At 68.6% G+C, this 56,206-nt stretch carries 47 protein-coding genes, 1 tRNA gene and 1 pseudogene (2 of these 49 only partly in view); 32 read left to right on the forward strand and 17 right to left on the reverse strand.

Going from position 1 to position 56,206, the window contains the following annotated elements:
- From AVKW3434_RS07185 to AVKW3434_RS07195, 3 genes are all read right to left on the reverse strand, one after another.
- Nucleotides 1-232: the 5' portion of a sensor histidine kinase gene (locus AVKW3434_RS07185; protein WP_284405308.1), read on the reverse strand. The gene continues 1,229 nt to the left of window position 1, outside the view; only the first 232 of its 1,461 coding nucleotides appear in the window; it begins with the start codon at nucleotides 230-232; its stop codon lies beyond the left edge, outside the window.
- Nucleotides 233-243: 11 nt separating this feature from the next.
- Entirely contained in the window at nucleotides 244-1,587 is a 1,344-nt protein-coding gene (gene miaB / locus AVKW3434_RS07190; protein WP_284393124.1) for a tRNA (N6-isopentenyl adenosine(37)-C2)-methylthiotransferase MiaB, read from the reverse strand.
- Nucleotides 1,588-1,703: 116 nt separating this feature from the next.
- Nucleotides 1,704-2,126 carry a hypothetical protein gene (locus AVKW3434_RS07195; protein ID WP_284405309.1) on the reverse strand — a complete coding sequence of 141 codons (423 nt, stop codon included), beginning with the start codon at nucleotides 2,124-2,126 and terminating at the stop codon, nucleotides 1,704-1,706.
- Nucleotides 2,127-2,251: 125 nt separating this feature from the next.
- Between AVKW3434_RS07195 and AVKW3434_RS07200 the strand changes: the two genes are divergently transcribed.
- Nucleotides 2,252-2,328: transfer RNA gene (locus AVKW3434_RS07200), tRNA-Met, on the forward strand.
- A gap of 136 nt (nucleotides 2,329-2,464) precedes the next feature.
- Here AVKW3434_RS07200 and AVKW3434_RS07205 read toward each other — a convergent pair.
- Nucleotides 2,465-2,953 carry a winged helix-turn-helix transcriptional regulator gene (locus AVKW3434_RS07205; protein ID WP_349816830.1) on the reverse strand — a complete coding sequence of 163 codons (489 nt, stop codon included), beginning with the start codon at nucleotides 2,951-2,953 and terminating at the stop codon, nucleotides 2,465-2,467.
- 79 nt (nucleotides 2,954-3,032) lie between these two features.
- Here AVKW3434_RS07205 and AVKW3434_RS07210 point away from each other — a divergent pair.
- From AVKW3434_RS07210 to AVKW3434_RS07255, 10 genes and pseudogenes are all read left to right on the forward strand, one after another.
- Nucleotides 3,033-3,908, forward strand: a pseudogene (locus AVKW3434_RS07210) (NAD(P)H-binding protein).
- Between the two features lie 147 nt (nucleotides 3,909-4,055).
- On the forward strand, nucleotides 4,056-5,045 hold the full coding sequence (locus AVKW3434_RS07215; RefSeq protein WP_284405310.1) for a LysR substrate-binding domain-containing protein: 990 nt from the start codon (nucleotides 4,056-4,058) through the stop codon (nucleotides 5,043-5,045).
- Entirely contained in the window at nucleotides 5,042-6,595 is a 1,554-nt protein-coding gene (locus AVKW3434_RS07220) for a flavin-containing monooxygenase (RefSeq protein WP_284405311.1), read from the forward strand. The genes AVKW3434_RS07215 and AVKW3434_RS07220 overlap by 4 nt, the downstream gene beginning before the upstream one ends.
- Nucleotides 6,596-6,689: 94 nt before the next feature.
- Nucleotides 6,690-7,664 (forward strand): ABC transporter permease, encoded by a 975-nt coding sequence (locus AVKW3434_RS07225; RefSeq protein WP_284393141.1) that lies wholly within the window; start codon nucleotides 6,690-6,692, stop codon nucleotides 7,662-7,664.
- Complete coding sequence (locus tag AVKW3434_RS07230; protein ID WP_272567310.1) at nucleotides 7,661-8,587, forward strand: ABC transporter permease; 927 nt, start codon at nucleotides 7,661-7,663, stop codon at nucleotides 8,585-8,587. The genes AVKW3434_RS07225 and AVKW3434_RS07230 overlap by 4 nt, the downstream gene beginning before the upstream one ends.
- Nucleotides 8,584-9,627 carry an ABC transporter ATP-binding protein gene (locus AVKW3434_RS07235; RefSeq protein ID WP_502869038.1) on the forward strand — a complete coding sequence of 348 codons (1,044 nt, stop codon included), beginning with the start codon at nucleotides 8,584-8,586 and terminating at the stop codon, nucleotides 9,625-9,627. The genes AVKW3434_RS07230 and AVKW3434_RS07235 overlap by 4 nt, the downstream gene beginning before the upstream one ends.
- Nucleotides 9,624-10,688 (forward strand): ABC transporter ATP-binding protein, encoded by a 1,065-nt coding sequence (locus AVKW3434_RS07240; protein WP_284405312.1) that lies wholly within the window; start codon nucleotides 9,624-9,626, stop codon nucleotides 10,686-10,688. Before AVKW3434_RS07235 ends, AVKW3434_RS07240 begins: the two co-directional genes overlap by 4 nt.
- Before the next feature lie 65 nt (nucleotides 10,689-10,753).
- Nucleotides 10,754-12,334, forward strand: coding sequence for an ABC transporter substrate-binding protein (locus AVKW3434_RS07245; protein WP_284405313.1), 1,581 nt, complete (start codon nucleotides 10,754-10,756; stop codon nucleotides 12,332-12,334).
- Between the two features lie 3 nt (nucleotides 12,335-12,337).
- Nucleotides 12,338-13,660 (forward strand): acyl-CoA thioesterase/bile acid-CoA:amino acid N-acyltransferase family protein, encoded by a 1,323-nt coding sequence (locus AVKW3434_RS07250; protein WP_284405314.1) that lies wholly within the window; start codon nucleotides 12,338-12,340, stop codon nucleotides 13,658-13,660.
- Between the two features lie 51 nt (nucleotides 13,661-13,711).
- Complete coding sequence (locus tag AVKW3434_RS07255; RefSeq protein WP_284405315.1) at nucleotides 13,712-14,887, forward strand: CMD domain protein; 1,176 nt, start codon at nucleotides 13,712-13,714, stop codon at nucleotides 14,885-14,887.
- 31 nt (nucleotides 14,888-14,918) lie between these two features.
- Here AVKW3434_RS07255 and AVKW3434_RS07260 read toward each other — a convergent pair whose 3' ends face one another.
- Together AVKW3434_RS07260 and AVKW3434_RS07265 are read right to left on the reverse strand one after the other, a co-directional pair.
- Nucleotides 14,919-15,650 (reverse strand): DsbA family protein, encoded by a 732-nt coding sequence (locus AVKW3434_RS07260; protein ID WP_284405316.1) that lies wholly within the window; start codon nucleotides 15,648-15,650, stop codon nucleotides 14,919-14,921.
- Nucleotides 15,638-16,540, reverse strand: coding sequence for an MBL fold metallo-hydrolase (locus tag AVKW3434_RS07265; RefSeq protein ID WP_284405317.1), 903 nt, complete (start codon nucleotides 16,538-16,540; stop codon nucleotides 15,638-15,640). The genes AVKW3434_RS07260 and AVKW3434_RS07265 overlap by 13 nt, the downstream gene beginning before the upstream one ends.
- A 124-nt stretch (nucleotides 16,541-16,664) precedes the next feature.
- Here AVKW3434_RS07265 and AVKW3434_RS07270 point away from each other — a divergent pair, with 124 nt between their 5' ends.
- Nucleotides 16,665-17,615: a LysR family transcriptional regulator gene (locus AVKW3434_RS07270; protein ID WP_284405318.1), complete on the forward strand. Its 951-nt coding sequence runs from the start codon at nucleotides 16,665-16,667 to the stop codon at nucleotides 17,613-17,615.
- 57 nt (nucleotides 17,616-17,672) lie between these two features.
- Here the strand turns inward: AVKW3434_RS07270 and AVKW3434_RS07275 are convergent, their stop codons facing one another.
- The 4 genes from AVKW3434_RS07275 to AVKW3434_RS07290 form a co-directional block, all read right to left on the reverse strand.
- Nucleotides 17,673-18,452 (reverse strand): enoyl-CoA hydratase, encoded by a 780-nt coding sequence (locus tag AVKW3434_RS07275; RefSeq protein WP_284405319.1) that lies wholly within the window; start codon nucleotides 18,450-18,452, stop codon nucleotides 17,673-17,675.
- A 73-nt stretch (nucleotides 18,453-18,525) separates the two neighbouring features.
- Nucleotides 18,526-20,316 carry a M61 family metallopeptidase gene (locus tag AVKW3434_RS07280; RefSeq protein ID WP_284405320.1) on the reverse strand — a complete coding sequence of 597 codons (1,791 nt, stop codon included), beginning with the start codon at nucleotides 20,314-20,316 and terminating at the stop codon, nucleotides 18,526-18,528.
- 112 nt (nucleotides 20,317-20,428) lie between these two features.
- Nucleotides 20,429-21,148, reverse strand: coding sequence for a DsbC family protein (locus AVKW3434_RS07285; protein WP_284393166.1), 720 nt, complete (start codon nucleotides 21,146-21,148; stop codon nucleotides 20,429-20,431).
- A gap of 87 nt (nucleotides 21,149-21,235) precedes the next feature.
- Complete coding sequence (locus AVKW3434_RS07290; RefSeq protein WP_284405321.1) at nucleotides 21,236-22,366, reverse strand: FAD-dependent monooxygenase; 1,131 nt, start codon at nucleotides 22,364-22,366, stop codon at nucleotides 21,236-21,238.
- 96 nt (nucleotides 22,367-22,462) lie between these two features.
- On the opposite strand from AVKW3434_RS07290, the gene AVKW3434_RS07295 reads away from it, so the two are divergent.
- The 4 genes from AVKW3434_RS07295 to AVKW3434_RS07310 all read left to right on the forward strand — a co-directional run bounded on the left by AVKW3434_RS07295 (nucleotide 22,463) and on the right by AVKW3434_RS07310 (nucleotide 25,560).
- The gene (locus AVKW3434_RS07295; protein ID WP_284393173.1) at nucleotides 22,463-23,335 is read left to right on the forward strand and encodes an MOSC domain-containing protein; all 873 of its coding nucleotides are present in this window, start codon (nucleotides 22,463-22,465) and stop codon (nucleotides 23,333-23,335) included.
- Between the two features lie 101 nt (nucleotides 23,336-23,436).
- Nucleotides 23,437-24,531: a redox-regulated ATPase YchF gene (gene ychF / locus AVKW3434_RS07300; protein WP_272567328.1), complete on the forward strand. Its 1,095-nt coding sequence runs from the start codon at nucleotides 23,437-23,439 to the stop codon at nucleotides 24,529-24,531.
- A gap of 378 nt (nucleotides 24,532-24,909) precedes the next feature.
- Nucleotides 24,910-25,323 (forward strand): hypothetical protein, encoded by a 414-nt coding sequence (locus AVKW3434_RS07305; protein ID WP_284405322.1) that lies wholly within the window; start codon nucleotides 24,910-24,912, stop codon nucleotides 25,321-25,323.
- A gap of 27 nt (nucleotides 25,324-25,350) precedes the next feature.
- A complete protein-coding gene (locus tag AVKW3434_RS07310) occupies nucleotides 25,351-25,560 on the forward strand; it encodes a hypothetical protein (protein WP_284405323.1) in 210 nt (69 codons plus the stop codon).
- 186 nt (nucleotides 25,561-25,746) lie between these two features.
- On the opposite strand, the gene AVKW3434_RS07315 is transcribed toward AVKW3434_RS07310, so the two are convergent.
- Both AVKW3434_RS07315 and AVKW3434_RS07320 read right to left on the reverse strand, forming a co-directional pair.
- On the reverse strand, nucleotides 25,747-29,538 hold the full coding sequence (locus AVKW3434_RS07315) for an ATP-binding protein (RefSeq protein WP_284405324.1): 3,792 nt from the start codon (nucleotides 29,536-29,538) through the stop codon (nucleotides 25,747-25,749).
- Between the two features lie 317 nt (nucleotides 29,539-29,855).
- Complete coding sequence (locus AVKW3434_RS07320; protein ID WP_284405325.1) at nucleotides 29,856-30,986, reverse strand: Kelch repeat-containing protein; 1,131 nt, start codon at nucleotides 30,984-30,986, stop codon at nucleotides 29,856-29,858.
- 372 nt (nucleotides 30,987-31,358) lie between these two features.
- On the opposite strand from AVKW3434_RS07320, the gene AVKW3434_RS07325 reads away from it, so the two are divergent.
- Nucleotides 31,359-32,285, forward strand: a complete 927-nt coding sequence (locus AVKW3434_RS07325; RefSeq protein WP_284405326.1) for a YihY/virulence factor BrkB family protein — start codon at nucleotides 31,359-31,361, stop codon at nucleotides 32,283-32,285.
- Nucleotides 32,286-32,464: 179 nt separating this feature from the next.
- Here AVKW3434_RS07325 and AVKW3434_RS07330 read toward each other — a convergent pair whose 3' ends face one another.
- Nucleotides 32,465-32,944 (reverse strand): YqaA family protein, encoded by a 480-nt coding sequence (locus tag AVKW3434_RS07330; RefSeq protein WP_502869039.1) that lies wholly within the window; start codon nucleotides 32,942-32,944, stop codon nucleotides 32,465-32,467.
- 135 nt (nucleotides 32,945-33,079) lie between these two features.
- Between AVKW3434_RS07330 and AVKW3434_RS07335 the strand changes: the two genes are divergently transcribed.
- The 4 genes from AVKW3434_RS07335 (at nucleotide 33,080) to purH (ending at nucleotide 37,044) form a co-directional block, all read left to right on the forward strand.
- Nucleotides 33,080-33,931: a cytochrome c gene (locus AVKW3434_RS07335; protein ID WP_284405328.1), complete on the forward strand. Its 852-nt coding sequence runs from the start codon at nucleotides 33,080-33,082 to the stop codon at nucleotides 33,929-33,931.
- A gap of 124 nt (nucleotides 33,932-34,055) precedes the next feature.
- A complete protein-coding gene (gene dusB / locus AVKW3434_RS07340; protein ID WP_284405329.1) occupies nucleotides 34,056-35,105 on the forward strand; it encodes a tRNA dihydrouridine synthase DusB in 1,050 nt (349 codons plus the stop codon).
- Nucleotides 35,102-35,335, forward strand: a complete 234-nt coding sequence (locus tag AVKW3434_RS07345) for a Fis family transcriptional regulator (protein WP_005799570.1) — start codon at nucleotides 35,102-35,104, stop codon at nucleotides 35,333-35,335. The genes dusB and AVKW3434_RS07345 overlap by 4 nt, the downstream gene beginning before the upstream one ends.
- Nucleotides 35,336-35,418: 83 nt before the next feature.
- Nucleotides 35,419-37,044, forward strand: coding sequence for a bifunctional phosphoribosylaminoimidazolecarboxamide formyltransferase/IMP cyclohydrolase (gene purH, locus AVKW3434_RS07350; protein ID WP_284405330.1), 1,626 nt, complete (start codon nucleotides 35,419-35,421; stop codon nucleotides 37,042-37,044).
- 106 nt (nucleotides 37,045-37,150) lie between these two features.
- Here the strand turns inward: purH and AVKW3434_RS07355 are convergent, their stop codons facing one another.
- From AVKW3434_RS07355 to thiD, 3 genes are all read right to left on the reverse strand, one after another.
- The gene (locus AVKW3434_RS07355; protein ID WP_284405331.1) at nucleotides 37,151-38,377 is read right to left on the reverse strand and encodes a pectate lyase; all 1,227 of its coding nucleotides are present in this window, start codon (nucleotides 38,375-38,377) and stop codon (nucleotides 37,151-37,153) included.
- A 173-nt stretch (nucleotides 38,378-38,550) separates the two neighbouring features.
- The gene (gene hemL, locus AVKW3434_RS07360) at nucleotides 38,551-39,864 is read right to left on the reverse strand and encodes a glutamate-1-semialdehyde 2,1-aminomutase (protein WP_284405332.1); all 1,314 of its coding nucleotides are present in this window, start codon (nucleotides 39,862-39,864) and stop codon (nucleotides 38,551-38,553) included.
- Nucleotides 39,848-40,801, reverse strand: a complete 954-nt coding sequence (gene thiD, locus AVKW3434_RS07365) for a bifunctional hydroxymethylpyrimidine kinase/phosphomethylpyrimidine kinase (RefSeq protein ID WP_272567362.1) — start codon at nucleotides 40,799-40,801, stop codon at nucleotides 39,848-39,850. The genes hemL and thiD overlap by 17 nt, the downstream gene beginning before the upstream one ends.
- A gap of 95 nt (nucleotides 40,802-40,896) precedes the next feature.
- On the opposite strand from thiD, the gene AVKW3434_RS07370 reads away from it, so the two are divergent.
- The 6 genes from AVKW3434_RS07370 to AVKW3434_RS07395 are packed head-to-tail and all read left to right on the forward strand — an operon-like array spanning nucleotide 40,897 to nucleotide 51,165.
- A complete protein-coding gene (locus AVKW3434_RS07370) occupies nucleotides 40,897-41,070 on the forward strand; it encodes a rubredoxin (protein ID WP_272567365.1) in 174 nt (57 codons plus the stop codon).
- A 51-nt stretch (nucleotides 41,071-41,121) separates the two neighbouring features.
- Complete coding sequence (locus tag AVKW3434_RS07375; RefSeq protein ID WP_092741676.1) at nucleotides 41,122-41,520, forward strand: response regulator; 399 nt, start codon at nucleotides 41,122-41,124, stop codon at nucleotides 41,518-41,520.
- Nucleotides 41,520-41,885 carry a response regulator gene (locus AVKW3434_RS07380; protein WP_092741674.1) on the forward strand — a complete coding sequence of 122 codons (366 nt, stop codon included), beginning with the start codon at nucleotides 41,520-41,522 and terminating at the stop codon, nucleotides 41,883-41,885. Before AVKW3434_RS07375 ends, AVKW3434_RS07380 begins: the two co-directional genes overlap by 1 nt.
- 17 nt (nucleotides 41,886-41,902) lie before the next feature.
- Nucleotides 41,903-42,430 (forward strand): chemotaxis protein CheW, encoded by a 528-nt coding sequence (locus tag AVKW3434_RS07385; RefSeq protein ID WP_272567367.1) that lies wholly within the window; start codon nucleotides 41,903-41,905, stop codon nucleotides 42,428-42,430.
- 21 nt (nucleotides 42,431-42,451) lie between these two features.
- The gene (locus tag AVKW3434_RS07390) at nucleotides 42,452-44,731 is read left to right on the forward strand and encodes a methyl-accepting chemotaxis protein (RefSeq protein WP_284393221.1); all 2,280 of its coding nucleotides are present in this window, start codon (nucleotides 42,452-42,454) and stop codon (nucleotides 44,729-44,731) included.
- 47 nt (nucleotides 44,732-44,778) lie between these two features.
- Nucleotides 44,779-51,165: a hybrid sensor histidine kinase/response regulator gene (locus AVKW3434_RS07395; protein ID WP_284405333.1), complete on the forward strand. Its 6,387-nt coding sequence runs from the start codon at nucleotides 44,779-44,781 to the stop codon at nucleotides 51,163-51,165.
- 150 nt (nucleotides 51,166-51,315) lie between these two features.
- On the opposite strand, the gene AVKW3434_RS07400 is transcribed toward AVKW3434_RS07395, so the two are convergent.
- Nucleotides 51,316-52,788 carry a cryptochrome/photolyase family protein gene (locus tag AVKW3434_RS07400; protein WP_284405334.1) on the reverse strand — a complete coding sequence of 491 codons (1,473 nt, stop codon included), beginning with the start codon at nucleotides 52,786-52,788 and terminating at the stop codon, nucleotides 51,316-51,318.
- A gap of 21 nt (nucleotides 52,789-52,809) precedes the next feature.
- Here AVKW3434_RS07400 and AVKW3434_RS07405 point away from each other — a divergent pair, with 21 nt between their 5' ends.
- The 5 genes from AVKW3434_RS07405 to AVKW3434_RS07425 all read left to right on the forward strand — a co-directional run.
- Nucleotides 52,810-53,409 (forward strand): YqgE/AlgH family protein, encoded by a 600-nt coding sequence (locus AVKW3434_RS07405; protein ID WP_272567371.1) that lies wholly within the window; start codon nucleotides 52,810-52,812, stop codon nucleotides 53,407-53,409.
- Nucleotides 53,406-53,840, forward strand: coding sequence for a Holliday junction resolvase RuvX (gene ruvX, locus AVKW3434_RS07410; RefSeq protein ID WP_284405335.1), 435 nt, complete (start codon nucleotides 53,406-53,408; stop codon nucleotides 53,838-53,840). The genes AVKW3434_RS07405 and ruvX overlap by 4 nt, the downstream gene beginning before the upstream one ends.
- Nucleotides 53,837-54,370 (forward strand): bifunctional pyr operon transcriptional regulator/uracil phosphoribosyltransferase PyrR, encoded by a 534-nt coding sequence (gene pyrR / locus AVKW3434_RS07415; protein ID WP_284405336.1) that lies wholly within the window; start codon nucleotides 53,837-53,839, stop codon nucleotides 54,368-54,370. Before ruvX ends, pyrR begins: the two co-directional genes overlap by 4 nt.
- Nucleotides 54,310-55,335 carry an aspartate carbamoyltransferase catalytic subunit gene (locus tag AVKW3434_RS07420; protein WP_498738510.1) on the forward strand — a complete coding sequence of 342 codons (1,026 nt, stop codon included), beginning with the start codon at nucleotides 54,310-54,312 and terminating at the stop codon, nucleotides 55,333-55,335. The genes pyrR and AVKW3434_RS07420 overlap by 61 nt, the downstream gene beginning before the upstream one ends.
- A 70-nt stretch (nucleotides 55,336-55,405) precedes the next feature.
- Nucleotides 55,406-56,206 carry the 5' portion of a dihydroorotase gene (locus tag AVKW3434_RS07425; protein ID WP_272567375.1) on the forward strand. The gene runs 501 nt beyond the window's last position, so 801 of the gene's 1,302 nt are visible here — the first part of the coding sequence; the start codon lies at nucleotides 55,406-55,408; its stop codon lies off the right edge, out of view.

The raw sequence follows: 56,206 nt of genomic DNA on the forward strand, positions 1-56,206 counted from the left end.
TCTGGCTGCGCCCGTTCAGGCTCTGCGCCGAGGCGTTGAGCTGGATCGCCTCGGCCGCGCCGTTGCGGCTCTGGCCCATCAACTGCTCCAGCGTGAAGATCGCCCGCAGCGAACTGGCGCCCAGCAGCCCGGCGATCAGGAGGAAGGCCAGCAGCAGCATCTGCTGGAACGACAGGCCGCCCAAGGCCGCGACCCCTTGCTGCCGGCGCAGGAAGCGCATTGCGAATGCCACGCCCATGCGGCTCAGTGCGCCAGCGCCGGCTCGCGCACCACGACCTCGCCGCGCAGGGTGTAGGCCTTGGCCTCGGTGATGGCCACGTCCACCATCTGCCCGACCAGCCGGGGCTGGCCGACGAAGTTGACGACGCGGTTGCATTCGGTGCGGCCCATCAGCTCGTTGGCGTCGCGCTTGGAGGCGCCTTCGACCAGGATGCGCTGCACCGTGCCCACGCGGCTTTCGCTGATCGACTTGATGTTGCCGTTGATCACGGCCTGCAGTTCCTGCAGGCGGCGCAGCTTCACCTCGTGCGGCGTGTCGTCGTGCAGGCTGGCGGCCGGCGTGCCTGGACGCGGGCTGAAGATGAAGCTGAAGCTGTTGTCGAAGTGCACGTCGTCGATGAGCTTCATCATCTTGCGGAAGTCCTCTTCCGTCTCGCCTGGGAATCCCACGATGAAGTCGCTGCTCATCGCCAGGTCCGGCCGGATCGCGCGCAGCTTGCGCACGGTGCTCTTGTATTCCATGGCGGTGTATCCCCGCTTCATGGCCATGAGGATGCGGTCGGCGCCGTGCTGGACCGGCAGGTGCAGGTGGCTGGCCAGCTTGGGGATGCGCGCATAGGCCTCGATCAGGCGCGGCGTGAATTCGTTGGGGTGGCTGGTGGTGTAGCGGATGCGCTCGATGCCCGGAATGTCGGCCACGTATTCCAGCAGCAGCGCGAAGTCGGCGATTTCCGCCGTGTCGCCCATCTTGCCCAGGTAGGCGTTCACGTTCTGGCCCAGCAGCGTGATCTCTTTCACGCCCTGGTCGGCGAGCCCCGCGACTTCGACCAGCACGTCGTCGAACGGCCGGCTCACCTCTTCGCCGCGGGTGTAGGGCACCACGCAGTAGCTGCAGTACTTGCTGCAGCCTTCCATGATGGAGACGAAGGCGCTGGCGCCTTCCACGCGCGCGGGGGGCAGGTGGTCGAACTTCTCGATCTCGGGAAAGCTGATGTCCACCTGCGGGCGGCGCTGCACCTCGCGCTGGGTCAGCAGCTCGGGCAGGCGGTGCAGCGTCTGCGGGCCGAACACCACGTCCACGTAGGGCGCGCGCTTGATGATCTCGGCGCCTTCCTGGCTGGCCACGCAGCCGCCCACGCCGATCTTCACGCCCCGCTCTTTCAGGTGCTTGATGCGCCCGAGATCGCTGAAGACCTTCTCCTGCGCCTTCTCGCGCACCGAGCAGGTATTGAAGAGGATCAGGTCCGCCTCGTCCACGTTCTGCGTGGGCTCGTAGCCCTGGGCGGCATGCAGCACGTCGGCCATCTTGTCCGAGTCGTACTCGTTCATCTGGCAGCCGAAGGTTTTGATGAAGACTTTTTTGCTCATGGGGAATCTCTGGTATCGGTAGCGCTGCCCGCGGCCAATGGCGGGCGGGGCCGGTCGTGCGGCTGGAAAGGGATGGCGCACCCAGCGGCCGCAGCGCTGGCGGCGCCAGTGCCTATTTATCGCTTGGGAATCTCGGATTCGAAGATGAAATTGCGGTCCGTCGCCGTCGCACCCTTGCGCGGCTGGGCCGCTTCGTCCTTGCTGAGGATCCAGGCGGTCAGCAGCATGCCGGTGCTGGCCTCGACGACATAGTTCACCGTGAACTTCTGCCCGATCACCGAGTGGGCCATGACCAGCGTGTTCTGTGGGCTGAGCAGGCGCATGCCGGGGGCCATGCGGATGGCTTTGCCATCCAGCTGCGCATCGACGGTGCTGTTGATGGCCAGCGTGCCGCGCAGGGCATTTTCAGGAAAGGTGCGCACGCCGCCCAGAGGGGCGACCACCTGGGCGGTGGCGGGCAGGACCGCGCCGCAGAGCAGGGCGCTGGCCAGCAAGGGCGCGAAGAGAAAGGAAAACGGGACAGTGGGGCAGCGGTTCATGGTTTACATCCAGGGGCTGGGGGCGCGATTTTACGTGCAGGCCCGGGACGACCGCCTGCCGTGTTGGAGGGGGCGACAAGAAAAGTCTTGAACGCCAAAAAAGTCGCGCTATAATTGAGGGCTTAGGCGCTTTAGCTCAGTCGGTTAGAGCGATGGAATCATAATCCACAGGTCCGCGGTTCGAATCCGTGAAGCGCCACCAAACAAAAAAGGGGCTGCGTGAAAACGCAGCCCCTTTTGCTTTTTCGGCCCGCTGGCGGGCAAGGGATGGTGGGGATTTACGCCTCCCTTGTGTCCTATGGCCCGGGAGCCCGGCGGCCACGAAAGCCGCCGTCCGGTCACGCCATCGCCGCGGGCGCTACCGCCTCTCCCGGCCGTTCCAACGCCGCGCCATCGAACCGTTCCCGCGCACTGCGGATGCTCCGATGGTTCATTTCCGCCCACTGCAGCAACTGCGACAGCGGCGCCAGCACCGACTGCCCCAAAGCCGACAGCCGGTACTCCACACTGGGCGGCTTGGTCGGAAAGACCTGCCGGGTCAGCAGGCCGTCGCGCTCCAGGGACCGCAGGGTCTGGGCCAGCATGCGCTTGGAGATGTCGGGCACGGCCCGTTGCAGTGCGCCGAAGCGCAAGGGGGCCGGGGCGAGCGTCAGCAGGATCAGCGTGGTCCATTTGTCGCCGATGTGGTCCAGCACGTCGCGCACCGGGCACTGGCCGAGGTCCAGCCCTTCGGGGCGCTCGCGCATCCAGGCCTGGGTGGCAGCGAGGGCTTCGAGGGCCTCGGGGGCGGCCGGGGCAGGGGGGTGAGCGTCAGGTAACCAGGGCATGAAAAGCTGCCTTCTTGTGGAAGTTGGGGCGGTTCCTAATATAGACCTCCTCTCCAATCCATACCCAGAGGATCTTTGCATGTCCACTTCTTCCCCCCGCCTGCTCGTCACCGGTGCCAATGGCCAGCTCGGCCGCCTCGTCATCCAGCAGCTTCTCACGCGGGTGCCGGCCTCGCAGATCGTGGCCTCGGTGCGCAATGTGGAGAAAAGCGCTGCTGTGCTGCCCGCAGGCATCGAGCTGCGCCAGGCGGACTACGGCGATGCGGCCTCGTGGGATGCCGCGCTGCAGGGCATTGACCGCGTGCTGCTGATTTCTTCCAGCGAGGTCGGCAGCCGGGTCGCGCAGCATGGCAACGTGATCCACGCCGCGGCGCGGGCCCGTGTGCAGTTGATCGCCTACACCAGCCTGCTGCATGCGGACGAGTCCCCCTTGGGCTTGGCCCTGGAGCATCTGGCGACCGAGGGGCTGCTCAAGGAATCGGGTGTGCCCTTCGTGCTGCTACGCAACGGCTAGTACACCGAAAACAACCTGATGGGGATCGGCGATGCGCTGGGCCGTGGCGTGCTGGTGGGGGCTTCGGGCGAGGGGCGCTTTGCCTCTGCATCACGGGCGGACTACGCCGCCGCCGCGGTAGCCGTGCTGGCCGCTTCGGACAGCCCGGCCGGCAAGGTGTATGAACTGGCCGGCGACGCGGCCTACACGCGGGCCGAACTGGCCCAGGAAGTGGCGCGGCAGGCCGGCAAGCCGCTGGCCTACCAGGACATGCCCGAGGCGGCGTACCGCGATCTGCTGGTGAGCGTCGGCCTGCCCGCGCCGGTGGCCGAGATGCTGGCGGACAGCGATGCGGGCGCCGCGCGTGGAGGTTTGTTCGACGACGCACGCCAGCTCAGCGCCTTGATCGGCCGGCCGACGACGCCCCTGGCGGCATCCGTCGCCGAGGCCTTGAACACCTGACGACCCCAAAACCCTTTCGACCGCAAGGCCGAAGGCGAGCGTCAAGCCCCCCGCTTGCGCCCCTTCGGCATTTGCATATGTGGTCAAAGTATTTGTAATTCGCATGCAAGGGCCTCATGATTTCACAAAACGCATGAAATCAAGCCCATGGAATTGCGCCAGCTCGAAGCCTTCGCCGCGGTGATGTCCACCGGCAGCGTGACTGCGGCCGCGCGCCTGCTGGACCGCTCGCAGCCCTCCGTCAGCCGCTCGCTGCAGGAACTGGAGGCCGAGATCGGCTATGCGCTCTTCGCCCGCGGCGGCCCGCGCGTCACGCCCACCGAGCAGGGCTTTTTGCTGTACGAGGACGTGGAGCGCGCGCTGGGCGGCCTGCGGCAGATCCGCGATCGCGCCGCCGAGATCGCGCGCGGCGAGGCCCGGCCCCTGCGCCTGGCCGCCACCTCGGCGCTGGCCGTGGGCCTGCTGCCCCAGGCGCTGCGGCTGGCCGAGCCGCACACCGGCAGCGCCGCCATCCAGTTGCGCAGCACCTCGCCCGAAGAGGTGGTGCATGCCGTGCTCACGGGCGCGGTGCAATTGGGGGCCACCAGCCTGCCGCTGGAGCACCGTGGGCTGCAGGTGCACTGGATCGCCCAGACCGCCTGCATGGCCGTGCTGCCGCAGGACGACCCGCTGGCCGCCGAACCGGTCGTGCCGCTGGCGGCCCTGGCCGAGCGCCGGCTCATCACCCTGAGCAACCCGTTTCGCCTGCGCGGGCGCATCGACCGGGCACTGGCCCAGCTCGGCCAGCCGGGGCTGGCGCGCCGCGATGCGATCGAGACCAATTCGTCCGTCAACGCCCAGGCCGCCGTGCGCGCCGGGCTGGGCGTGGCCGTGCTGGAGCCGCTCACCGCGCTGGGCCTGCCCTGCGACGGCGTGGCCGTGCGGCCGCTGGACACCGACATTCCTTTTTTCTTCGGGGTCATCACGCCCCAGGCGCAGCCCGTCACGCCGCAGGTGCAGGCCGTGGCGGATGCACTGCTGCAGGCGGCCCGGCCGCTGCCGGGCTTCGTGCAACACGCCCCGCAAGCGCATGCCGCGCTGCTGCAGGCGCTCTACGGCGGCGATGCCGGCCCCACTGCTTCCGAGGTTTCTGAATGACGATTGCCACCCCTACCGATTCCACCCTTGCGCCCGCGCCCGCCGGGCTCGCCGCCCTGGAGGCGCGCCTGCGCCAGGACTTGCAATGGCTGGGCCTGCCCGCGCGGCGCTGGGTGCCGCCGCGGCTGACCGAGGCGGGCGAGCCGGTGCTGGACGTGGCCATCGTCGGCGGCGGCATGGCCGGGCTGGCGCTGGGCGCCTCGCTGGCGCACATGGGCGTGCAGGCACCGCTGTTCGACCGTGCGCCCGAGGGCTTCGAGGGCCCCTGGGCGACCACCGCGCGCATGGAAACCCTGCGCTCGCCCAAGGAGCTGACCGGGCCCGCGCTGGGCCTGCCGGCGCTCACCTTCCGCGCCTGGTTCGAGGCGCAGTTCGGCCTGCCGGCCTGGGCCGCGCTGGACAAGATCCCGCGCCTGCAGTGGATGGATTACCTGCGCTGGTACCGCCGCGTGCTGGGCCTGGACGTGCGCAACCGCCAGCGCGTGCTGGCGGTGCATCCGCGCGCCGACGGCCTGGTGCGGATCGACCTGGCCGACGATGCCAACGGCGGCGCGCCCCACCACGTGCTGGCCCGCCATGCGGTGCTGGCCACGGGCCGCGACGGCCTGGGCGGCCCCTGGGTGCCCGACTGGGCGCGGGCGCTGCCGGCGGGCCGCTGGGCGCACTCGGCCGATGTATGGGACGGCGCCGCGCTGCGCGGGCTGCGCGTGGCGGTGGTGGGCGGCGGGGCCTCGGCCATGGATTCGGCCGCCACCGCGCTGGAGGCCGGCGCCGCACGCGTGGACCTGCTGGTGCGCCGCGCCGAGCTGCCCCGTGTGAACAAGGGCAAGGGCGCGGGCAACCCCGGCATGGCACACGGCTTTTGGTCGCTGCCGGACGAATGGAAGTGGCGCTTTCGCCATTACCTGAACGTGCAGCAGGTGCCGCCGCCGCACGGCAGCACGCTGCGCGTGTCGCGCCATGCCAATGCGCACTTCCATCTGGGGGCCGGCGTGCACGGCGCGTCCGTGCGGGCCGACGGCGCGCTGCGCCTGGAGACCGCCAAGGGCCCCATCGCCGCGGACTTCGTGGTCTTTTGCACCGGCTTTCGCACCGACTGGGCGCTGCGCCCGGAGTTCGCCGCGTTCGCGCCGGCCGTGCGCCTGTGGCAGGACCGCTTCGTGCCGCCGGCCGGCGAGGACGATGCCGAGCTGGCCGCCTCGCCCGACCTGGGGCCGCTGTTCGAGTTCCAGGAGAAGGCGCCCGGCGCCTGCCCGGGCCTGGACCGCGTGCACTGCTTCAACTACGGCGGCGCGCTGTCGCAGGGCGCGGGCGCGGGCGACATCCCGCAGATCAGCGATGGCGCCCAGCGCCTGGCGCGGGGCCTGGCCGCCCGCCTGCTGGCCCACGACGCCGCGCTGCACTACGCGGCCATGCAGCGCTACGAAGAGCCCGAGCTGGACGGCGACGAATGGACGCCGGCGGCCTTCCCGGCCTATGGGCCCGAAGCCGCCGCGCCGGCCGCCAGCGCCCCGGCCCTCCCCAAAAGCGCCCCGGAGGTCACGCGATGATTGCTATGAAAATAGTAGCTATATGCCCTAGTGGATATTGCACTGGAGGCCTTTTTGCCTTGAAGCGCTCGCGGCCGCCCGCGGCCCCGCGGCCATGACCGGCTGGCTGCTGCGCCGCCTGGGCCAGGCGCTGCTGGTGGTGCTGGCCATGACGGTGATCGTCTTCGTGGGCCTGCACGCCATCGGCAACCCGGTGGACATCCTGATCGGCGACGACATGAACCAGCAGGAGCGCCTGGCCGCCATCGCGCGGCTGGGGCTCGACCAGCCGCTGTGGCGCCAGTACCTGGCCTTCATCGACGGCGCGCTGCACGGCAGCCTGGGCAAGAGCTTCGTCTACCAGGAAGACGCCGTGCGCCTGATCCTGCAGCGCCTGCCCGCCACGCTGGAACTGGCCCTGGCCGCGCTGGTGCTGGCGGTGGTGCTGGGCGTGCCGCTGGGGCTTTATGCCGGCATGCGGCCGGACAGCGCGGTGTCCAAGGCGCTCATGGCGGTCAGCATCGCGGGCTTTTCGCTGCCGGCGTTCTGGGTGGCGCTGATGCTCATCATGGTGTTCAGCGTGCAGTTGGGGTGGATGCCCGCCAGCGGGCGAGGCGCCACGCGCGAGCTGTTCGGCGTGCCGTGGTCGTTCCTCACGCTTGATGGCCTGCAGCATCTGGCGCTGCCGGCGTTCAACCTGGCGCTGTTCAAGATCTCGCTGGTGCTGCGGCTCACGCGGGCCGGCGTGCGCGAGGTGCTGCCGCAGGATTTCGTGAAGTTCGCGCGCGCCAAGGGCCTGTCGCCCGCGCGGGTGATGGGCATGCACGTGCTGCGCAACACGCTGATCCCGCTCGTCACGGTGCTGGGCCTGGAACTGGGCTCGACCATCGCCTATGCGGTGGTGACCGAAAGCATCTTCGCGTGGCCCGGTGCGGGCAAGCTGATCCTGGACAGCATCAACAGCCTGGACCGCCCCGTCGTGGTGGCCTACCTGATGGTGGTGGTCGTGATCTTCGTGACGCTCAATCTGGTGGTGGACGTGCTCTACCGCCTGCTGGACCCGCGCGCCCGAGTGGAGGGCGCGGCATGACGCAGCCTGTGGTTTCGCCCGACGCCCCCGTGGCGCGCGGCTTTGACGACCGGTCGATCTGGTACCGCGTGGCGGCGGATTTCCTGCGCTCGCGCACCGCGGCCGCCGCGCTGGCCGTGCTGGCGCTGGTGGTGATCGCGGCGCTGGCCGCGCCCTGGATCACGCCGCAGAACCCCTACGACCTGATGCAGCTCGATGTGCTGGACGCGCGCCTGAAGCCCGGCGCGGCCAACGCCGAGGGCACCTTCACCTACTGGCTGGGCACGGACGGGCAGGGGCGCGACCTGTACTCGGCCATCGTGTACGGCCTGCGCATCAGCCTGCTGGTGGGCGTGGGCTCGGCCGTGGTAGCGGCGGTGATCGGCACGCTGGTGGGGCTGCTCGCGGCCTACGCGGGCGGCAAGGTCGATGCGCTGCTGATGCGCGTGGTGGACCTGCTGCTGTCGTTCCCGACCATCCTCATGGCGCTGATGATCCTGGCCTACGTGGGCAAGGGCGTGGGCAACGTGGTGCTCACGCTGGTGCTGCTGGAGTGGGCCTACTACGCCCGCACGGCGCGCGGCCAGGCGCTGGTGGAGGCGCGTCGCGAATACGTGGAGGCGGCGCGCGGCCAGGGCATTCCGGGCTGGCGCATCGTCACCGGGCACATCCTGCCCAACTGCCTGCCGCCGCTGCTGGTGATCGGCGCGCTTCAGGTGGCGCGCGCCATCACGCTGGAGGCCACGCTGTCGTTCCTGGGCCTGGGCGTGCCGATCACCGAGCCGTCGCTGGGCCTCCTGATCTCCAACGGCTACCAGTACCTGCTGTCCAACGAATACTGGATCAGCTTCTTTCCCGGCCTGGCGCTGCTGTTCACCATCGTCGCGATCAACCTCGTGGGCGACCAGTTGCGCGACGTGCTCAACCCGAGGCTGCAGAAATGATGGGCACCGCATCGTCTTCTCCGATCCCGGCGTCCGCTGCCGCGGTGCCTGCCGGCGTCCCCACGCTGGAGGTGCGCGATCTGCGCACGCGCTTTCACACCCGTGCCGGCGTGCTGCCAGTGGTGGACGGCGTGTCGTTCTCGCTCGGGCGCGGCAAGGTGCTGGGCCTGGTGGGCGAGTCGGGCTCGGGCAAATCCGTCACCGGCTTTTCGATCATGGGGCTGGTCGATCCGCCCGGCCGCGTGGAGGGCGGGCAGGTGCTGTTCCAGGGCCGCGATCTCACCACGCTGCCGGCCGCCGAGCGGCGCGCGCTGCAGGGCAACCGCATCGCCATGATCTTCCAGGACCCGATGGCCACGCTCAACCCGGTGCTGCGCGTGGACACGCAGATGATCGAGGCCGTGAAGGCCCACCGCCGCACCACCACCGCCGAGGCCCGCGCCCTGTCGCGCGACACGCTGGCGCTGATGGGCATTCCCAGCCCCGACGACCGGCTGCGGGCCTACCCGCACCAGCTGTCGGGCGGCATGCGCCAGCGCGTGGCGATCGCCATCGCGCTGCTGCACGGGCCCGACCTCGTCATCGCCGACGAGCCGACCACGGCGCTGGACGTGACCATCCAGGCGCAGATCCTGTCGGAAGTGCAAAAGCTGGTGCGCGAGCGCGGCACCTCGCTGATCTGGATCAGCCACGACCTGTCGGTGGTGGCCGGCCTGGCCGACGAGATCGCCGTGATGTATGCCGGGCGCATCGTGGAGCACGGCACGGTGGACGACGTGCTCGACCATCCGCAGCACCCCTACACCCAGGGCCTGATCGGCAGCCTGCCCAGCGCCAACCGGCGCGGCGAGCGGCTGCGGCAGATTCCCGGCATGGCGCCGTCGCTGCTGAACATGCCGCCGGGCTGCGCCTTCGCGCCGCGCTGCGCGCGCGCCAGCGCCGCCTGCGGCGTGCCGCCGGCCATCACGCACCCGCGCGCCCAGGCCCCGGCGCACGCGGTGCGGTGCTTCCATCCCGGTGCTTCGGAGGGCGCGGCATGAGCGAGGTTCGCGATGTTCTTTCGCCGCCAGGCCCTGGCGGCGCCAACCCGGCCACGGCCACCGCCCCGCCGCTGGTGGAGCTGCGCGGCGTGGCCAAGCGCTTCGGCCTGCAGCCGCCGCCGGGCCCCGTGGGCCGGGCGCTGCGGCGCCTGGGCCTTTCCAGAGCGCCAGTCGTCACCCACGCGGTCGACGGTGTGGACCTGGCGGTGCACGCGGGCGAGGTCGTGGGCTTGGTGGGCGAGTCGGGCTGCGGCAAGTCCACGCTGGGCCGCATCGCTGCCGGGCTGCTGCCGGCCACCGAGGGCGAGGTGCGGGTGGACGGGCGCCCGCTCGAAGCATTGAACGGCCGCGACCGGCTGGCCGCGCGGCTGCGCACGCAGATGGTGTTCCAGGACCCGTTCGCCAGCCTGAACCCGCGCTTGCGCGTCTCGCGCATCGTGGGCGAAGCGGCGCTGCTGCACGGCCTGACCGATGCCGCCGGGCTCGATGACTACGTGAGCGCCCAGCTGCGCCGCGCGGGGCTGGACCCGGCGCTGCGCCACCGCTACCCGCACCAGTTCAGCGGCGGGCAGCGCCAGCGCATCGGCATCGCCCGCGCGCTGGCGGTGCAGCCGGGCCTGCTGGTGTGCGACGAGGCCGTGGCGGCGCTGGACGTGTCGATCCAGGCGCAGATCCTCAACCTGTTCATGGACCTGCGCGACCAGCTGGGCCTGACCTACCTGTTCATCAGCCATGACCTGGGCGTGGTGGAACATGTGTGCGACCGCGTGGTGGTGATGTACCTGGGCCGCGTGGTCGAGAGCGCGCCGGTCGAGGAACTCTTCGCCCGGCCCAACCACCCCTACACGCAGGCGTTGCTGGCCGAGATCCCGAGTGTGGCCGCGCGGCGCACGCGCTTTTCGTCCATCTGCGGCGAGATCCCCAGCCCCATTTCGCCGCCCTCGGGCTGCCATTTCCACCCCCGGTGCCCGCACGCCATGCCGCGCTGCGCCACCGAGGTGCCGCGGCTGCGCGGCATCGCCGTGCGGCACGAGAGCGCCTGCCACCTCAACGATGGCTGAACGCCCACCGCCCACCGCCCGTTCCCGCCGCCGTATCCCGTTCGTTTTTTCCTGAAAGGCCCGCCATGACTTCCTTCCGCCTCGCCACCCTGGCCGCCGCCGCGCTGCTCGCCGGCACCGGCGCGCTCGCGCAGAACGGCAATACGCTGTCCATCGGCTTCGCCGACCCGGTGTCGTCGGTCGATCCGCAGCTCAACAACCACGCGGGCGACCGCTCGCTGGCGCTGCATTTCTGGGACTCGCTGGTCAACTCGCGCGACGGCGGCAAGCTGGAGCCCGGCCTGGCCGCCAGCTGGAAGACGCTGGACGACAAGACCTGGGAGTTCAAGCTGCGCACCGACGTGAAGTGGCAGGACGGCACGCCCTTCACGGCCGACGACATCGTGTTCTCGTTCCAGCGCGCGCGCAACGTGCCCGGCAGCGTGGCGTCCTATGCGGGCGCGCTGCGCACGGTCGAGTCGACCACGGCCAAGGACGCGCATACCGTCATCGTCAAGACCAACACGCCCAACCCCATGCTGCCGCTGGAGGTCGCCTCGATCTACATCGTGAGCAAGCACGTGGGCGAAAAATCCAAGACCGAGGACTACAACGCCGGCCGTGCCGTCGTGGGCACGGGGCCCTACCAATTCATCTCTTACGTGCCGGGCGACCGCACGGTGTTCGAGCGCAGCGCGAGCTACTACGGCACCAAGCCGCTGTGGGAGAAGGTGAACTACCGCTACATCAACAACGGCGCGGCGCGCACCGCCGCGCTGCTGGCGGGCGATGTGGACGTGATCGACAAGGTTGCCGTGACCGACGTGGAGAAGCTGCGCAAGACGCCCAGCGTGAGCGTGTACACCTACCCCGGCCTGCGCGCGCTGCTGCTGCAGCCCAGCTTCAAGGCCGGCGCCAACGAGTTCGTCACCGACAACGCGGGCAAGCCGCTCGCGCAGAACCCGCTGCGGGACGTGCGCGTGCGCCAGGCGCTGTCGCTGGCCATCAACCGCAAGGCCATTGTGGACCGCGTGCTGCAGGGCACGGTGACCGAGGCCAACCAGTGGATGCCCAAGGGCAGCTTCGGCTACAACCCCGAGGTCAAGGACATTCCCTACAACGTGGAGCAGGCCAGGAAGCTGCTGGCCGAGGCCGGCTTTCCGCAGGGCTTCCAGATCACCATCCACGTGCCCGGCGACCGCTACCCGCAGGCCCCCGAGACCGTGCAGGCCGTGGCCCAGTTCTGGAGCCGCGCGGGCGTGAAGACCAAGGTGGAGGTGCTGCCCTGGGCCTCGTACGCCAGCCGCGCCAACAAGAACGACTTCGCCGTCAGCGTGATCGCCTGGGGCAACGGCACGGGCGAGGCCGGCTACGGCCTGCTGCAGACGCTCGCCACCACCGACGCCCAGCGCGGCCGGGGCGCCAACAACTGGGGCCGCTACAGCAACGAAGCGGTGGACAAGGCGCTCGACGCCGCCACGGTGGAGTTCGATGCGCGCCGCCGCGAGGCCGTGTTCCGCCATGCCGCCAAGCTGGTCACGGACGACGTGGGCCAGATCCCGCTGTTCCACTACCAGAACATCTGGGCGGCCAAGAAGGGGCTGAAGGTCGAGCCGATCCTGAGCGACCGCACCACCGCCCTGCAAGTCACCCGCGTGGGCAAGTAAGGCGTGGCCGCGCTCACCATCACCCCCGCCGACGCGCTGATCGACGTGCCGCGCCACATCGTGGCCAGCGGACTCGTGCCGGGCGAGACCGTCACGCTGCGCAGCCACACCCTGCGCGGCCCGGGCGTCGCCTGGCGCGCCGAGGCCGTCTTCGAGGCCGATGCCCAGGGCACGGTGGACCTGTCGCGCGACGCGCCGCGGTCGGGCAGCTACGCCGGCGTGTCGCCCATGGGCCTGGTGTGGTCGCAGGTGCCCGACGGCGGGCAGGCGCCGCGCGCGCTGTTCGCCAGCACCCCGGCCGCGCCGCTGGCCACCGAGGTCACCCTGCAGCGCGGCGCGCCGGGCGGCGCGCCGCTCCCGGGCCGTTTCGTGCAGCACCTGGTCGGCCCCGGCGTGGTGCGGCGCGACGTGCGCGACGAGGGCCTGTCGGGCACGCTGTTTCTGCCGCCGGGCCCGGGCCCGCACCCGGCGGTGCTGGTGCTCAACGGCTCGGGCGGGGGCATCAACGAGCCGCGTGCGGCGCTGTACGCCTCGCACGGCTACGCGGCGCTGGCGCTGGGCTACTTCCAGTCGCCGGGGCGGCCCGACCACATCTCGGACACGCACCTCGAATACTTCGAGACCGCGCTCGCCTGGCTGCACCGCACGGTGCGCCCGCGCGGCGGCTTCGTCGCGCTGAGCGGGCAGTCGCGCGGCGGCGAGCTGGTGCTGCTGCTGGGCACGCTGTTCCCGGAGCAGGTCTCGGCCGTCATCGGCTACGTGCCGGGCGCGGTGGTGCACAGCGCGCAGAACGCGTGCAACCCCGCCAACGGCCCCGACAGCCGCAACGGCCCGGCGTGGATCTTCCGCGGCCAGCCGCTGCCGCACCTGTGGGAGAACAACCGCACGGCCACCTGGGCGCCGTGGGACGAGGGCCCTGAGCCGCGCCGCCATGCCAACGCGCTGCTCACCGCGCTGCAGGACGAGGAGGCCGTGGAGCGCGCCCGCATCCGCGTGGAGCGCATCCGCGGCCCGGTGCTGCTGCTGACCGCCGAGGACGACGGCTCCTGGCCCTCGTCGCGCTACGGCCGCATGGTCGTGGAGCGGCTCAAGGCCCATGCGCACCCGCACCCGGTGGCGCAGTACGACTACGCGGGCGCAGGGCATTCGATTTTGTTTCCCTACCTGCCCACCACGCAGACCGTGTACGCCCACCCGGTCTCGGGCCGGCTCAGCACCGGCGGCGGCGCGCCCGCGCCCAACGCCTGGGCCGACGAACACTCGTGGCGGCAGGTGCTATCGTTTTTGAAGCAAGCTGCCCTAGAAGAATCTGTGCTGCAGCCCTAAAACACTGAGATCCCTGGCGGCCTAAATGATGCCGCCCAACCGGAGCCGACCATGACCGATGCATCCTTTTCCCCCGACCTGGTGGACACCCTGGTGCCGCTGACCCCCGGCGACCCCGTGCAGGCCGTGCGCCACCAGCGCGACAAGGTGGTCGCCGCCACCCAGGGCAGCTACGACAGCCTGTTCGATCCCGCGCTGGAGGGCCTCTCCCTGGCCGAGCGCCTGCTGGCGGCGCGGGCCATCGCCACCCAGGCCGGCAGCGCGCCGGTGGCGGCGCACTATACGGCGCGGCTGCAGGGCCTGGCCGACCTCACGCCCGCACAGCGCGCGGCCCTGGACCCGGGCGATTCGCCGGGGCAGGATCCGCGCCTGCAGGCCATCCTGCGCTTTGCCGACCTGCTGGCCGCGCGGCCGGTGGAGGGCGACCGCGAGGCGCTGCTGCAGCTGCCCGCCGCCGGCCTGTCCACGCCCGCCGTGGTGGCGCTGGCGCAGCTCATCGCCTTCGTGGCCTACCAAGTGCGCGTGGTGGCAGGGCTGCAGGCCCTGGCGGCGCTCGGCACGCCGGCGGCTTCGCCCGCAGCCGCTGCTGTCGAGCCGGCCCCGGCCGCCGCGCCGTTCGTGCACCCGGCCAATCTCCCGAAGCCCGGCGAGCCCGTGCGCGTGAACGGCTACACCAGCGAGACGCTGGAGTGGAAAGCCTGGCTGCCCGTGCTGGACCTGGCGCAGGCCTCGCCCGCGCAACTGGCGGTGCTCGAGGCCAGCCACCCCAAGGCCAAGACCAGCGACTACTACCGCGTGCTGGTGCACCAGCCGCGCATCCTGGAGGAGCGGTCCATCGTGTTCAACGCGATCATGTACGCGCCCGGCGGCCTGTCGCGCGCCGAGCGCGAACTGGCCAGTGCCGTGGTCTCGCGCGTGAACGGCTGCGTGTACTGCGCCTCGGTGCATGCGCAGCGGTTCGAGCAACTGGCCAAGCGCAACGACGTGATCGTGCAGGTGTTCACCGAGCCGCAGGGCGCGGGCACCACGGCGCGCGAACAGGCCATCGTGCAGGCCAGCATCGACCTCACGCGCGCGCCCGGCGCGTTCGGTGCGGACCAGGTGCGGCCGCTGCGCGCGGCCGGCCTGTCGGACCTGGAAATCCTCGACGCCGTGCACGCCGTGGCCATCTTCGCCTGGGCCAACCGGCTGATGCTCAACCTGGGTGAGCCGGTGTTCCCCGGTTGAAAACCGCAGGGCAGGGGATGCCCGCCCGCCATCAGATCGCGCAGCCGTCCGGGCGACAAGCCAGGGCACTGCCGGCCGGCGCGATGGCGGCCCGCCCGGCCTCCAGGTGCTGGCGCAGCACGGTCTTCCAGGCCTCGGGCTGGCCCAGCCAGGGGCCGATGTCCAGCGTCTGCAGCGGCGCGCCGGGCTGCTCCAGCGCCAGGGTGGGAAAGCCCTGGCCGCCCGCGCGGGCCAGCCACTGGCGGCTTTCCGCGAAGTGCGCCTGGGTGGGCGCGCCTTGCCACTGCGCGAAGGCGGAGCGGAACGCCTCGGCGTCCAGGCCCAGTTCGGCCGCCAACTCCTGCAGCACCGCGGCGTCCGCCACGCGGCGGCCCTGCGCATAGTGCGCGTGCTGGATGCGGTGCGCCATGTCCAGCCCGCGCTGGTCCAGGGCCTGGGCGGCCAGGATGGCGGTGGTCGGCGGCTCCGAATCCATCACCGCCATCGGGTCGCGCAGCAGGCCTTCGAAGTACGCCTCGCCGAAGGGCTGGCCGGTGAGCTGGGCGATGCGCCGGTCGTGCGGCACCACGTGGTCGCGCCACCGGGGCGTGATGGCGATGCGGTTGTGGCCGGCCAGCATGCCGCCGCCGTGCAGCGCGATCGCCAGGCCCGGCACCTGCCGCGCGGCTTGCACCAGCGGCGCGGCGGCGTAGCACCAGCCGCACAGCGGGTCGAAGACGCAGTGCAGCACCGCGGACGGCGCGGCGGCGTTCATTGCGGCCATTTCATTTCGCCCTTGATGACCTTGGCGCCCAGTTCCAGCGACGACGATTCGCCCAGTTGCGGGTAGCGCCGCTTCATGGCGGCGACCAGCGCGGCCGAGTCCTTGGCGCGGGCGGCTTCTTCCTCGAAGGCCTTCACGTAGCCGCGGGTGAATGCCACCGAGGCCGTGCTGCGCGGCTCCCGGCCGCTGGCGTCCGGCGCGAAGTGGCCCGGTACCACGACCTGCGGCTGCAGCGCGTCGATCTGGTCGAGCGTGGCGAGCCAGTCGCGGCGCGATTCGGGCGTCTGCGTGTCGGCCATCCAGACGTGGATGTTGGCGGCCACCGGCACGCCGCCCACCACGGCCTTCAGCGAAGGAATCCACACCACCGTGCGGCCGGGCGTCGGGCCGTTCAGGCCGACCACCTGGATGGCCTGGCCTTCCAGCGTGATGGTGTCGCCCTGCAGCGGCTCGGGCACCACCAGGGCCTGGGGCGCGTTGGCCTTGAGGATGGGGCCCCAGTGGGCGAGCTTGCCGTCCTTGGAGGCCTGGATGCCGGCCACCGTCTGCGGCGTGGCGACGATGCGTGCCGTGGGGAAGGCGGCTTGGATGACGTCCAGGCCGAAGTAGAAATCAGGGTCCTTGTGGCTGATGTACACCGTGGTCAGCTTCTTGCCGCTGGCGCGGATTTTCTCCACCAGGGCCTGGGCGTCGTCGCGCTGGAACTGCGCGTCGATCAGCACGGCTTCGGTGTCGCCCGTGATCAGCTCCGACGACACGGGGAACAGGCTCTTCGTGCCGGGGTTGTACACCTGCAGCTGCAGCGGGCCGGCGGCCAGCGCCACGGCGGCGAAGCCGAGGCTGGCGGCGCCGGCGATCAGGGTGCGAAGGAATCGGGGTGTGCGGGACATGGCGGGGCTCCTGGTCAGCGAGGGTTTGGATAAAGGAAAGAAGGAATGGGCTGGATCGTAGGTTGCCTGGATCGGCCGAAAAACCCCCTACCATGCAAAGCTTTGTTGCATAAATCGATCGAATATGGACCGCCTCACCGCCGCCGATGTCTTCGTGCGCATCGCCGAGCGCGGCAGCATGACCGCCGCCGCCGAATCGCTGGACATGTCGCGCGCCATGGTCACGCGCTACCTCGCGCAGATGGAGGCCTGGGCCGGCGCCCGGCTTCTGCACCGCACCACGCGCCGCCTGGGTCTCACGGCGGCCGGCGAGCAGGCCCTGGCGCGCTGCCGGCGCATGCTGGAGCTGGCCGCCGAGATGGCGGTGCCGGTGGGCGAGGGGGCCGAGGTGCCGCGCGGCCTGCTGCGCATCGCCAGTTCGCAGTCGCTCGCGCAGGAGGTGCTGTCGCCCGCTGTGGCCGAGTTCCTGCGCCGCCATCCGCTGGTGGCCATCGACCTGCACATCGATTCCCGGCCGGTGAACCTGGTGCAGGAGCGCATCGACCTGGCCGTGCGCATCAGCAACGACCTGGACCCCAACCTCATCGCCCGCACGCTGGGCGAGTGCGCATCGGTGGTGTGCGCCGCGCCCGCCTACCTGGCCGCGCACGGCACGCCGCGCCGCGCGCAGGACCTGGCGACGCACAACTGCCTCACGTATTCGTACTTCGGGCGCAGCCTGTGGGAGTTCACGCACCGGGGCGAGCGCATCGCGGTGCCGGTGGGCGGCAACCTGAGCGCCAACGAATCCCAGGTGCTGCTGGCCGCCGCGCTGCACGGCGCGGGCGTGACGCTGCAGCCGGTCTATGCCGCCGCGCCGCTGATCGCGCAGGGGCGGCTCACGGCGCTGCTGCCGGCCCATGCGCCGCGCACGCTGGGTGTGCACGGCGTGTACGCCTCGCGCCGGCAGGTGCCGCCGGCGCTGCGCGCGCTGCTGGATTTCCTGGTGGAGCGCTTCGCCGATCCGTCGCACTGGCAGGCCGGGCTGCAGGTGTCGGCCGCCAAGGCGCCGTCGCGGGCGAAAAAAAGCCGCTGAGGACAGCGGCGGGGGTGGTGGCGCAGCCCCGTGGCGGGGGCCGCGCGGCGGGGTGCCTCACTGGTGGGTGAAGGTCGCCTTGCGCTTGTTCACGAAGGCGTCCATGCCTTCCTTCTGGTCGCTGGTGGCGAACAGCGCGTGGAACAGGCGGCGCTCGAACATCACGCCGTCCGACAGCCCGCTCTCGAACGCGCGGTTGACCGATTCCTTGGCCGCCATCACGGCGATCTGCGAGAAGTCGCTGATCTGCAGCGCGGCGCCCAGGGCCTCGTCCATCAGCTGGGCAAAGGGCACGACGCGGCTGACCAGCCCGGCGCGCTCGGCCTCGGCCGCATCCATCATGCGGCCGGTGAGGGCCATGTCCATGGCCTTGGACTTGCCCACCGCACGCGGCAGGCGCTGCGTGCCGCCGGCCCCGGGGATGACGCCCAGCTTGATCTCGGGCTGGCCGAACTTGGCGTTGTCGGCCGCGATGATGAAGTCGCACATCATGGCCAGCTCGCAGCCGCCGCCCAGGGCGAAGCCGCTCACCGCGGCGATCACCGGCTTGCGGATGGAGCGGATGCGCTCCCAGTTGCGTGTGATGTAGTCGCCCTTGTACGCATCGGCGAAGCTGTACTGCGCCATGGCGCCGATGTCCGCACCCGCGGCGAAGGCCTTTTCGCTGCCGGTGACGATGACGCAGCCGATCTTCTCGTCGGCGTCGAAGGCCTGCAGCGCCTCGCCCAGCTCGTTCATGAGCTGGTCGTTCAGCGCGTTCAGTTGCTTGGGCCGGTTCAGCGTGATGACGCCGACCTTGTCCGCCTCGATGCGGACCTCGATGACTTCGTAGGCCAAGGGGTATCTCCGTTGCTCGTTGTGATCGGCAGACTATACCCAAGGGGCTCCGGAAAGCCTCTGCCAGGGTCCTCTATTGGCTGGCGGTGCCGTCCAGCCACCGGTTGGCCAGTGCCGCGTCGGCCACCGACAGGCCGATGGTGTCGACCTCGGCCTCGGCGCCCGCATGGGCCGTCGAAGGCAGTTCCAGCGGCAACTCGAGCAGCCGCCGGTCTCGCGCCACCAGCGCCGTCACGCGGGGCTCCACGCCGGCGTAGAGCGGCACGTCGTCCAGCCGCTGCACGCGCCAAGCCTCGCCCTGCACCTCGATCCCCAGCCATTCGTCGCCCGCCGCGAAGCCCGCCTGCTCGGCCAGCCCGCCGCGCAGCACCACCTTGATCTGCAGGCCCTGGCCCTCCGCCACCCGCACGCCCAGGCGCTGGGCCAGCTGCGCCGGCTCGCCCTGCAGCGTCACGCCGTTGGCGGCCAGCAGCTCGGCCAGGGGCAGGTCGTCGGTGCCGTGCACCCACTGCGCGATCTCGGTGGCGAACGAGCGGCCCGCCAGCGCCTGGATCGCGTCGAGCAGGTCGGCTTCGGACATGGGGCCGGCGGCGCAGCGCTCCCACAGGGCGCGCATCACGTCGTCCAGCGTGGCCTGGCCTTCGCGGCGCAGCGCGAGGTCCAGGCACAGCGCCACCAGCGAGCCCTTGGTGTAGTAGCTCACCGTGCTGTTGGGCGTGTTCTCGTCCTGGCGGTAGTACTTGACCCAGGCGTCGAAGCTGGCCTGCGCCACCGACTGCACCTTGCGGCCGGGCGTCTGCAGCACCTGGTTGACGGTCTTGGCGAGCAGGCGCAGGTAGGTGGCGTTGTCGATCAGGCCCGCGCGGCGCAGCAGCAGGTCGTCGTAGTAGCTCGTGAAGCCCTCGAAGAACCACAGCAGGCGCGTGTAGTTCTCCTGCGTGTAGTCGTACTGCGCGAACTCCGCCGGGCGCAGGCGCTTGACGTTCCAGGTGTGGAAGTGCTCGTGGCTCACCAGCCCGAGCAGCGTGTTGTAGCCCTCGGGCGCCCGCGCCTGGCCGATGCGCGGCATGTCGCGCCGCCCGCAGATCAGCGCGGTGGAGTTGCGGTGCTCCAGGCCCCCGTAGCCGTCGTCCACCACGTTCAGCAGGAACAGGTAGTTCTGGTAGGGCGGCTTGCCGCTGCCGTGCCAGAAGCGGATGCCAGCCTCGCAGATGCGGCGCACGTCGGCCACGATGCGGTTGCCGTCGAACGAAGGCGCGGCGCCCGCGATCACCAGCCGGTGCGGCACGCCGCAGGCCGTGAAGCGGATGCTCCAGAACGGGCCCATTTCCACCGGGCAGTCCACCAGTTCGTCGTAGTGCTCGGCGCGGTAGGTGCCGAAGCCGGCGCGCGTGGTCTTCTCGGCGGCGAGCCCGGTGGCGACGGACCAGCGCGCCACGGCGGGCGTGCTCACGATTTCCAGGTCGTGGCGCGCGGCCTCCTGGCCGTGCACGCGCAGGCACAGGCTGGTGCCGTTGAAGAAGCCGCGCGTGGCATCCAGAAAGGCGGTGCGCACCGAGGTGTCGTAGGCGCAGACTTCGTACGTCAGCACCAGCGGGTGGTCGTTGCGGCACTGCACCTCCCAGCGGCACTTGTCCAGCTGGGAGAGGGGCACGTCCTTGCCGTCCTGCTGCGCGCGCAGGCTCTGCAGGTTCTTGGCGAATTCCCGCACCAGGTAGCTGCCGGGAATCCAGACCGGCAGCGACAGCGCCTGCTGTGCCGCGGGCCTGGCGACTGTCAGCGTCACGCTGAACAGGTGGGCATGCAGTTGCGCGGGCTCGACGCGGTAGTGGACGGCGGGGTGGGCGTGGCGAAGGGCGGACATGGTGCGTGCGGCGCTGAAGGGTCGGGGAAGGCCCGGGCTGGCGCAGTGAAGTGGTCCGCGCCGCCCGGCGGTCAGGAGCGTGCGCCGCGGCAGCCGCCGCGCACGCCGGGGCTCAATTGCCGGAGCCGCCGGCGTCGGCCATGCGCTTTTCGACTTCCTGCGCGTTGATCGCGCCCGGCACGCGGGAGCCGTCGGCGAAGATGATCGTCGGCGTGCCGGTGATCTTGTGCTTCTTGCCGAAGGCCAGGTTGCGCTGCACGGCCGCGGTGTCGCAGCTGGCGGCGGGTGCCGGCTTGTCGCGCACCATCTGGTCCTGCCAGGCCACCACGCGGTCCTTGGCGCACCAGATGTTGCGGGACTTCTCGGCCGAATCGGGGCTCAGGATGGGGTACAGGAACATGTACACCGTGACGTTGTCCACGTTCTGCAGGTCCTTCTCGAAGCGCTTGCAGTAGCCGCAGTTGGGGTCTTCGAACACCGCGATCTTGCGCTTGCCGTTGCCGCGCACGATGGTGAAGGCATCCTTGAACGGCAGCGCGTCGAAGTCCACCGCGGTGAGCTTGTTGATGCGGTCTTCGGTCAGGTTGCGCCGGGCCTTGGTGTCGATCAGCTCGCCCTGGATCAGGTAGTTGCCCTTGGCATCGGTGTAGAACAGGTCGGTGCCGATGCGTACCTCGTACAGGCCCTGCATGGGCGTGCTGCGCACCTCGTCGATCTTCTCCAGCTGCGGAATGCGGTCGGACAGGGCCTTGCGGATGACCGTTTCCTGGGCGAACGCGCCGAGGGACAGGGTGAGCGCGGCGCCGGCCAGCAGGGAGGAGATCAGTTTCATGCGATTCTTTCGTTCTTCAACTCGTTGTTCATCATTGCGCCGCGGCGGTCGCCAGCGGCCCGCCTTGCGGCCCTTCGGTCCATCCCGTCAGCGCAGGCCCATGGCCTGGCGCGTCACCCAATCCTTGAGCGGGCCGCTGCGCTCGAAGCCCTTCATTCCCCAGTTGCGCAGCGCCATCAAAGGCCCTTCGCTGCGCGAGAAAAGCTGCTGCAGCCCGTCCATCGTCCAGCCCATCGGCAGCAGGGCCGCCTTGCGTTCGCGCTCGTACTGGCGCAGCAGCCGCAGGTCGCCCACGCCGCGCCAGTAATCGCGCCCGTTCAGCACGCGGGCCAGCGCCTGCGCATCGCCCAGCCCCAGGTTCAGGCCCTGGCCGGCCAGCGGATGCACGTTGTGCGCCGCATCGCCCGCCAACACCCAGCTGCGCCCGGCGCCTGGTTGGCCCGGCGCCGCCATGGGGCCACACCAGCGGTCCGCGCGGGCCTGCTGCAGCGGCCAGGCCGTGCGGTCTGCGCTCAACTGCAGGGTACCCAGCGTGTTCTGGCTGGCTTGCTGAATCTGCTGCTCGAATTCGGTGGGGTCCAGGGCCACCAGGCGCTGCGCCCGGTCCTGCGAGACTGACCAGACGACCGCGACGGAGTTCCCCGCGGCGCCGTCCAGCGGCAAAAAGGCCAGGATGCCGTCGGGCAGGAACCACTGCCGCGCCACCTGGCCGTGGGGCCGTTCGCACTGCAGCCGGGTGGCGACCGCGTGCTGCCCATACGGCATGGTGGCGAAGTCCACGCCGAATTCCTCGCGCGTGCGGCTGGCGCGGCCCTCGCACACCACGGTGAGCGCGGCGGGCACCGGGGCGTCCACCCATTCGGCCTGGGGCTGGAACCGCAGGGCATCGGCCAGGCGGGCCTCCAGCGCGGGCACGTCCACGATCCAGGCCAGCGCTTCGGTGCCCTGGCGTTCGGCATCGAACGTCACCTCGCCGCCCTGGTCGCCATGCACCTGCATTTGCCGCACCGCGGTGGCGTGGGCGGCATCGGGCCACCCGCGCACCGATTCGAGCAGCCCGCGCGAGGCGGCGTTCAAGGCATAGGCGCGCACATCGGCCGCCGGGGGGGCGGGCGTGCCGACCAGGGCCACGCGGAGCCGTTCGCGGGCCAGCAGCAGGGCCAGGGTGCGGCCCACGACGCCAGCGCCACGGATACATACATCAAAGGTTTGGGCCATGCCGGGCATTGTAGGAGCCGGCCAAGGCGGCACGGGCGGGCACAATCCCGCTTTCACCGATGGGTTTCGCGCCCGCGCCCCTGGAGCTTTTTCCCTGTGACTTTCCGCCCCGACCACGACCTTGCCGGCACCATCGCGCGCCTGTTCGTCCACCCCGTCAAATCCTGCGCCGGCATCGAAGTGCGCCAGGCGCTGCTCACCGACACCGGGCTCGACCTGGACCGCGCCTGGATGGTCGTGGACGCGGCCGGCCACTTCCTCACCCAGCGCACGCTGCCGCGCATGGCCCTGGTCCGGCCCCAGCTCAAAGTGCATGAGATGGTGCTGCGCGCCCCCGGCATGCTGGCGCTGCACGTGGCGATCGACCAGGTGGAAGGCCCGGCCACGGTGCGGCTGTGGGACGACACGGTGCCCGCCTGGGACATGGGCCCGCTGGCCGCCCAGTGGTTCACCGACTTCCTGGGGCAGCCCTGTCGCATGGTACGGTTCGACCCCGAGCACCGCCGGCTGTCCAGCCCCAAGTGGACCGACGGCCTGGAGGTGCCCAACCTTTTCTCCGACGGCTTCCCGCTGCTGTTGGCCAGCCAGGCGTCGCTGGACGGGCTGAACGAGCGGCTGCGGGCCGCCGGCCACGCGGCCGTGGGCATGGAGCGCTTTCGCCCCAACATCGTGGTCGATGGACTCCACGCGCACGACGAGGACCGCATCGACCGGCTCTACATCGGCACCGGGGAGGGTGAGGAAGTGCACCTGCAGCCCACCAAGCCCTGCGCGCGCTGCCCCATCCCGGACATCGACCCGGCCACCGCCGCCAGCAGCCCCGAGGTGAGCGACATGATGCGCACCTACCGCCACGATCGCCGGCTGGGCGGCGCCATCACCTTCGGCATGAACGCCATCGTGCGCGAAGGCGCGGGCCGCATGCTGCGCGTGGGCCAGCCCGTCGCGGCCGATCTGCGCTTCGACTGAATCGCCCGTTCTAAAAGGGCCGGGATCCGCCCGGCCGCCAGGGCCCCGGGCCCACCCCGTAAAATCGCGGGTTTGTCTCCCGAACACCTGAAAGCCCTGCCATGAGCCTGAAATGCGGCATCGTGGGCCTGCCCAATGTGGGCAAGTCCACCCTCTTCAACGCGCTGACCAAGGCCGGCATCGCCGCCGAGAACTATCCGTTCTGCACCATCGAGCCCAACACGGGCGTGGTGGAAGTGCCCGATCCCCGCCTGCAGCAACTCGCCGGCATCATCACGCCCGAGCGCATCGTTCCGGCCATCGTCGAGTTCGTGGACATCGCGGGCCTCGTGGCCGGCGCCAGCCAGGGCGAAGGCCTGGGCAACCAGTTCCTCGCGCACATCCGCGAGACCGACGCCATCGTGAACGTGGTGCGCTGCTTCGAGGACGACAACGTCATCCACGTGGCCGGCCGCGTGGACCCGATCTCCGACATCGAAGTCATCCAGACCGAGCTGTGCCTGGCCGACCTCGCCACGGTGGAAAAGGCGCTCAACCGCTACAGCAAGGCCGCCAAGTCGGGCAACGACAAGGAAGCCGCCAAGCTGGTGTCCCTCCTCACGCCCATCCAGGCCGCGCTCGACCAGGGCAAGCCCGCGCGCACCGTGCCCTTGAGCAAGGAAGACGCGCCGCTGCTCAAGCCCTTCTGCCTCATCACCGCCAAGCCCGCCATGTTCGTGGGCAACGTGAGCGAAGACGGCTTCGAGAACAACCCGCTGCTGGAGCGCCTCAAGGAATACGCCGCCGCCCAGAACGCGCCCGTCGTGGCCATCTGCGCCAAGATGGAAGCGGAAATGTCCGAGATGAGCGACGAGGACCGCGACATGTTCCTGGCCGAGATGGGCCAGGCCGAACCCGGCCTGAACCGCTTAATCCGCGCCGGCTTCAACCTGCTGGGCCTGCAGACCTACTTCACGGCGGGCGTGAAGGAAGTGCGCGCCTGGACCATCCACGTGGGCGACACCGCCCCGCAGGCCGCGGGCGTGATCCACGGCGACTTCGAGCGCGGCTTCATCCGTGCCCAGACGATCGCCTTCGAGGACTTCATCGCCTTCAAGGGCGAACAGGGCGCCAAGGACGCGGGCAAGATGCGCGCGGAAGGCAAGGAATACGTCGTCAAGGATGGCGACGTGATGAACTTCCTGTTCAACGTTTAACCGGCGCGCGGCGGTTTTCAAGCTTGGCCGACGTTTGCGGGCGTCGGCCAGCGCGCGGAAAAATGCGGGCCTGTCTAGCGGTGCTCTCGATCCTTGATTTCAACAAGACCGAAATAGCGCTTCTTGGACAGAGCTTTGCCGCAGATGCATATTGCAGTGGTGGAGTTCGGCCAGTCCGTTGCCCTGAACGCTCGCGATAAGCCTGTCGCAGCAGACATCTATCGGCCGGCATGCTCTCTTTCGGCTGGACGGCAGTTCAGGCTAATTTCGGACTCTTACTCAGTCCCCTATTGGCGTGGTGTGAAAACATGATCTGCGACTTTGGGTGGGATGGCCAATGATGTGCTGTGCAACTGCAGCTTGAAGAGCGAGAAAAATATGCTGTTAACCGATATAGCCGTCGAGCACACCCTGTCCAAAAATGGGGTTCGTCAGACTTTCTTGCTCCATCCGTTTACCGATACACAGCGAGATTCGCTGGGTAAATTCGAGATCGTTCGTGACGTCAGTCGGCCAGGATTCAAAGACGTCAAACGTTCGACCTTCGTCACGTTTCAACAATTGGCGCAGTTGTATGCGAAAGGTGCACTCGAAGAATTCGGGTTTTCCGTTCGCATGTGTCCGGGGCAGGGCACGTACCCCGCCAAGAATCCAGCAAAAAAGATACTTCCAACCAGCATCAAGCCAGGCTCACCCTTTGACCTGGCTGTTCAAAAGGTGGATGTTTCAAAACCTGCTAGTCGCGAATTGAGAACCGCCTTGCTTCGCACCGACGTCCAAATTCAAGGGTGACGCCGCTGATTGATATATGGAGTACCTGTGAATCCATCCGTTGCCCATGCTGCACTCATCGCTACTTTCAAGCGGGCCGAGGCAGATGCCGCTCACAAGTTCGGCTTGATCAAAGCGGCTGCGGTTAAAGGCCCGAAGGCGGTTCAAGCCGCCTCCGAAACCGCTGCAAAGGCCGCAAAACGCAGGGACTCGTATGCAAAAAAGCTGGGTAATCTGGGGGTGAGCGTCAAGGATTGAGCACGGCCAAGCCTACAGCGTGATGTGTGGAGAGATGCATGAGCCGCTTCAGGCTAATCTCGGACATTGGGATTTGAGCGGCCAATGTCAGGTCACACCGAGAGCAGTCCTACACGGCGAGAAGCTTGCATAAATTAGCGCCCCATCTCCTCAAGAATGTTGCTGCATGGCTTCGCGCTGTGTCCGTCATTCAAACGATTCCTCGCGTGGAACGTCCCGATCCCTGTCGCGTTCAATCCGCCGACGCATAGACGTCAGCGCTTCCGCGGCCCAGCTAACCACGACAGGATCGGAGTGGGTCGCAAGGGCTTCTGCGAGGGCGACGAACGGTGCTAGCGTCTGGCTGAGACTGCCTGACCAGTGAGAAGGGTGAAAGCTCCTGCCGAACACCTCCAAGATGGCGGCCTTGTCAGGAGCCATCTCCAACAAATGAGCCGCTAGCGAGCCCAGGACCGTCGCGCCATCATCTGTGGTTGAGACGATGGTGATTTCGGAGGCGACCAGCGAGGCTCGGGTCCCGGGGTCACTGCGCACCCAGTCCAGGATGACATCATCGGGTGCACACTGAACGACCGAGCCGTGCCTGGCGACGAACCGCGCCCGGAACCCGAAGGGCTTTCGTTGCACAGGCTTGGCGAGGAAGGCCTCAAGCGCAGCTCTAGGCTGCAGCCGGAACAGCGTGCAAGCGAGCTCGCCGTACTCTTCCCCGCGTGTCCGGTAGTCGTTCAGCGCCACTGCGAAGCGTCCGGCCAACTCGGCTGCCGCATCAGCTGCGTCGGCACCGACAAATGCCATCTTGGCCAACTCGTTCATACGATAGGCCGCGTTGGGATTTAGAGCGTCGAAGCTGAACTTGCTGAGGAGCGTCTGCGCCAGCTGCTTGAGCTCAACAGGCACTGCGGCCGCGCTTGGCTTCCACTGATACAGCTCGCTGTAGAGCTCGTTGATGGCCGAGCCCAAACCTCCCTCCATCGACGAGAGCGCATCGACGGCGGCACAGAACTTCTCGAGCGAGAGCCCTGGGGCGCCACGAAGGTTTGTGCGCAACGTGAATCGGAATGGCTGAGCCACGCCCCGGTGCATCGCGGCAATCAGCCGGTCTGCGTCGGCATCGTCCGCGGGGGCCCCGAGGAAGGCCGGGTAATAGGGTTCGAGCTTTGGATCGCCAGAGAGCGCGTCCATGATGACCGCGTGCGTTGCTGGGTTCGACGCCTTCACCCCCTGAGCAAAGCCCGCCAGCACGCCCACGTGGGAGTCACCTTCAGCCCGCACAAATGCTCCGCGCAGGAGGGCCCAGTGGCGAAGCGGATCGTCAGAGCTTCGACCCAGTCCCTGCCCAAGGAGCATCTGCCTGCCACTTTGTTGCGCAAAGAGCTCCGGCAGCACAAGGCCAAGCGCTTCTTCGTCTCGAGCCAGCGTCTCGCCCATCGCTGTCACCTTAGCATCGGCTCGCTGCCATGCATCAATTGGGTTTTTTTCCTCTTCTGCATCCGAGGTATCGAGCGCATCTGCCACGTCAAGGTGTTCGCCCGCATGACCAAGCGCATAGGTGCGAACCTCTTGCAGCAGCCCGGACGGCGCCAGAGCTGCCTCGAGTTCTCGAAGTGCGGACAACGTCTCAGAGTCCATTGCCGCCGAATCAAAGCGCAGCGTGTTTCTGATCGCCACCCATCCCGCCGGCCAACCCGCTTGGCTGGCGAACTCCCTGGCCAATGCTGCCAGCTGCCTGTGCACGTCGCGGTGCCACAGTTCGCGAAAGCGGCTCGCCAGGGCCTTGGACGCTCGCTCGCGCCCCTCAGTGCCCGACTGCCACATCAGGCGAACAAGGCGAAACGCTTCCTCATACCAGGCCACGACCTCCTCTTGGTTGGAAGGCTCCCATCCGTACCCATGCGGTCGAGCGCCGAACGAGAAGTCATGCGATGAGTTGATGAAGTGGGCTTCGAGCGTCGCCTCGATGGCTTCCCAGACAAGCTCGCGGCGACGGCCTGTAGCCGAGGCCATGAGCCGACCAAGCATTCCCATACGCTGCGTCGGTAGTGCCAGGGTGCCCGACAGACCGATTCGGAAAGGCTCGCGCCAAGCATCGCGACAGTTCGTATAGGTGCTCGTATCCAGCTCAGCAATCGTCAGCAGCAGCGAGGCCGCCGCATCGAAGCTAGCTGGCTCGTAGGCCAGATGTCGTAGCAGCGCGCTCCACTCTGCCAGGTGCCCGTGTTGCCGCGTTACGAACTCTTGCCCGCCATCTGTATAGAAGGCCCGATACAGGGAGCCAAGGGCCTGTTTGGGATTCAGTGGAGCAAGATTGATGAAGAGCTTGCGCCCCAGGTCATTCAGCTGCTCGGGTTTGGCGAGCAGCTGCTCGTCCTCCATCCAGCGAGCGGCGATGGCCCGGGCTACCTCGATGTCGTGCAGGTACGCCAGCCGCCGGCTGAATGAAACGAGGAGCCGCTCGCTGGACATGAAAGCGTCCACGATGTCTGCTCGCGGGATGCTTTGAAGCGCTGATCGTGCGAGCCGGTTGGCAAGCGCTGGGGGCAAAACCGCACGCCATTTGCTGCGCGACTGAACCAGGTCGCGCCGCATCAGGGTACTGACGTGACGGAATAGCTCCCGCCCACTGGTGCCGATCAGAGAGCCCATGATGCGAAGTTCAGATGCATCGCTCTGGGTGTCCTCCCCGTCAAAGGAGTACACCAGCGAGCAAGCCTCGGCGGCCCTAAGCAACCCCTCGTCGTCTGCCTGCCCCTGTCTGAACAGCCTGCGGAACAGTTCTCCATCGTTCAAAGTGCCGAGCGTCTCGCCGGCTGCTACCGTTCCTGCGAGTGCGAGAGCGATCCGCGCGTTGCCACCGGCAAACTCCACGATGCGAATCCTGTCACTGCTGTCGAGATGAGGCGCCAAGCGCGCCAAAATCGACTCCAGCACCGGGCCCGACGATGGAGCAAGTTCGAACACGTCGGTGGCCTCCGGCGAATCCTCGTCGGCCACGTCGTACTCGACGGTCAGTAGGCTCAAATGCTCTGGGAATTGGCGAGCCACCTCCGTCAACGTCCGGTGGGTATTCGGGTTGCAGTTGTCCACAATCACCATGGCGCGCTGACCCGCTTCTCCAAGGCGCAGGAGCATCTCGCGCGCGCTGGGGTCGGGCGAGTGCCCCAAGTCCGTGTACAGCAGTCGGCCCCTCTCCAGCGGGCTGCTCGTACCCTCGACGGGCTCGAAGAGCGCTTGCACCAGACGCGTCTTTCCGGTGCCGGACAGGCCCACGAGGCGAGAAACCTGACCTGGTTTTTCCAGTGCGGCGCGCATTCGCTCGATGCCGGAGGTCACGGTAAGCGCGGTGGGCGTACCGCCAGCCCTGCGCTCGAACATCCTGGCGGTTTCGTCGTGCAGGTAGACCGTGTCAGGCGCGCCACCGGCCCAGGGAGCGTATCCCTGCCAGCCACGAAGTTGCGCGCCGACGCGGCTGCGCACCCACAATTCCACGCCGGGGTACTGGCGCACCCAGCGTGCCAAGCGATCTCGGTCGTAGAAGTCCACCTTGAGTTCGCCGGCTCCCGGCTGGTCGGCAACCGAGGTGCGCATAGCCTTGATGCGCTTTCCTAGAAAGAGCTGCGAGACCGTCCCCTTGGAGCAGATGATCACGTACGCGCCCTTGGCCGCAAGGAGCGCTTTGATGGAATCTCGCAGCGCGCCATCTGGGCGCATTTCTGCGAGCACCTTCGCTTCTGGCATGTCCTCGCATTTCACCTGGAAGCCCGTCTGCGGTCGCGGTATGAAGTCTAGGTCCACGGAGGCAAGGTCAAGCTGCACGGCGACGTCGATGCCGCCGTCCTTCGCCGTCTGGTTGCCTCCGGCGAGGACGGCAGATGCCGGCAGGCCGTGGCGCTGCAACTCTGCCTCGCACAGCTTGGTGACCAGCAGGCGAAGGTCTTCGTCGCCCAGGTCGGCAATGTGTTTTCCAGTGAGTTCGAGCATGCTTGTCCTCGTTATGGTGGCTGTTGGCCAAGCCCAATGACCGCTTCATGCAGAGCAGCGTGAGTAGAGCTGATTGTGGCGACCGGCCGCAACCGCTGCATAGTCGACCTTCAAGTTGACTTGACCAGTGCACGCGTTGGGTCGATTACAGCGCCCGTCTGTTCGTCGGTGCTCACCTTGATCCGATGGATTTCCATGGCCCGTCTAGGGACATCAAGCGTCAGAGCAGAGAGACGACTACCCATCGAATCCTGCTCATGCCTGAGCGCCCAGACCAGCGCCCGAAGGCTGCCTGACGCAGCCCCCGGGCGCCCCGGTCAGCGGGGCCGGAAGGCGTAAACGTCAGGGTTCCACACCTGCCCGCCTTCATCGTTCTGGCACGAGAACCCAAAGCCCGAGAACACATACATCACACCGCCCACCGCGGCCGCGTTGGTCCGTTTGATCGCCGGGAAGGCATCGCCACCCGGGGCCAGCAGGCGCCACGTGCGGTCGTGCAGGTTGAAGCGCCACAGTTCGGACGTGGCGTTCTGCGGGAACGCGGCGCCGCAGCCGGAACTGCCCCCTGGCAGGTCGCCCCCGGCCATCAGCAGCGCGTGGCCGATCTGCACGGTCGATCCCTGGTGGCGAGGCGCATTGACGTTGTCGGCTTCGGCGGGTGTGATGTTCTGCCACTGGTGGGTGGCGAGGTCGAAGCGCCAGGTGTCGTTCAACGAGACGAAGCCGTCGCTGTCGCTGAATTGCCCGCCGTAGAGCGTCAATTGCCCGTCCCATGCGCGCCCGGCCACCGCGGCCTCATGGCGCGAGGTCGGCGAGTTTGCGTCGCCATTGGCGATGATCTGGGTCCACAGGTTGGTGCGCAGGTCGAAGGCCCACAGGTCGTTCAAGGTGTGGAAGTCGGTCTGGATGCCGCCGAACACATAGACCTTCTCGCCATCCACCCACATGGCGGGGCGCGATCGGGCCGAAGGCCCCGGATTGCCGGGCTGCAACTGCGTCCAGCGGTTGAGCAGGGCGCTGTAGGCCCACAGGTCGTCGAAGAACGTGAGCGAGGAAAGGTCGGCGCTGTAGTTGGCGCCGCCGAACACCAGCATCCAGTGCCGCGCCGGCACGGCGGCACTCGCGGCGAAGGCCCTGGCCGGCGGCTTGGCGCCGGAGGGCGACAGCGGCGTCCACCGTGCAAGGCGGGGGTCGAAGCGGTACAGGTCGTCGTAGAACGTGTTCTCGCCACTGGCGAAATCGTCCTTGACCCCGCCGAACAGGTAGATGGACCCGAGGACCGGCGCCACGGCGGGCGTCGAGCGCACGGACGGCCCCTCGCCCGTGGTGACCAGCCGGGTCCAGCGGCCGTCTGCTGCTGATGCTTCTGCTGCTGCGCTCCCATGCGCATGCGCCCCAGGGGCGATCAGCGCCAGGGCCATTCCGAGGCCCCACAGAAATCGTTTCATGAAATTCCTCCGTTGTATTGATTGAAATGAACCCGGTCGTCCGGACTTCTCCGGAAACGACCGCGCGCAGTCTATCTTTCCGCTGTTCGGAATATTGAATCGGTCACCACTGGATGCATCTGTAACCTGTGCAGGCTGTCCAAGGGCTTGTGCGCTGCAGCCAGCGGCGTTGGCATCGTGGTGCGGCGGTCCCCCTTGGGCGGCTTCGGGTGTTCTTCGAGTCCTACAGAGGGCCTGCGTGGCTTGGGCGACAGTCAGCGGGTGTGGCCCCGCGCCGCAGGTCCTCCTGGCGCTTCGCGTGTCGATGGGTTGGTTTCACATGAGCGCCGGTCGATCGGCGGAACGAAGAAGGATGCAGAGTTGGACAAACGCATGGCACCGATGACCGTCCTGCACCGCGTGCGGCAAATCGCCTGGTCCATTCCGGGGTTGCCCGTCATCGCCCTGGCGGTCCGCAACTACATCCTCCACCAGAGTGCCAACCAGGCCGGGAGCATGGCGTTCTCGTCGGTGCTGGCGATGTTCCCGCTGCTGATCCTGTTGTCGGCCACGGCGGCCTATGTGGGCGAGCCCGGCGATGCCGCGGCCCTGGCCCAGCGCGTGCTGGAATATGCGCCGCCGGTGGTGCGCGACGCGATGCAGCCGGTGATCCAGCAGGTGCTGGCGCAGCGCAACCAGGCGCTGCTGGCGATCGGCTTTCTGGTCACGCTGTGGACGGCGTCGTCGGGCATGCAGGCGGTGCGCACGGCGCTCAACCGCTCGTACGGCATCGAGCGCGGCCTGCCGTTCTGGAAGGCGCGCATCAAGGTGACGGTGTTCACGGTGGTGGTGGGCGGCGGCATCTTCGCGGCGTTCAGTTCGGTGATCGTCATGCCCTATGTGTGGCAGCTGCTGGAGCGCAACGTGGGCGTGGGCCAGGAGACGCCCTGGCTGCGCAACAGCGTGCGCTACGGCTCGGCGTTTTTGGTGCTGACGGTGCTGTACGCGCTGCTCTACGGCTGGCTGCCCGATCTGCGGCAGCGGCTGCGCACCGTGGTGCCGGGCGCCATCGTGGGCGCGGCGATGTGGGTGGGGGCGGCCGCCACCCTGTCGTATACGCTGCGCAGCGCCGGCAAGCTCGCGCTGGTGTACGGCAGTTTCGCGGGCGTGGTGGCCACGCTGGTGTTCCTGTACATCAGCGCCACCACGTTGATCTTCGGCGCCGAGGTGAACGGGGTGCTGCGCGACAGGGCGGCGCTGCCGGAAGACTGGGGCGGCCCTGATGCCTCGCAAGGCGAGTCTCCTGCGCCCGGGGCGTGATGCGTTCGGGACCGTCCTGGATGCAAACCTTGGGCAGGACCGCCGGGTGTGGCGGGGTGTGAAGTGCCGGCGCATGCCCGAACCCGGGACAGGTGCATTCAGCCGGTTCAGAGTGAAAACCGGCCCCAGCGCATGAATCACTAGGGCATATTGCTATTGAATTAATAGCGTTTTGAAGGTCAGCGCCCGGCCTCGGGCCAGAGGTACAGCAGCCCGGCCGTCATGGCCAGGTAGCGCCCGAACTTGCCCACCGCCATGTAGGCCACGCAGGGCCAGAAAGGCAGCTTGAGCCAGCCGGCCACCGCGCACAGCGGGTCGCCCACGACGGGCAGCCAGCTCAGCAGGCAGGCCTTGGGGCCGAAGCGCTGCAGCCAGGCGAGGGCGCGGGGATTGGAATGCTCGCCCCGGGCGCGGTCCACGGCCTTGTGCGCGCCCAGGCCCATCCACCAGCTCAGGGCGCCGCCCATCGTGTTGCCCGCGGTGGCCACCAGCACGGCGGGCCAGAAGAGTTCCGGGTTGAGCTTGATGAGGCCGAACACCGCGGGCTCGGAGCCCAGGGGCAGCAGCGTGGCGGAGATGAACGACACCATGAACACCGTGCTGAGGCCGTACTGGGGCAGCGCCAGCAGGTCCATGAGGTGGTTCATCCAGATTTCCATAACTGGGGCGCAGTTTAGGGGACGCCGGCAAGCCTTCGCTGTCGGACAGGCGCTTGGGCTCCGCTACGATCGCGCCGCGGTGCGGCCCGCCGGTGGGCCGTCGCCGCACACCCATACAAGAGGAGGTTCCCCACCATGCAATGGTTCGATGTTTCCGTCCCGGCCGTGCGCCGGGCCCTGGCCGTGGGCGCGCTCGGCCTGGCCTGCTGGCTGGCCGGTGCGGCGCAGGCCGCTGTCCTGCACCTGGAGGGGCCGGGCGGTGCCCGGCAGGTCGATTCCGAAACGCTGCTGCGCCACCCCGAGGCGCGCGACATCGACGTGCCCGCGGACGTGGCCTACCACCGGCCCATGCGCTATCGCGCCGTGCCCCTGGCCGCCGTGCTGAACGGCCTGGGCCTGGGCGCGGGCGACGTGCTGGAGGCGGTGGCGCTCGATGGCTTCGTCGCCCAGCTGCCCGGCGCGCTGGTGCTGCGCCCGGGTCGGGGCCAGGCCTGGCTGGCGGTCGAGCCGGCCGGTGCGCCCTGGCCCGCGCTGCCGGGCAAGGCGTCGGGCCCCGGGCCGTTCTACATCGTCTGGCCGGTGGCCGACGGCGTGCTCAGCGAGCAGTGGCCCTATGCCGTGGCCCGGCTGCACGTGCGCGAGTCGCCGGAAAAGCGCTGGCCCCGGATCGGCGTCGCACCCGAGGTGCCTGCGGGCGATGCGCGCCGGCGCGGCCAGGCGATCTTCGTGGCGCAGTGCTTCGTCTGCCACACCATGAACGGCGGCGGCGAGGCGCGGCTGGGGCCCGACCTGAACCTGCCGATGAGCCCCGTGGAGTACTTCCAGCCGCAGGCGCTGCGCCAGCTGGTGCGCAACCCGGCCAGCGTGCGCCAGTGGCCCGGGCAGTCGATGCCCGGCTTCGCGCCGGACCGGCTCAGCGACAGCGATCTGGACGATCTGGTGAGCTACCTGCAGCACATGGCCCGCGAGCGCCGCGGGGCGCGCTGAAGAACGGCGCGGCGGGCCGCCGATGGGGGGCGGTGGCGGCGCCGGACGCACTTTTCATTTGCTGAAATTTTGAGCAGCTACAATCCTGCCTCCTTTTTCAGCACGCGCTGCCTCCCCCCCTCCCATGCACATCGGCCACATTGCTTTGGCGAACCGCCTGTTCGTCGCCCCGATGGCGGGCGTCACGGACCGGCCGTTCCGCCAGCTGTGCAAGGCGCTGGGGGCGGGCTACGCGGTGAGCGAGATGGTCACGTCGCGCAAGGACCTGTGGGACAGCCTCAAGACTTCGCGCCGGGCCAACCACGAGGGCGAACCCGGCCCCATCGCCGTGCAGATCGCCGGCACCGACGCGCAGATGATGGCCGAGGCCGCTCTCTACAACGTGGACCGGGGCGCGCAGATCATCGACATCAACATGGGCTGCCCGGCCAAGAAGGTCTGCAACAAATGGGCGGGCTCCGCCCTGATGCAGAACGAGGCCCTGGCCCTGGAAATCGCCGAGGCGGTGGTCCAGGCCTGTGCCCCGCGCAACGTGCCCGTCACGCTCAAGATGCGCACCGGCTGGAGCCAGGAGCACAAGAACGCCGTGGCCCTGGCCCGGGCGTTCGAGGGCGTGGGCATCCAGATGCTGACGGTGCACGGCCGCACGCGAGAGCAGGGCTATCGTGGCCAGGCTGAGTACGACACCATCGCCGCCGTGAAGGCTGCGGTGCGCGTGCCGGTGGTGGCCAACGGCGACATCACCTCGCCCGAGAAGGCGCGCGAGGTGCTGGCCGCCACGGGCGCCGACGCGATCATGATCGGGCGCGCGGCGCAGGGCCGGCCGTGGATCTTTCGCGAGATCGGCCACTACCTCGCCACGGGCGAGCACCTGGCGCCGCCGCTGGTGGCCGAGGTGCGGCGCCTGCTGCTGGACCACCTGCAGGACCACTATCGCCTCTACGGCGAGTTCACCGGCATGCGCAGCGCGCGCAAGCACATCGCCTGGTACGTGCGGGCCCTGCCCGGCGGCGAGGCGTTCAGGCAACACATCAACACCATCGAGGACTGCTCCGAACAGTGGCACGCGGTGGCCCACTATCTGGATGCGATCGGGCAACGGATGGACCGGCTGCCCCCCGCGCGCACCGAGGACGCAGACCCCAGCGAAAAACAGGAAGACCTGGCGGCATGAGCAAGAAACACATCGAAGAGTGCGTGCGGGAGAGCCTGCAGGGCTACTTTCGCGACTTAGGGGGTGAGACACCGGACGGCATGTACGACATGCTGGTGCGGGTGGTCGAGAAGCCCCTGCTGGAAGTGGTCATGAGCCACGCCGACAACAACCAGTCCCGCGCGGCCGAATGGCTGGGACTGAACCGCAACACCTTGCGCAAGAAGCTGGTGGAGCACAAGCTGCTGTAATTCAGTTGCTATAAATTTAATAGCGTAATGCCCTAGTGGATATTGTGCTGAAGCCCGATTTCAATCAAACCCCACCCCCTGCCATGAACGCACTTCTCTCCGTCTCCGACAAGACCGGCATCGTTGAATTCGCCCAGGCCCTGCACGCGCTGGGCATCCGGCTGCTGTCCACCGGCGGCACCGCCCAGCTGCTGGCCAAGGCCGGCCTGCCCGTGACCGAAGTGGCCGAGGTCACGCAGTTCCCCGAAATGCTGGACGGCCGCGTCAAGACGCTGCACCCCAAGGTGCACGGCGGCCTGCTGGCGCGCCGCGAGCTGCCCGAGCACATGGCCGCGCTGGCCGCGCACGGCATCGACACCATCGACCTGCTGGTGGTCAATCTCTACCCCTTCGAGGCCACGGTGGCCAAGGCCGGCTGCACGCTGGCGGACGCGATCGAGAACATCGACATCGGCGGGCCCGCCATGGTGCGCAGCGCCGCCAAGAACTGGAAGGACGTGGGCGTGGTGACCGACGCCGCGCAGTACGAGAGCGTGCTGGGCGAGCTGAAGGCGTCGGGCAAGCTGTCGGATGCCCTGCGCTTCGGCCTGTCGGTCGCCGCGTTCAACCGCATCGCGCAGTACGACGCGGCCATCAGCGACTACCTCTCGTCCGTCACGTTCGAGGCCGAGAAGCTGGCCGAGGACTACGTGCCCGCCCGTACCGCCTTCCCCGGCCAGAGCAACGGCATCTTCACCAAGGTGCAGGACCTGCGCTACGGCGAGAACGGCCACCAGCAGGCCGCGCTGTACCGCGACCTGTACCCCGCACCCGGCTCCATCGTCACCGGCGTGCAGCTGCAGGGCAAGGAGCTCTCGTACAACAACATCGCTGACGCCGACGCCGCCTGGGAATGCGTCAAGAGCTTCGACGTGCCGGCCTGCGTGATCGTCAAGCACGCCAACCCGTGCGGCGTGGCCGTCGGGCTCGACGCCCTGGGCGCCTACGGCAAGGCGTTCCAGACCGATCCCACCAGTGCGTTCGGCGGCATCATCGCCTTCAACCGCCCGGTGGACGGCGCCGCGGCGCAGCAGATCGCCAAGCAGTTCGTGGAGGTGCTGATGGCCCCCGACTTCACCGCCGAGGCGCTGGAGTTCTTCAAGGCCAAGGCCAACGTGCGCCTGCTCAAGATCGCGCTGCCCCCGGCGCTGGACGCGGCGGAATACGCGCTGGGCAGCAATACGCCCTGGCACCGCGGCCGCAACGCCATGGATGCCAAGCGCATCGGCTCGGGCATGCTGCTGCAGTCGGCCGACAACCATGAGCTGTCGATGATCGACATCAAGGTCGTCACGAAAAAGCAGCCCACGCTGGAAGAGATGGAAGACCTGCTGTTCGCCTGGAAGGTCGCCAAGTACGTCAAGAGCAACGCCATCGTGTTCTGCAAGGGCGGCATGACGATGGGCGTGGGCGCCGGCCAGATGAGCCGCCTGGACTCGGCGCGCATCGCCAGCATCAAGGCGCAGCACGCCAACCTGTCGCTGGCCGGCACGGTGGTGGCGAGCGACGCGTTCTTCCCCTTCCGCGACGGCCTGGACGTGGTGGTGGATGCGGGCGCGACCTGCGTCATCCAGCCCGGCGGCAGCATGCGCGACCAGGAAGTGATCGACGCCGCCGACGAGCGCGGCGTGGCCATGGTGTTCAGCGGCGTGCGCCACTTCCGCCACTGAGCCGGGCGGCAGGAACCTCCCCCAAGCGCGAAGGCCCTGCCAGCGCGGGAAAGGCAGACCCTGCCTTCCTGCGCTGGCAGGGCCTTCGCCGTTCCGGCGCGTCAGGTTACCCGACCGTCTGCACGGACTGGCGCACGCTGCCGGCGCCATGGACCTTGCTGGGGTCGCCCGCCATCACATTCACCGGCGTCTTGCCGCCGTCCACGTCGGTGTTCGAGATGTTGACGGTGGAGTGCTTGGAGTCGAAGCGGAAGGTGAAGGCCTTGAGGTTCTGCAAGGTCGAATCGGAGATGTCCACGTTCGCCGTGATCGGGTAGCCGCCGCGCGTGACCGCCAGCTGGCCGATGTTGTCGGCGTAGATGCCCTGGAGCTTCAGGTTCACGTCGCCGTTGATCTGGATCGCCTTGTCGTGGCTGTTCTGGAACGACGAGTTCGTGATCTCCACCTGGGCCGGGCCGCTCGGAAGGTCCTTCGCCGAGATGCCGGCGCGCTGGGCGTCGACCGCCTTGTTCTCCGCGCCATCCACGGTGACGAAGTCGTCCCCGGTCTGCAGGCCGTGCACGTTGTCCAGCTTGGCATCGCCCAGCAGGTGGATGCCGTCCCCGCCCTTGAACTGCAGGTTCTTGATCGATGCGCCCGGCTCGAGGATGAACATCGGCAGTTGCGTCTCGGCGGTGCCGCCGCCGTTCAGCCCGGCGCCGGCGTTGAACAGCTTGCCTTGCCCGTCGTAGGTCGTGCCCGCCTTCACGATGATGGGCTTGTTCACCTCTTCCACGCCCGTGGGCTCGGCGACCTTCATGTTCGCCGGCGGCTTGGTGACGGCTGAATTCGTTGACGGGGCTGGGGCTGGTGTGGGGGCTGCCGACGGCGCGGTCGCCGGTGCCTTGCCGCCCGAACCCACCTCCGTGGGGGGCGGCGGTGCAGGCGTCGGCGATGGCTTGGGCGTGTTCGTGATCGTGGACGGGTCGGGCGTGGGCGTCGCTGCCGTCGGCGCCGGGGCTTGCGTGGGCGCTGGCGCCGGTGTGGCCGCACCAGGGGACGGTGCCGGCGACGGTCCCGAAGAAGGCGCGGCGGCGGGCGAGGGCGAGGCAGACGGGGCCGGAGATGGCGCCGGCGACCCGCCGCCGGAGCTGCCGGATGAACCGGACCCCTGCTGGCCGGTCAATTCCTTGATCAGCTTTTCCAGGAACCCCTTGAGCAGGGACTCGATGGCTTTCTGCAGCGTCTGGCTGTCGGTGCCCGAGGCGGAGGACGGGGAATTTCCGGACTGGACCTGGGCCTTGCGGTGGGTGTTCCAGGCACTGAAGGAAGAAAGAAGGTCGATGGGGCTCATGGGTGCTCGCGATCCCGGCGGAACGGGCCGTCGGTCAAAATGCCACGCAACATGCTTGGCTTCGCGAACACTGTGCGCCGCGCGCCTGCTTTGCAGGGCGGCCGCACGAAGCGGCGCCGCACCACCCGAAGCGCCGTGGGGGGGCGGCGTCGGCCCCGCGGGCGGCTCGGTCCCTAGCGGGCGGCGAGCGTGCGGAACACGTCGCGCGCGATCGCCACGGTCTCGTCGATGTCCTGCGCGGTGTGCGCGCTGCTCACGAAGCCGGCTTCATACAGCGCCGGGGCGATGTACACGCCGCGGTCCAGCAAGCCATGGAACAGCGTGTTGAAGCGCGCGCCGTCCGTCGCCATCACCGTGGGGTAGTTCTGCGGCAGCTCGGGCAGCAGGAAGAAGCCGAACATGCCGCCTTCGCTGTCGGCGCTGAACGGCACGCCTTCCGCCTGGGCCGCCCGGGCCAGGCCTTCGACCAGCGATCGGGTGCGTGCGCCCAGCGCGTCGTAGAAGCCCGGCCGGGCGATCTCGCGCAGCGTGGCCAGGCCGCAGGCCGTCGCCACGGGGTTGCCCGACAGCGTGCCGGCCTGGTACACGGGCCCGAGAGGGGCCAGGTGCTCCATGATCGCGCGCGGCCCGCCGAACGCCGCCAGCGGCATGCCTCCGCCGATCACCTTGCCCAGCACCGTGAGGTCGGGCTGGAAGCCGGGAATGCTCCGGGCGTACAGGCTTTGGGCGCTGCCCAGCGCCACGCGGAAACCGGTCATGACCTCATCGAACACCAGCAGCGCACCGTACTGCGTGCACAGCTCGCGGCAGCGCTGCATGAACGGCACGCTGGCGCGCACGAAGTTCATGTTGCCGGCGATCGGCTCGATCATCAGGCAGGCCAGGTCCCGGCCATGCAGGGCGAAGGCCTCCTCCAGCTGCGCGATGTCGTTGTATTCGAGCACCAGGGTGTGCTGCACCACCTCGGGCGGCACGCCCGCGCTCGTGGCGTGGCCGAAGGTGGCCAGGCCCGAGCCGGCCTTCACCAGCAGGGCATCGGCATGGCCGTGGTAGCAGCCGTTGAACTTGATGATCTTGCTGCGGCCCGTGGCGCCGCGCGCCAGGCGGATGGCGCTCATGCCGGCCTCGGTGCCCGAGCTGACGAGGCGGATCATCTCCATCGACGGCACGTGCGCGATGATGGCCTCGGCCAGTTCGACCTCGCGCTCGGTCGGGGCGCCGAAGCTGAAGCCCTCGACCGCCGCCTTCTGCACCGCCTCGAGCACGGCCGGGTGGCCGTGGCCCAGGATCATCGGCCCCCAGGAGCCGATGTAGTCGATGAAGCGCTGGCCATTGGCGTCCCAGAAGTAGGCGCCTCGCGCACGCTGCACGAAGCGCGGCGTGCCGCCCACGGCCTTGAAGGCCCGCACGGGCGAATTGACGCCGCCGGGGATGAGCGCCTTGGCGCGTTCGAACAGGGAGAGGTTGAGGTCAGTGCTGGGTGTCATGGGGTGGCATCACGAAGCCGTCGATGGCGGTGGGGTCGGGGGTGGGCTCGCCGTCTTCGTCATCCTCGTCGTCGTCGGGCTGCGCCCAGAACATGCGGTCGGGGATGATGTGGCCCATGCCCGGGCGAAAGCCGGCGTCCAGGCAGCGGTCCAGGTAGGCGAGCGCCTCGCTCGTGGCCTCGCCCAGGTCGTTGCCGCTAGCGACCAGCGCCGTCAGGGCGGCCGAGAGCGTGTCGCCGGCACCGGCGAAGGTGGCCTCGAACAGCTCGAACTTGCCGCTGCCCAGCACCGTCTGCGGCGAGGCGAGTACGTTCTCCACGAACTGCTCGGGCGCGGGAATGCCGGTCACCAATACATAAGGCACGCCCAGTTCGGAGGCGGCCATGGCCAGGTCGCGCGCGGAAGGCTTTTTCTCGCTGGTCCAGTCCGGCAGCAGCCAGCGCCAGAGGGTGCTGTGGTTTCCTACCAACAGCGAGACCTGGGGCAGCAGCAGTTCCTGAAAGGCGTCCAGGTACTGGTCGATGAGGTCGTCCCGCCACCAGGACAGATTGGGCATGTAAGCGATCACGGGCACGTCGTCGTAGTCGGACGCGATGGACGCGATGGCGCTCAGGTTCTCGGGGCTGCCCGCGAAGCCCACCTTGATGGCCTGCACGGTGAGGTCCTCCAGCACGGTGCGGGCCTGCTCGGCCACCGCCTCGTCGTCGAAGGCGTAGTGGTCGAAGATCTCGGCCGTGTCGCGGATGTAGGCGCCCGTGGCCACCGCGATCGGGTGGCCGCCCACGGAGGCGATGGTGGCGATGTCCGCCGTCAGCCCGCCGGCCCCGCTCGGGTCGTTGGCGTTGAACACCATCACGCAGGCGGGGGTGGCGCCGTCGTCGTCGGCTTCATCGGGGGATGGGGACAGGTCTGGGGGGAGGGGGGAATCTGTGGTCATGGCGCCGCACCAGCGTAACGGTTGGCACGGAAACTGCCTTCCCGTTGAGATGCTTGGATACAATCGTTGCATTCTATGTGAAGGCCATTTAAGCTGTGACGGACCCTAAAACCTGGATGTGCTTGATTTGCGGTTGGATATATGACGAGGCAACAGGTTCTCCTGAGCACGGAATAGCGCCCAATACGCCGTGGGATCAAGTGCCCATGAATTGGACCTGTCCGGAGTGTGGCGCTCGCAAGGAAGACTTCGAAATGGTCCAGATCTGAGGCGCGGCTCCTGCCAGCGTTGTTATTTCCCCTTCAGGAGCGGTGACGAAATTGACTACAACAGGCGCATCCTTCAAGGTGCTCGTCGTGGATGACAGCAATACCATCCGCCGCAGCGCAGAAATCTTTCTCAAGCAGGGTGGCCACGAAGTGCTGCTCGCCGACGATGGCTTCGATGCCTTGGCCAAGGTCAACGACTACCAGCCCCAGTTGATCTTCTGCGACATCCTGATGCCCAAGCTGGACGGCTATCAGACCTGCGCCATCATCAAGCGCAACGCGCGCTTCGCCGACACGCCCGTCGTGATGCTCTCCTCCAAGGACGGCGTTTTCGACAAGGCGCGTGGACGCATGGTGGGGTGCCAGGAATATCTCACCAAACCATTTACCAAAGACCAGCTGCTGAAAGCAGTTCAGCAGTTCGGTAATGCCCAACAAGGAGCGATGTAATGCCTATCCAGAAAGTACTGGTCGTTGACGACTCGAAGACCGAGTTGATGTTTCTGACCGACTTGCTGCAAAAAAAGGGCATGCAGGTCCGCACCGCGGAAAATGCCGAAGAAGCCTTCCGCCGCCTCGCGGAAGAAAAGCCCGACCTGATCCTCATGGACGTCGTGATGCCGGGCCAGAACGGCTTTCAGCTCACGCGCGCCATCACCCGCGATCCCCAGTTCGCCGACGTGCCGATCATCATGTGCACCAGCAAGAACCAGGAAACCGACCGGGTGTGGGGCATGCGCCAGGGCGCTCGCGGCTACATCACCAAGCCGGTGGATCCTGCCGAGCTGCAAGCCAAGATCGACGCACTGAACTAAAAGCGCCCGGACCGTCCATGGCCAACCGTGAAGCGCTGAGAGAGCTCCAGACCCGCCTTGCAGCCCGCCTGCAGGCGGCGCGGGGCGAGGGTGTGTCTGTTTCGTCCTGGCTGGCCGTCGAGTCGGCGGGGCGCCGTTTCCTGCTGCCGCTGGGCCAGTCGGGAGAGATCTTTCCCTGGGCGGGCGTGCAAGCCGTGCCCTATACCCATGCCTGGTTCCTCGGGGTGGCCAACCTGCGCGGCTCGCTGATCGGCGTGGTCGATCTGGCAGGTCTGCTCGGTTTGCCGTCCAACCGCACCGAGCAGGCGCTGGCCGATGCCAGCCTGCTGGCTTTCAATGCGGTGCTCGATGTGAACGCCGCGCTGCTGGTTGATCGCCTGGCCGGCCTGCGCGGCACGGAAGCCTTTGTTTCCTCCGAGCCCCCCGCCGAAGACGCGCCCCCGTTCTACGGCACCACGTATCTGGATTCCCAGGGAGTCCAATGGCAGGAGCTCAACCTGCAAGCCCTGTCCCAACACCCCGCTTTCCTCAGCATCAGTGCTTGAGTTTTTCTGTAAGGCCGCACCATGTCCGTCGTCAACCCATTTGCAAAAATGTTCAACCGCAAGCCCGCCGAGCCGGATGCCAACCCAGGGCTTTCGGGAGCGGATGCCGGGCTGGATCCGTTGACGTCCGACGCGTCCTCGCTGCGCGACTCCTACCAGGCGGACGCCATGAACAGCGTGCAGGGTGACCCTTCTGCGATCTCGCAGTTCGCAGAGGGCGAAGTCGCCGACGAAGACCTGATCTCGCTGCCCCTGCTGGGCCGGGCCACGGCCGCCAGCCACCAGCGCCGCCTGCTGATGCTGCTGGCCATCGGCGTGATCGTGCTGGCGGCGATCGCCGGCTGGGTGCTGCAGCAGGCCGACCGTTCCGCACAGCAGCTGGCCGCGACCGGCCAGTCGCTGATGCAGTCGCAACGCCTGGCCAAATCCGTTTCGCAGGCGCTGGTGGGCAGCCCACAGGCCTTCCCGGACGTGATGGAAAGCTCGGGCTCGCTGGCGCGCGACGTGCGCGCATTGAACAGCGGCGACAACGAACGCAACGTGCAGGCGCTGGGCGAGACGTTCAAGCCCGACCTGGAAGCCGTGACGCCGCTGATGGAGCGCGCCGAGCGCAACGCCAGCGTGGTGATGGGCCAGCAGAAGATCCTGACGCAGGTGGGCGACGCGCTTCGCACCATCAACCGCCAGTCGTCCGACCTGCTGGAAATCGCCGAAACGATCTCCTCGCTCAAGCTGCAGCAGAACGCCCCGGCCGCTGAAATCTCCGCCGCCGGCCAGCTGGTGATGCTGACCCAGCGCATCGGCAAGTCCGCCAACGAATTCCAGACCACCGAAGGCGTGAGTCCTGAGGCCGTGTTCCTGCTGGGCAAGGACTTGAACTCGTTCAAGGAAATCGCCCAGGGCATGCTGGACGGCAGCGCCGACCTGCGCCTGGCCGCCACCCGGGACGCGCAGACCCGCGAGCAACTGGAAAGCCTGATCAAGCTCTACGAACAGACGCGTTCGCAAGCCAGCGCCATTCTGGGCAACCTGCAAGGCCTGGTGTCCGCCCGTGAAGCGCAGTCCGCCATCATTGCCGACAGCGAACCGCTGCGCCGCCAGCTGGAAGGCCTGCAGACCAAGCTGTCGTCCCAGACGGGCCTGGGCGCCGGCCAGTTCGCTGCGCTGGCCATCGCCGGCCTGTTCGTGCTGTTGTGCGGTATCGGCATCTCGCGCGTCCAGCTGATGGACAGCCGTTCGCGCCAGGCCTCTGCCGAATCGCAGCAAAAGGACGCCCGCCGCCAGGAGCAGGAAGCCAAGCGCGTGAACGACGCCAACCAGGCCGCCATTTTGCGTTTGATGAACGAACTGCAGTCGGTCGCCGAAGGCGATCTGACCCAGGAAGCCACCGTGACGGAAGACATCACCGGCGCCATCGCCGACTCGGTGAACTACACGGTGGAAGAGTTGCGCCAGCTGGTGGGCAGCGTGCAGAACACGGCCACCCGCGTGGCACAGACGACGTCCCAGGTGGACAGCACCTCGACCGAGCTGCTGGCCGCTTCGACCGAGCAGCTGCGCGAAATTCGCGAAACCGGCCGCTCGGTGCTCGACATGGCGAGCCGAATCAACGAAGTGTCCACGCAAGCGCAGGAATCCGCCTCGGTGGCGCGCCAGTCGCTGCAAGCGGCCGATTCCGGCCTGCAGGCCGTGCAGAACGCCATCGGCGGTATGAATTCCATCCGCGACCAGATCCAGGACACCTCCAAGCGGATCAAGCGCCTGGGCGAATCGTCGCAGGAGATCGGCGAAATCACCGAGCTGATTTCCGACATTACCGAGCAGACGAACGTGCTGGCACTGAACGCCGCCATCCAGGCCGCATCGGCCGGTGAGGCCGGTCGTGGCTTCTCGGTGGTGGCGGAAGAAGTGCAGCGGCTGGCCGAGCGCTCCGCCGATGCCACGCGCCAGATCTCGGCGCTGGTGAAGGCCATTCAGACCGACACGCAGGATGCCGTGGCCGCCATGGAGCGTTCCACGCAGGGTGTGGTGGAAGGGGCCCGACTGTCCGACAGCGCCGGTACGGCCCTGACCGAGATCGATCGCGTGTCGCGCCGCCTGGCCGACCTGATCGAGCAGATTTCGTCCTCCACGTCCCGCGAAGCCGAACTGGCCAACGAAGTGGCCGACAACATCCAGCACATTTTTGCGGTGACGGAACAGACCGGCGAGGGCACCCGCACGACGGCCCAGCAGGTGCGCGAACTGTCGCACATGGCTGAAGAGCTGCGCCAGTCGGTTGCACGTTTCAAGATCGCCTGACGCGCGGACCCATCAACGAACTGGCTCGCGGAGCCGGGGACGAATCCATGTCATCTACTGACGCCGCAAACGCACCCGCTGCAGACTGGACCCAGGGTGAGCAGGACCTGGGTCCTCTTGCTTGGGTGCTCGATGAGTTGCGCAAGTCCCTCGACGGCGCCGTCAAGGCCATGCGCCGCTTCGTGCGCGACGCCGAGCTGGCACGCGAATCCGATCTGGCGTCGCTCGACGCCGGCACGTTGCGCATCGCGCGGCAGCAACTGCACCAGGCCAGCGGGGCGCTGGAGATGGTGGGCATGGGCCCGCCCGCGCTCGTGCTGCGTGCCATGGAGGCAGCGGTGCAGAAGTTCGTGCACCGGCCCGAGCTGTGCAGCGACGAAGCCGCCGGCGTGATCGAGCGCGCGAGCTTCGCGCTGGTCGAATACCTGGAAAGCGTGCTGGCGGGCAAATCCGTCTCACCGGTGGCGCTGTTTCCCCAATACCGCGATGCCCAGGCGCTGGCGGGAGCGGAACGTGTGCACCCGGCCGACCTGTGGCCGGTGGAGCGGCGCTTTCGCGAGCCCGACTTCGCCGTGTCCGTGCCGCCGCTCGAATACGGCCCCGAGGCGCGTGCGCGGCTCGACTCGGCCGTGCTGCGCATCGTCAAGACGGGCGACCTGACCGCGGCAAGCGATCTGCGCGACATCTGCCTGGCCTTCGTGGCATCGCAGTCGGACCGCCAGTCGCGCGCGTTCTGGAAGATCTGCGCGGGCTTCTTCGAGGCGCTCTCCAAGGGCCGCCTCAACCCCGATCTGTACGTGAAGCGCGTGGCCTCCCGCGTGCTCATGCAATATGCCACCCTGGCCAAGGGCGATCCGACCATTGCCGACCGGCTGGTGCAGGACCTGCTCTTTTTCTGCTCCCAGGCGCGGCCGCTGGCGGCCAACGAACCCGCGGGCGATGGATCGGCCCTGCAGGCCGTGCGCCAGGCGTTCGGCCTGGACCGGTTCAAGGCCGTCGATTACGAAACCCCCCGGTTCGGGCTGTTCGATCCGGCGCTGCTGGCCCAGGCGCGCAAGCGCATGTCGGCCGCCACCGAAACCTGGTCGGCCCTCGCAGGCGGTGACCGCAACAAGCTCAAGCCGGCCACCGACCAGTTCAGCCTGGTGTGCGATTCGCTGTCCAAACTGCACCCGGGCAGCGATAGCCTCGCCAAGGCGCTGACCCGCGCCGTGGAAGTGACCACCCGCTCCGGAGAGCCTCCGTCGCCGGCCCTCGCCATGGAAGTGGCGACGGCCGTGCTGTACCTGCAGGCCACGTTCGAAGAGCTGGACTCGGCACACGAATACATGGCGGACCGCGCCGCGCGGCTGGCGGAGCGGCTGGACAACGTGACCGCGGGCGGCGAATCGGCCCCCCTCGAGCCCTGGATGGAAGAGCTGTACCGCCGCGTCAGCGACCACCAGACAATGGGCAGCGTGGTGGACGAGCTCCGGTCCACGCTCGGCGAAGCCGAAAAGGCCCTGGACCAGTATTTCCGCAGCCCGGACGACCTGTCCACGCTGGCGCCCGTGCCGGGCCGCTTGGCGCAGATGCGCGGTGTGCTGTCGGTGCTGGGCCTGGACCAGGCATCGCTGGCGGTACTGCGCATGCGCGACACCGTCGAGCGTCTGCTGATCGGCCAGGTTCCCGAATCCGAGCGCCAGCAGGTGTTCGAGAAGCTGGGCAGCAGCCTGGGGGCCCTGGGCTTCCTGATCGACATGCTGAGCTACCAGCGCACCATGGCCCGCAAGCTGTTCGTCTATGACGAAGAGCTGGGCGAGTTGCGCATTCTCATGGGCCGCACCCGTGGCCGTGCCACCGATGCGCCCGAGGAACTGATCGCCAAGGTCGAAGAGCGCGGCCCCGTGGTTGCGCCCGAAATCGTTCCCCGCGTGGAGCCCGCTCCCAAGGTGGTGCAGGAGTCGCTGGGCGAACTGGCCCCGACGCTGGAAGAAGTGCTGGAATTGCCTTCCTCCGCAGCGGCGCTGGCCGAGGCTCCGCCGGCCGCCATCGAACCCGTGGAGAGCCTTCCTCCCGCGCCTGCGGCGCCCGCACCGGCCCCCGTGGCGGCTGCCGATGCCACGCAGGACGATGAGGAAGACGAGCTGCTCGACATCTTCCTGGAAGAAGCGCGCGAAGTGGTGGCCAACGGACTGGCCGCGGTCGACGCCCTGAAGGCCAAGCCGGCCGACCTGAGCGAACAGACCACGCTGCGGCGCGCGTTCCACACGCTCAAAGGCAGCTCGCGCATGGTGGGCCTGGATGCCTTCGGTGAAGCGGCCTGGTCGATGGAGCAGGTGCTCAACGCCTGGCTGGCAGAGCAAAAGCCCATGCCCCCGGCCCTGCTGCAGTTGTCGGGCGAGGCCTTGCGGGCCTTCGGTGCCTGGGCGGACGACATTGCTGCCGGCGATGCCTCGGCCTGGCAACCCCGGGCGTTCAACGCATCGGCCGAAGCCATGCGCGACACCGGCACCTTCCTGCCGCTGGCCGTGCCCTCGGCCGGTGGCGTCGTGGCCGAAGCGGTGGCCGAGCCGGTGCCGACCGTGGCCGAGGACCTGTCGGAGCCCTTGCCCGAGATCGATCTGCCTGTCGAAACGCCGGAGGTGCAGGCCACCCCCGCTGCTGCCGAGACCATCGAACCCGCGACGGCATCCGTGCCGGCCCATGAGTTCGACCTGATCCTCGAAGACGAGCCGCCGATGCTCGACTTCGCAGACACCGAAATGCCGGAGCTGGCCGGAGCCGAACCAGCGCCGCAAGAGCCTGCGCAAGCCGCAGCGCCCGAAATGGCCGAAGACATCGACTTTTCGGTGTTCGCCGAGGCCCTGGCAGAAGAGTTGCCCCCGGTCGCCGAGGCCCCTGCGCAGGAGCCGGTGCAGGACGTGCCGCTGCCTTCGCTCGACGACGTGCTGGTGGACGCGGCAGAACCTGCGGCGCTGTCCGAGCTGTCGCAGGCCGAGCTGGCCGATCTGGCGCTGGACCTGCCCGACGACCTGGCGGCCGAGGCCTTGCCCGAGCTGGCCGCGGATGACTCTCTGCTGGACGTGCCCGAACTGGAGTCCGACGCGGCAGGTGCGTTGCCGGACACCGCCGCCCACCAGGACGATCTCGCAACCGGGCCAGAACCGCAGCCCGAACTCGAGCCCGAAATGGCCTCCGTGCGGGACATGGTCGAGGTCGTGGAAGCCATGGAGGATGGGGTCGAGGATGTCCCGGCCGAACCGGTCCCCGATGCCGACGCCGACGCCGACGCCGAAGCGGCCGCGCAGGACGAGGCGGTGAAGGTCATCGAGACCTTGCGCATCGGCATCCCGCTGTACAACGTGTACCTCAACGAGGCCGACGAATGGTCGCGCCGCCTGGCCACCTGCCTGCAGGAATGGGCGTTGGAGCTGCACGAACCGCTGCCCGACACGGCCGTGGCCCTGGCGCACTCGCTGGCCGGCAGCTCGGCCACCGTCGGCTTCCATGCCCTGTCGGAAATGGCGCGCGCCCTGGAGCATGCGCTGCAGCACGTGCAGCTGCGCGGGGAAGGCACGGCCGACCAGGCCCGCGTGTTCCTGGCGGCGGCCGACGACATCCGCCGCCTGCTGCACCAGTTTGCCGCAGGCTTCCTGAAAGAGCCGAACCAGCAGGTGCTGGCCGAGTTGCGCGAGATCTTGCAGACCGAGGTCGGCAGCGGCCTGGCTGCGCTGGAAAGCGAGAGCGAGGCCCTGGCCGACGAGCCTGCGCAGGCCTTGCAGGAACTGCCCCCGGCCGAAGCACTGGATGCCGAACCCGTGCAGGTGCCGGCGGTCGAGGAGACCGCCGAAGCCGACGTGCCGGGCGAAGAGGCTTCGCCGGAACCGGTGCAAGAGGCCCAGACGGATTCCGCAGAGGCCCCGTCCGAGTCCGAAGACGTGCCTGCGCCGGTGGCCCGCGGCTACGTGGCGCCTGCGTTGTCGGTCGTGGTGTCCAACCCGTACGACGACGAGGTGGACGCGGCCATCGCCCATGCGGTGGCGCAGTCGTCCGATATCGACGACGACATCGACGCGCTGGACGTCATCGACCCGGACCTGTTCCCCATCTTCGAGGAAGAGGCGATCGAGTTGCTGCCGGTGCTGGGCGCCGCGCTGCGGCAGTGGGCCGCCCGGCCCGAGAACCTGGGCGCCCGCAGCGAACTGCTGCGCGCCCTGCACACCCTCAAGGGCAGCTCGCGGCTGGCCGGTGCCATGCGTTTGGGCGAGATGGCCCACCGCCTGGAGTCGGCCGTCGAACAGATCGATGTCGAAGATCCCAAGGCGGAGCTGATCGAGCCCCTGCTGGCCAGCTTCGACGGCCTGCAGGCCAGCTTCGATGCGCTGCGCAAGATCGGCTCGCAAGGCCTGGTCGAGCCCGTGGCCGTGGCACCCGTGCCCGCCTCCGAGCGGCAGGACTTGTCGCCGTCGGCGTCGGCCGAGGCCCCCGAGGCACCGGTGCTGCAGAAGCTGCCCGCGGTGCGCCTGCCGGCGGCCTCGCAGCTCACGGCCGTGCGGCCCGTGTCGAGCCAGTCGGTGCGCGTGCGCGCCCAGTTGCTCGACCGGCTGGTCAACCAGGCGGGTGAGGTGATGATCGCCCGTTCGCGCCTGGATGTGCGGCTGGGGCAGATGAAGGGTTCGCTGGCCGATCTGTCGGGCAACCTGGATCGCCTGCGCCAGCAGCTTCGCGACATCGAGGTGCAGGCGGAGTCGCAGATGCAGTCGCGCCTGGCGCTGTCCAAGGATTCGGCCGCAGGCTTCGATCCGCTGGAGTTCGACCGCTTCACGCGGGTGCAGGAACTGACGCGCATGATGGCCGAGTCGGTGAACGACGTGGCCACGGTGCAGCGCAACCTGCAGCGCTCCATGGAAGGCGCGGAAGATGATCTGATCGCGCAGGGCCGCCAGGCCCGCGAACTGCAGCGCGACCTGCTGCGCACCCGCATGGTGGAGTTCGAAGGCATTTCTGAGCGCCTGTACGCCGTGGTGCGCCAGGCGTCCAAGGAGACCGGCAAGCAGATCAAGCTGGACATCTCCGGCGGCTCCATCGAGATGGACCGGGGCGTGCTGGACCGCATGACGCCCGCCTTCGAACACCTGCTGCGCAATTGCGTGGCCCACGGCATCGAGGCCCCCGAGGTCCGGACGGCCGCGGGCAAGCCGGCGTCGGGCACCATCACGGTGGACCTGCACCAGGAAGGCAACGACGTCTCGGTCGAGTTCCGCGACGACGGCGCGGGCCTGAACATCGACCGCATCCGCGCCAAGGCCGTGGACCAGGGCCTGATCCCCGCGGACGCCGAGCTAAGCACGGCCGATGCCGCCAACCTGATTTTCACGCCGGGCTTCTCGACGGCGAACGAGATCACCGGTCTGTCCGGGCGGGGCATCGGCATGGACGTCGTCCGGGCCGAAGTCAACGCCCTGGGCGGCCGCATCGAGACCCACACCACGGCGGGGCAGGGCACCTCCTTCCGCATGGTGCTGCCGCTCACCACGGCCGTGACGCAGGTGGTGATGCTGCGCGCGGGCGACCTGACCATCGGCGTGCCGGCCAACCTGGTGGAGATCGTGCGCCGCACGACCGCCAGCGAGCTGGACGCCGCCTACCAGCATGGCGCGTTCGAAGACGGCGTGGAGGCCTTGCCCTTCTTCTGGGCGGGTGCCTTGCTGCAGTCTTCGCAGCGCAGCAGCGAGACCTCGGGCAAGACCCGTCCGGTGGTGGTGCTGCGCAGCGCGTCGCAGCGCATCGCGGTGCACGTGGACGAAGTGCTGGGCAACCAGGAAGTGGTGGTGAAGAACCTCGGGCCGCAGCTGTCGCGGCTTCCGGGTCTGGCGGGCATGTCGGTGCTGGCCTCCGGTGCCGTCGTGCTGATCTACAACCCCGTGGCGTTGTCCACGGTGTACGGCGACCAGGTGCGGGCCCAACTGGCAGCGCTGTCGGCGCCGGCCGGCGGTGCCGAAGCGCAAGGCGGCGGCGATGGCGAGCGCAAGGCGGCGGTGCCGGCCCTGTCGGCGGCCAGCCAGGTGCCCCTGGTGCTGGTGGTGGACGATTCGATCACGGTGCGCCGCGTCACGCAGCGCCTGCTGCAGCGCGAAGGCTACCGCGTCGTGCTGGCGGCCGATGGCCTGCAGGCCCTGGAGCGCCTGCAGGAAGAGCGCCCGACCGTCGTGCTGTCCGACATCGAAATGCCGCGCATGGATGGCTTCGATTTGGCGCGAAACATCCGTGCCGATGCGGTGCTGCGCGATCTGCCGATCATCATGATCACCTCGCGCATCGCGCAAAAGCACCGCGAGCATGCGGCCGAACTGGGGGTGAACCACTACCTGGGCAAGCCGTATTCGGACGAGGAGTTGCTGAGCCTGGTGCAGCACTACGCGCGGGCAGCCGCCGAAGCGGCCGTGGCCTGAGCCGCCCCGCTGCCACCGCCATGAGGGCCGCTTTCGAGCGGCCCTTTTTCTTTTCATCCAGCGGGCCGACCGCACCATGTCCCGACGGCTGTCGGCATGGTTGCGCGCTGTCTCGCCAAGGCCATCGCGCCGGCATTCGCCGCCGCCGGGTCAGTCCTTTGCGGCCTTGACCACCCCGTACCGCGCGAGCGTGCGTTGCCGCGCCTCGTCATGGTCCACCACCGGGCGGGGGTAGTCCTTGCCCAGCACCACGCCCGCCGCCTGCAGCTCCAGGGGGGGCGCTGTCCAGGGCGCATGCAGCGCCTTGCCCTGCAGGCCCGACAGTTGCGGCAGATAGCGGCGGATGAACTTGCCGTCCCGATCGAACTTCTCGCTCTGGCTCACGGGATTGAAGATGCGAAAGTAGGGCTGCGCATCGCAGCCGCTGGAGCTGGCCCATTGCCAGCCGCCGTTGTTGGCCGACAGGTCGAAGTCGTTCAGCTTCTCGGCAAAGTAGCACTCGCCCCAGCGCCAGTCGAGCCCCAGGTCCTTGGTGAGGAAGCTGGCCACCACCATGCGCAGGCGGTTGTGCATGTAGCCCGTCTGGTTGATCTGCGCCATGGCGGCATCGACCAGCGGGTAGCCCGTGCGGCCCTCGCACCACGCGGCGAACAGGGCTTTGGCGTGGGCGCCGCTTTCCCATTCGATCGCATCGTAGGCCGGCTTGAAGCTCGCGCCCGCCACGTGGGGGTGGTGGGCGAGGATCTGGAAGTAGAAGTCGCGCCAGATCAGCTCGCTCAGCCAGGTGGCGGCCTCGGCGCTGCCTTTGCGGCTGCGTTCGTGCGCCGCGCGTGCGGCCACCCGGGGCGACAGCGTGCCGAAGCGCAGGTGCACGCTCAGGTAGCTCGGGCCCTTCACCGCCGGGAAGTCGCGGGCCTCGCCGTAGTGGTCGATGCGGCCGAGGAAGTCCTCGAACAGGGCCTGCGCGCCCTGCATGCCCGTGGGCAGGTGCAGCGACTCCAGGCCCGTGGGCTCGAACCCCAGCGACTGCAGCGACGGCACCCCGCGGCGCAGGCCCGCAGGCCGCGGGGCCAGCCGGGCGGCGTGGCGCTCGACGGGGTAGGAGCTCAGGTAGAAATCGTCGGCCTTGCGCAGCCAGGCATTCTTGTAGGGCGTGAACACGGTGTACGGCGTGCCCGACTGGGTCAGCACCTCGGCGCGTTCGAAGATGCTGTGGTCCTTGAAGGTGAGCAGGCGCTTGCCCATGCCATCCAGGGCGCCGCGCACGCGTGCATCGCGTTCGAGTGCCAGCGGCTCGTCGTCGTGGTTGGCGAACACCGCCTGCACGTCCAGTGCCTGGGCGAGCGCGGGAATGTCCTGGTGGGCAATGGCATGGCGCACGATCAGGCCGCCGTGCGGGTCCTCGGAGAGCGCCCGCAGGGCCTCATCCAGTTCCACCAGGGATTCGCGGATGAACTCCACGCGCCGGTCCGCGCGGGGCAGGGCGTCGAGGATCTCGCGGTCGAAAACGAAGGCGCAATGCACCTGCGCGCACTGGCGCAGGGCGTGGTATAGGGCGGCGTGATCGTTGCTGCGCAGGTCGCGGCGGAACCAGACAAGGCCCGATGAAAAGGTGTGCTCCATGATCGTCGTTAAAATTGCCAAATGCCTGCCGATTCTGCGCCCATGAACCTGACGCACCATTTCTTGATCGCCATGCCGGGACTGGAAGACGCGTCGTTTGCCCGCAGCGTCGTGTACCTGTGCGAACACAGCGAGCGTGGTGCGCTCGGCCTCATCATCAACAAACCCTCCGACATCAGCCTCAAGGGGCTGTTCGACAAGGTCGATCTGTCGCTGCGCCGCGCCGACCTGTCCCAGGAGCCCGTCTTCCAGGGCGGCCCGGTCCAGACCGAGCGCGGCTTCGTGCTGCACGAACCCATGCTGACCGACAGCGTGGACACCGACGAATCGGCCTATGCCTCCACCATGACCATTCCGGGCGGGCTGGAGATGACGACCTCCAAGGATGTGCTCGAGGCCCTGTCCACCGGCGCTGGCCCGCGCCGGGTGCTGGTCACCCTGGGCTACTCGTCCTGGGGTGAGGGGCAGCTCGAATCCGAACTGGCCGAGAACAGCTGGCTGACCGTGGGCGCCGACCTGTCGGTGATCTTCGATACGCCGGTGGGCGAGCGCTACGACCGCGCCCTGGGCCTGCTGGGGCTGCAGTCCTGGATGCTCTCGCCCGACGCGGGGCATGCATGAGCGGCACGCCCGCCGCCGCTCCCTCCGCCCCGCTGGCCGTCCCCGCGCATTTCCAGAGCTTTCTAGCGCTTGACTTCGGTCTCAAGCGCACCGGGGTCGCCGTGGGTTCGCGCCTGCTGCGCACCGCCACCCCCCAGGCCACGATCCGCGCCGAAGGCGATGCCCGCTTCGCGCAGGTGGCCGAGCGCATCCGCGAATGGCAGCCCGATGCGCTGGTCATCGGCGTGCCCTACCACCCCGACGGCGCGAGCCACGAGAACACCGCGCGCGCCCTCAAGTTCGCTCGCCAGCTGCGCGGGCGCTTTGGCCTGCAGGTGTTCGAGGTGGACGAGCGCTACAGCACCACCGAGGCGCATTCGACCGGCGCCCGCGATGCCGACGCCGCCTCCGCCTGCATCATCCTGGAGCAGTTTTTGAGGAATCTTCCATGAGTGCCACGCCCCCCACGTCCCCACCGCCCACCCCGGGCACCCTCGCGCTCGACGCCGAAGCGCTGTACCGCGAGCTGCTGCGCGGCGTGCGCAGCCTGCGCACCGCCAACACCCAACTGGCGGGCATCGCCTCGGGCGGTGCCTGGCTGGCCGAGCGGCTGCAAAAGGACCTGGGCCTGCCGGGCGAGGCGGGCGTGCTGTCGTCGGCCATGCACCGCGACGATTTCTCGCAGCGCGGCATGGCGGTGAGCGCGCAGACGGCGCTGCCCTTCGACGTGAACGGCGCCGACATCCTGCTGCTGGACGACGTGCTCTACACCGGCCGCACCATCCGCGCGGTGCTCAACGAACTGTTCGACTACGGCCGCCCCGCCAGCGTGCGGCTGGCCGTGCTGGTGGACCGGGGCGGGCGCGAACTGCCGGTGCAGGCCGAGTTCGCCGCCGCCCGCGTGGCGCTGCCGGACACGCAATCGCTGGCGCTGGCCCGAACCGAGGCCGGCACCTTCCACTTCCAAGTCCAAGAGGCCTGACGGTGCTGTACAAGCGCAATCCCCAACTGAACGCCAACGGCGAGCTGATCCACCTGCTGTCCATCGAGGGCCTGCCCAAGAGCATCGTCACGCACATCCTCGACACCGCGGCCAACTTCGTGTCGGTGAACGACCGCGAGGTCAAGAAGGTGCCGCTGCTGCGTGGCAAGAGCGTGTTCAACCTGTTCTTCGAAAACAGCACGCGCACCCGCACCACCTTCGAGATCGCCGCCAAGCGCCTGTCGGCCGATGTGATCAACCTGGACATCGCGCGCAGTTCGGCCAGCAAGGGCGAGTCGCTGCTGGACACCATCGCCAACCTCTCGGCGATGGCCGCCGACCTGTTCGTGGTGCGGCACAGCGAATCGGGCGCGCCCTACCTCATCGCGCAGCACGTGGCGCCGCACGTGCACGTCATCAATGCGGGCGATGGCCGGCATGCCCACCCCACCCAGGGGCTGCTGGACATGTACACCATCCGCCACTACAAGAAGGATTTCAGCAACCTCACGGTGGCCATCGTGGGCGACGTGCTGCATTCGCGCGTGGCCCGCTCCGACATCCACGGCCTCACCACGCTCGGCTGCGCCGAGGTGCGCGTGGTGGGCCCGCGCACGCTGGTGCCGACCGACATGGCCCAGATGGGCGTGCGCGTGTGCCACACGCTGGAGGAGGGCATCAAGGACGCCGACGTCGTCATCATGCTGCGCCTGCAGAACGAGCGCATGAGCGGCGCGCTGCTGCCGTCCAGCCAGGAATACTTCAAGAGCTTCGGCCTCACGCCCGAGAAGCTGCAGCTGGCCAAGCCCGATGCCATCGTCATGCACCCAGGCCCCATCAACCGCGGCGTGGAGATCGACTCCGCCGTGGTGGACGGCAAGCAGAGCGTGATCCTGCCGCAGGTCACCTTCGGCATCGCGGTGCGCATGGCGGTGATGTCGATCGTCGCTGGCAACGAGGCGTGATCGTTGCTATGAAATTTATAGCTATATGCCCTAGTGATATCTGCGCTAGCGGCCTTTTTTGCTTAAAACCATGAAGATACTGATCCAGAACGGCCGCGTGATCGACCCTGCCAGCGGCCTCGACCAGACCGGCGACATCGCGCTGGCCGCGGGGCGGGTCATCGCCGTGCAGCGGGTGCCCCGCGACTTCACGCCCAACCGCGTGATCGACGCCACCGGCTGCATCGTGCTGCCCGGGCTGGTGGACCTGGCGGCGCGGCTGCGCGAGCCGGGCCACGAGCACGAGGGCATGCTCGAATCCGAAATGGCGGCGGCCGTGGCCGGCGGCGTGACCAGCCTGGTGTGCCCACCCGACACCGACCCCGTGCTGGACGAGCCCGGCCTGGTGGAGATGCTCAAGTTCCGCGCCGAGAAGCTGCACCAGGCGCGCCTGTTCCCCCTGGGCGCGCTCACCCGCGGCCTGGCCGGCGAGGTGCTGACCGAAATGGCCGAGCTGACCGAATCCGGCTGCGTGGGCTTCGGCCAGGCCGACGTGCCGCTGGCCAGCACCCAGGTCACGCAGCGCGCGCTGCAGTACGCCGCCACGTTCGGCTACACGGTGTGGTTGCGCCCGCAGGAACTGCACCTGGGGCGCGGCGTGGCGGCCAGCGGGCCGCTGGCCACGCGCCTGGGCCTGTCGGGCGTGCCCGTGGCGGCCGAGACCATCGCGCTGCACACCATCTTCGAACTGCTCAAGACCACGGGCGCACGCGTGCACCTGTGCCGCATCAGCAGCGCCGCGGGCGTGGAACTGGTGCGCCGCGCCAAGGCCGAGGGCCTGAAGGTGACCTGCGACGTGAGCATCAACTCCCTGCTGCTCACCGACACCGAC

It is taken from the genome of Acidovorax sp. SUPP3434, assembly GCF_030159015.1.
Taxonomy (GTDB): Bacteria; Pseudomonadota; Gammaproteobacteria; order Burkholderiales; family Burkholderiaceae_C; genus Paracidovorax.

Excerpts from the sequence above, each read along its gene's own strand:
- miaB (WP_284393124.1), bottom strand. The coding sequence starts at position 1,587 with ATGAGCAAAAAAGTCTTCATCAAAACCTTCGGCTGCCAGATGAACGAG.
- AVKW3434_RS07195 (WP_284405309.1), bottom strand. The coding sequence starts at position 2,126 with ATGAACCGCTGCCCCACTGTCCCGTTTTCCTTTCTCTTCGCGCCCTTG.
- AVKW3434_RS07205 (WP_349816830.1), bottom strand. The coding sequence starts at position 2,953 with ATGCCCTGGTTACCTGACGCTCACCCCCCTGCCCCGGCCGCCCCCGAG.
- AVKW3434_RS07215 (WP_284405310.1), top strand. The coding sequence starts at position 4,056 with ATGGAATTGCGCCAGCTCGAAGCCTTCGCCGCGGTGATGTCCACCGGC.
- AVKW3434_RS07220 (WP_284405311.1), top strand. The coding sequence starts at position 5,042 with ATGACGATTGCCACCCCTACCGATTCCACCCTTGCGCCCGCGCCCGCC.
- AVKW3434_RS07225 (WP_284393141.1), top strand. The coding sequence starts at position 6,690 with ATGACCGGCTGGCTGCTGCGCCGCCTGGGCCAGGCGCTGCTGGTGGTG.
- AVKW3434_RS07230 (WP_272567310.1), top strand. The coding sequence starts at position 7,661 with ATGACGCAGCCTGTGGTTTCGCCCGACGCCCCCGTGGCGCGCGGCTTT.
- AVKW3434_RS07235 (WP_502869038.1), top strand. The coding sequence starts at position 8,584 with ATGATGGGCACCGCATCGTCTTCTCCGATCCCGGCGTCCGCTGCCGCG.
- AVKW3434_RS07240 (WP_284405312.1), top strand. The coding sequence starts at position 9,624 with ATGAGCGAGGTTCGCGATGTTCTTTCGCCGCCAGGCCCTGGCGGCGCC.
- AVKW3434_RS07245 (WP_284405313.1), top strand. The coding sequence starts at position 10,754 with ATGACTTCCTTCCGCCTCGCCACCCTGGCCGCCGCCGCGCTGCTCGCC.
- AVKW3434_RS07255 (WP_284405315.1), top strand. The coding sequence starts at position 13,712 with ATGACCGATGCATCCTTTTCCCCCGACCTGGTGGACACCCTGGTGCCG.
- AVKW3434_RS07260 (WP_284405316.1), bottom strand. The coding sequence starts at position 15,650 with ATGGCCGCAATGAACGCCGCCGCGCCGTCCGCGGTGCTGCACTGCGTC.
- AVKW3434_RS07265 (WP_284405317.1), bottom strand. The coding sequence starts at position 16,540 with ATGTCCCGCACACCCCGATTCCTTCGCACCCTGATCGCCGGCGCCGCC.
- AVKW3434_RS07270 (WP_284405318.1), top strand. The coding sequence starts at position 16,665 with ATGGACCGCCTCACCGCCGCCGATGTCTTCGTGCGCATCGCCGAGCGC.
- AVKW3434_RS07280 (WP_284405320.1), bottom strand. The coding sequence starts at position 20,316 with ATGTCCGCCCTTCGCCACGCCCACCCCGCCGTCCACTACCGCGTCGAG.
- AVKW3434_RS07285 (WP_284393166.1), bottom strand. The coding sequence starts at position 21,148 with ATGAAACTGATCTCCTCCCTGCTGGCCGGCGCCGCGCTCACCCTGTCC.
- AVKW3434_RS07290 (WP_284405321.1), bottom strand. The coding sequence starts at position 22,366 with ATGGCCCAAACCTTTGATGTATGTATCCGTGGCGCTGGCGTCGTGGGC.
- ychF (WP_272567328.1), top strand. The coding sequence starts at position 23,437 with ATGAGCCTGAAATGCGGCATCGTGGGCCTGCCCAATGTGGGCAAGTCC.
- AVKW3434_RS07305 (WP_284405322.1), top strand. The coding sequence starts at position 24,910 with ATGCTGTTAACCGATATAGCCGTCGAGCACACCCTGTCCAAAAATGGG.
- AVKW3434_RS07315 (WP_284405324.1), bottom strand. The coding sequence starts at position 29,538 with ATGCTCGAACTCACTGGAAAACACATTGCCGACCTGGGCGACGAAGAC.
- AVKW3434_RS07320 (WP_284405325.1), bottom strand. The coding sequence starts at position 30,986 with ATGAAACGATTTCTGTGGGGCCTCGGAATGGCCCTGGCGCTGATCGCC.
- AVKW3434_RS07325 (WP_284405326.1), top strand. The coding sequence starts at position 31,359 with ATGGCACCGATGACCGTCCTGCACCGCGTGCGGCAAATCGCCTGGTCC.
- AVKW3434_RS07330 (WP_502869039.1), bottom strand. The coding sequence starts at position 32,944 with ATGGAAATCTGGATGAACCACCTCATGGACCTGCTGGCGCTGCCCCAG.
- AVKW3434_RS07335 (WP_284405328.1), top strand. The coding sequence starts at position 33,080 with ATGCAATGGTTCGATGTTTCCGTCCCGGCCGTGCGCCGGGCCCTGGCC.
- dusB (WP_284405329.1), top strand. The coding sequence starts at position 34,056 with ATGCACATCGGCCACATTGCTTTGGCGAACCGCCTGTTCGTCGCCCCG.
- AVKW3434_RS07345 (WP_005799570.1), top strand. The coding sequence starts at position 35,102 with ATGAGCAAGAAACACATCGAAGAGTGCGTGCGGGAGAGCCTGCAGGGC.
- purH (WP_284405330.1), top strand. The coding sequence starts at position 35,419 with ATGAACGCACTTCTCTCCGTCTCCGACAAGACCGGCATCGTTGAATTC.
- AVKW3434_RS07355 (WP_284405331.1), bottom strand. The coding sequence starts at position 38,377 with ATGAGCCCCATCGACCTTCTTTCTTCCTTCAGTGCCTGGAACACCCAC.
- hemL (WP_284405332.1), bottom strand. The coding sequence starts at position 39,864 with ATGACACCCAGCACTGACCTCAACCTCTCCCTGTTCGAACGCGCCAAG.
- thiD (WP_272567362.1), bottom strand. The coding sequence starts at position 40,801 with ATGACCACAGATTCCCCCCTCCCCCCAGACCTGTCCCCATCCCCCGAT.
- AVKW3434_RS07380 (WP_092741674.1), top strand. The coding sequence starts at position 41,520 with ATGCCTATCCAGAAAGTACTGGTCGTTGACGACTCGAAGACCGAGTTG.
- AVKW3434_RS07385 (WP_272567367.1), top strand. The coding sequence starts at position 41,903 with ATGGCCAACCGTGAAGCGCTGAGAGAGCTCCAGACCCGCCTTGCAGCC.
- AVKW3434_RS07390 (WP_284393221.1), top strand. The coding sequence starts at position 42,452 with ATGTCCGTCGTCAACCCATTTGCAAAAATGTTCAACCGCAAGCCCGCC.
- AVKW3434_RS07395 (WP_284405333.1), top strand. The coding sequence starts at position 44,779 with ATGTCATCTACTGACGCCGCAAACGCACCCGCTGCAGACTGGACCCAG.
- AVKW3434_RS07400 (WP_284405334.1), bottom strand. The coding sequence starts at position 52,788 with ATGGAGCACACCTTTTCATCGGGCCTTGTCTGGTTCCGCCGCGACCTG.
- AVKW3434_RS07405 (WP_272567371.1), top strand. The coding sequence starts at position 52,810 with ATGCCTGCCGATTCTGCGCCCATGAACCTGACGCACCATTTCTTGATC.
- ruvX (WP_284405335.1), top strand. The coding sequence starts at position 53,406 with ATGAGCGGCACGCCCGCCGCCGCTCCCTCCGCCCCGCTGGCCGTCCCC.
- pyrR (WP_284405336.1), top strand. The coding sequence starts at position 53,837 with ATGAGTGCCACGCCCCCCACGTCCCCACCGCCCACCCCGGGCACCCTC.